Origin of the sequence: Streptomyces sp. AHU1, from assembly GCF_045343905.1 — a bacterium.
Lineage (GTDB): Bacteria > Actinomycetota > Actinomycetes > Streptomycetales > Streptomycetaceae > Streptomyces > Streptomyces triticiradicis.
In genome coordinates, this window is the sequence record NZ_CP174283.1 from 2,795,007 (window position 1) to 2,852,497 (window position 57,491).

A 57,491-nucleotide genomic window follows, 5' to 3' on the forward strand; every position below is an offset into this window, starting at 1 on the left:
CCTCGCAAGCGCCCCCCGGCTTCCGCTGTCCCGGCCCGCGCGCGGGACCACCCGCCCCGGACCGCTCGGCGGCCCCCTCGACCAGTCACGTCTCAACGCGGCCCTCGCCCGTCTGGCCTCCACCCCGCCGGAGCGCCTGCTCGCCCGCCCGGACCTCACCACGGCGAAGGCGCTGGCCGCCCGGGGGCTCCCGGCCCGTACGGTCGACGCCTTTCTGCGCCCCCTTCTCGCGGCCCTGCTGTGCGACCCGGAGCTGCGGACGTCGAGCCGCCTCGCCGACCTCGCGCTGCACTCCTTCGCGACGGGCCGGCTCTGCCTGCCCGAGGGCGGCGCGGACGCGCTCCCCGAGCTGCTCGCGGCCGCCCTTCCGCCCGGCACCGTCCACACGGGCGTCGAGGTCACCGCCGTCTCCACGACCCGCGTCACGACCAAGGAGCACGGCGAACTCCGCTGCCGGGCCGTCCTGCTGGCGACCGGGGCCCGCGCCGCCGCCCGGTTCCTGCCCGGGCTGCACGTCCCCGCCTTCCACCCGGTGACCGTCCTGCACCACACCACGGACGAACCGCCGCTCACCGAACCGGCACTGCTCCTGGACGCCGACCGGAGCGGCCCGGTGGCGCACACGGCGGTCGTCAGCCAGGTCGACCCGGCCCGGGCACCCGCGGGCCGCGCCCTGATCTCCTCGACCGTCCTCGGCACACCGCCCGCCGCGGCCCATCTGGACGCGGCGGTCCGCGCCCAACTGGCCCGTCTCTACGGCACGTCGACGACCCGTTGGGAACTGCTGGCGGTCCATCACGAGCCCGAGGCGGTCCCGGCGATGCCGCCGCCGCACGACCTGCGCCGCCCCGTACGGCTGCTCGCGGGCCTGTACGTGTGCGGTGACCACCGGGACACCAGCACGGTGCAGGGCGCGCTGCACTCGGCCCGGCGGGCCGCCCGCGCCCTCCTGACGGACCTGGACGTCCGCCCGGCCGCCCCCTCGGCCGAACCCCTGGAATCCGCCGCCTGACCCCGCCCCCCACCCGACTCCGGCTCGGGTCCCGCAGCTCCGGCACGGGGCTCCGGAGCTCCGGGCCCGGAACCCGGGGCTCCGGGGCCGGAACCCGGGGCTCGCAGGCCCACCGGACCCGCGGGCTCCGGGCCCACCGGGCGGACGCACCCGGGCGCGGAGCCCCAGGCCGCAGGCCGGTGAACCCCGGCCCGCCGGAAGCGCGGACCCGCTCCCGGCCAGCAGACCCGGGCCCCAGGCAGAGCGGCCCCGGCCCCGGGCGCGGAAAACTGGACCACGAACCGACGAACCCCGGCTCCCGGAGAAGGGGCCCGCTCCCGGCGGGCAGACCCCGGCCCCAGCCGGGAAATCCTGGCCCGGACGCGGAAACCTGAACCGACGAACCGACGAACCCCGGCTCCCGAAGAGAGGACCCACTCCCGGCGGGCAGACCCCGGGTCTCCGGAGGGGCGGCCCCGGCTCCGGCCGGAGGATCCTGACCCCGGACGCGGAAACCTGGACCACGAACCGACGAACCCCGGCTCCTGGAGAAGGGGCCCGCTCCCGGTGGGCGGCCCCGGCCCCGCTCCTGGCAGCTAATCCCGACCCCGGAAGGGGGACCCGCGCCTCCGGACGACGGACCCCCGCTCCGGCGGGCGGGCCCCACTCCCGTCCGCCGGTCCCGGGCCCCCGACAGGCGGACCCCACCCCCTGGAAGGCGGCCCCGCCGAGCACATCGGGCTTCCCGGTCTCCGGCACCCCAGGCCGGAGACCGGGGACGGTCCGGCGGACCGTGCCGGAGACGGGGCCCGGCACGCCCGCCCGCACTCGCACCCGCACGGCACCGTGGGGCCCCGCCGGACAGGCCCTCGCTCAGCTCAGCGCGGCCACCTTGTCGCGGTAGCCGCGCACGGGCGCGGCGTCCTTGTACGGTTCGAGCCGTTTCTCGAAGTCCCGTACGTACTCGACGGCCCGCGCCGACCGCATCTCCGCCGCCTGCGCCGCGGCCTCCGCGCCGAGCAGACAGGCCTGGTCGAGCTCTCCGAGTCCGAGCCGCGCCGAGGCGAGCACCACCCGGCAGAAGAGCCTGCTGCGCGCGTACCCGGGCGCCCGCAGCTGCAGCGACCGTTCGGCGTGCTGCGCCGCCGCCCGGAACTGCTGGAGGTCCCGGTGGCAGTGGCCGAACTCGTCGGCGAGCTGGGCCTCGTCGAAGTACCGGGCCCAGTGCGGGACCTCGTCGCCGGCCCGGGACGCCTCCAGCGCGCGTTCGGCCCGGACCAGGGAGGCCGTGCAGGACCGCACCTCGCCGAGCACCCCGTGGCCGCGCGCCTCGACCGCGTGCAGCAGCGCCTGCACGACCTGCGGGCCCCCCGAGCCGAGGCCCTGCTGCGCGACCCGCGCGAGCTGCACGGCCTCGCGCCCGTGCCCGAGGTAGACGGCCTGGCGGCTCATCGTGATGAGCACGTAGGAGCCGTACACCCGGTCACCGGCGGCCTGCGCCAGGCGCAGTGCCTGGACGAAGTACCGCTGCGCGAGTCCGTGCGCGCCGATGTCGTACGACGTCCAGCCGGCGAGCCGGGTGAGGTCGGCGGCGGCGGCGAACAGGTGCCGGCCGGTCTGCTCCCCGTAGGTGCCGCGCAGCATCGGCTCGGCCTCGTGCTCCAGGTAGCGCACGAGGGCCTGGCGGGCGTGGCCGCCGCCGTAGGCGTGGTCCAGGGCGCGGAAGAGTTCGCCGACCGAGCGGAGCGCGGCGATGTCCCCGCCGCTGACCCGCTGGCCGGGGCCCCGTTCGGTCCGGCCGCGCTGCCGGGCCGAGGGTCCCCCCTGCTCGGGCGGTGCCGCGAGCTTGGGCGCCGCCGGACGGCCCTGGGCGGGGATGCGGGCCGGCTGGTCGCCGCGGGCGACCCGGTCGTCGGCCCGGCCGATCAGCCAGTCCCGGCTGGGCACGACGAGTCCGGCCGGGGTGAAGGCGATCTTGCGGAGCTCGGCGTGGCTTCCGGAGTCCTTGCGCCACAGACCGCTGACGATGTCCACGGCCTCCTCGGGGGTCGCGGCGAACTCCAGCCCCGCGTACACGGGCGCGCAGGCGTCGAGCCCGAGGTCCTGCGCGCTCAGGCGCCGGCCGAGGCGGCGCGTGAACACCTCGGCGATGAGCGCGGGAGTGGTCCCGCGGGGCTGCTGGCCCCGCAGCCACCGGGTCACCGACGTCTTGTCGTATCTCAGGTCCAGTCCGTGTTCCAGTCCGAGCTGGTCGACCCGACGGGCGAGACCTGCGTTGGAGAACCCCGCTTCTGCGATGAGCGCGGCGAGCTGTCGATTGGGCGTGCGCTGCGCGGGTCGTTCCGTCATCTGCGGTGCGGTCTCCTGCCTTCGGGTCTCCAGGGGCTTCCCGGGGCGGCGTGAGAACGTGCTTGCGCCTCCCCGAGACCCCCCTGTGCCCGGATTGCCTGTGAGCAGCCCTTATGGCCTCGTGAACGGCGCGAATGTAGCGGAGCGTGAGCACGTCATCGCACACATCGACATTCATTCATCCGATCGTGTGAGTATTGACCGTCGGGCTGACGTGGATCGGGCGGACGTACAGTGGCGTGGGCGCGCCACGGACCTGACGAAAGGTTCCTCCGCGTGCCCCGCACGGGGACCACCACGTGCCCGAGGAAGCTTCTAGGGAGGCGCTTGCCGTGAGTGAGTTGCGGTTCGTCCGCATGGGATTCGGTGCCGAGGCCGTCGAGTACCAGGAGGCGTGGGACGAGCAGCGTCGTGTGCACGCCGCCCGGTTCCTGGACGAGGTCCCCGACACCTGCCTGCTCCTGGAACACCCCCCGGTCTACACCGCGGGCCGGCGCACGGCGGACAACGAGCGGCCCCTGGACGGCACCCCCGTCGTCGACGTGGACCGCGGCGGCAAGATCACCTGGCACGGTCCGGGCCAGCTGGTCGGCTACCCCATCCAGAAGCTCCCGCGTCCCGTGGACGTCGTGGCCCACGTACGCCGTCTGGAAGAGGCGCTCATCCGCACCTGTGCGGAGTTCGGGCTGGAGACGAGCCGGGTCGAGGGGCGCAGCGGCGTCTGGGTCCTCGGGGACGCCAAGGACCCCGACCGGGGCGCTCCCGCGCTCGGGGGCCTCTCCCTCGACTTCGACCCGCGGCTGACGGACGAGGAGTTCGACCCGAGGCTCAACGGCCCGGAGTACGCCCCGTCCAACGCGGGCCAGCGCCGCGAGGACCGCAAGATCGCCGCGATCGGCATCCGCGTCGCCAAGGGCGTCACCATGCACGGCTTCGCGCTGAACGTGAACCCGGACAACGCCTGGTTCGACCGGATCATCCCGTGCGGCATCCGCGACGCGGGCGTCGCCTCCCTCGCGGCCGAGCTGGGCCGCGACGTGACCATCGCCGAGGTCCTGCCGGTGGCCGAGAAGCACCTCAGGGACGTCCTGGCGAACGCGGACCTGAAGCCGCGCGTCGTGGAACGCACGCCGGCCTAGACCCCCGCACGCCCCGGCACGAGACCCTCCGGGAATGCACCCCCGCTCCCGAAGGTTGCCCACGTCGGGGGCCGAGCACCGCACGGGCGTACCCTGGTGTACGCCGAAGAATCGAAGTTACAGGGAGCCGATGTGTCCGCAGTCGCACCCGACGGACGCAAGATGCTGCGCCTGGAGGTCCGGAACAGCCAGACCCCCATCGAGCGCAAGCCCGAGTGGATCAAGACCCGGGCGAAAATGGGCCCCGAGTACACGAAGATGCAGGGCCTGGTGAAGAGCGAGGGCCTGCACACGGTCTGCCAGGAGGCGGGCTGTCCCAACATCTACGAGTGCTGGGAGGACCGCGAGGCCACCTTCCTCATCGGCGGTGACCAGTGCACGCGGCGCTGCGACTTCTGCCAGATCGACACCGGCAAGCCCGAGGCCCTGGACCGCGACGAGCCGCGCCGTGTCGGTGAGTCCGTCGTCACGATGGACCTGAACTACGCCACCATCACCGGCGTCGCCCGCGACGACCTGGAGGACGGCGGCGCCTGGCTGTACGCGGAGACGGTCCGCCAGATCCACGCGCAGACGGCGGGCCGCGAGGCCGGCCGCACCAAGGTCGAACTGCTCGCCCCGGACTTCAACGCCGAGCCCGAGCAGCTCGCCGAGGTCTTCTCCTCGCGCCCCGAGGTCTTCGCGCACAACGTCGAGACGGTCCCCCGGATCTTCAAGCGGATCCGTCCGGGCTTCCGCTACGAGCGCTCGCTCAAGGTCATCACCGAGGCCCGTGACTACGGTCTGGTCACGAAATCGAACCTGATCCTCGGCATGGGCGAGACCCGCGAGGAGGTCAGCGAGGCGCTGCAGCAGCTGCACGAGGCGGGCTGCGAGCTCATCACGATCACGCAGTACCTGCGTCCCTCCGTGCGCCACCACCCCGTGGAGCGCTGGGTCAAGCCGCAGGAGTTCGTGGAGCTCAAGGAGGAGGCCGAGGAGATCGGCTTCTCCGGCGTCATGTCGGGCCCGCTGGTCCGCTCCTCGTACCGGGCCGGCCGGCTGTATCAGATGGCCGTCGAGAAGCGGGGCGCGTACGTCGCCTCCCAGGCGGTCTGATCCCCCGAACGGCACACGTTGCGAAAGAAAAGCGGTGGCACTCGGTGCCACCGCTTTCGTGTGAATCCGCGCACAAGCAACTCGCCCTTCACAACGGCCCGTTCACACCCCCTCACGGCATCCCCGCAGTTGAACGGCGCATCAGGAGAGGGGCGGGAAAAGGACCCGCGGTATCAAGGCTTCATTGGTGTTTGACCGCTCGGTCACGTACTGGTAACACCAATCAGTGACTCTGGTTCCACGTCACCACACGTCCCCGTCCGAGCTGTCGATCCCGAGGGGGGATCTTCATCATGCAGGCCGCGCCCGTACGTGCCACCGCGATTCCGTCGTTCACCGATGCACTGCGTGCCGTCGAGTCGCTGCTCATGAGCAGCGGGCAGCGCACCGCCCGCCGCAACGCCTGGACCTCCGTCCTGGAGGACCGCCGCCGCGCCAAGGACCGGGTCGAGGCGCAGCGCGTGCTGGAATCCGTCCCGCGCTCCTGAACGACGCGCTTCCGGCCGCCGCTCCCCCGGCAAGAGCGGTCCAGCTCACTCCGTACTGCCGTCGTCCGCGCCTCCCGGGCCACGTAGACTCGTGGGCATGGCGAGGAAGGAAACCGCAGCGGACGCTGCGAACCCCGGGCGACTCAAGCAGATCGCTCTGACGTACAAAATGACCCGCAAGGCCGATTCCAAGATCGGACTTGTACTCGCGGCTGTCGGAATTCTCACCCTCGGTGTCTTCCTCGCGATCGGATTCTTGATCGGTCACCCGGTCTATCTCGGAATTCTCGGGCTTCTGCTCGCCTTCCTCGCGACGGCGATCGTCTTCGGACGCAGGGCCGAGCGGGCCGCCTTCGGGCAGATGGAAGGACAGCCGGGCGCGGCCGCGGCGGTGCTCGACAACATCGGCCGGGGCTGGACCACGACCCCCGCGGTGGCGATGAACCGCAACCAGGACGTGGTGCACCGCGCGGTCGGCAAGGCCGGCATCGTGCTGGTCGCCGAGGGCAACCCGAACCGGGTCAAGAGCCTGCTGGCCGCCGAGAAGAAGAAGATGGCGCGGATCGTCGCGGACGTCCCGGTGCACGACATCCTCGTGGGCACCGGTGAGGGCCAGGTCGAGCTGAAGAAGCTCCGCACGACGATGCTGAAGCTGCCGCGCGTGCTCGCCGGCCCCCAGGTCACCGCGACCAACGACCGCCTGCGCGCGATGGGCGACCTGATGAGCAACATGCCGCTGCCGAAGGGCCCGATGCCCAAGGGCATGCGGATGCCGCGGGGCGGCCCGAGGCGCTGACGCTCGCGCTCGCTCGACCCAGTCCTACGACGATGGGGTGCCCGGAGATCTCCGGGCACCCCATCGTCGTTCGCGCACAGCCCTCGCCGGGGACACCTGCACCTCGACCGTGCCGGGCCGCCCCCTCGCCGGAGTCAGGACGCCTGGGCCTCACCGGGCCGTCCCCTCATCCGGGCGGATCTCGTCGGCCGCGCCGGGCCGGTCCCTCGCCGGGGGACACCTCGGCTGCGCCCAGGTCGCCCCCCGTCCGGGCAGGTCTCGTCCGCCGTACCGGGCCGTCTCGCCCGCCGGAGGCGGGTCGCTCCTTCGCAGGGGCGGGGCGCCTTCGCCCCCTGCGAGGGGCAGTGCCCGTAGGAGGCGGCACGTCATGGTCGCCGCAGTGCATGGGCGGTCCCCCGTCGTGGCGGGGTCGTCCTCCTCGGGCGCTGCGGGGCGGGGCCGGGGGCAACCGGGTGCCCGGGGCCCTGGGGTCAGATGCGGACCTCGATCGTGCGGGCCAGGCGGTCGTGCAGGCCACGGCCGTCGCGGTCCCAGATCAGCGCCGGGACGGCCACGCACAGGAGCGCGGTGCGCAGCAGGACGCGCAGCGGGTTCGGCCGGCCGCCGCCCTCGGCCACGACGCGCAGGCCCAGCAGGCGCTTGCCCGGGGTGAAGCCGACGGTACCGACCGTGAGGACGCCGAGGACGAAGAAGACGAGCAGGGCCCAGTTGCCCGTCGCCTGGCCATAGCCGTCGGTGAGCAGCCCGTATGCGATCAGCAGGCACAGGCCCCAGTCGACGGCGAGGGCGCCCAGACGGCGGCCGGGGCGGGCGATCGAGCCCGGTCCGTGCTCCGGGAGACCGAGCTGTTCGCCCCGGTATCCGAAGTCGACACCGGCTTCCTCCGCCGCCGCGCGGGGGCCGGAGAGCCACGATCCGATTGCTTGCCTGTTGTCCACCCGTCCAAGGTACTGTGCCCGTTTTGCCATGCGGACAGGAGGGGCCTGCGGAGCCGAGGTCGGTTAACTTGGGCGAAACAAATGGGTCACGCTGGAGAAATCCCCCGTCCCTATGGTCGGCCCCAGCGTGTGCCACCGCACTGGCCGCACGAACGAACTACCACCCCGTTCACTGCGGGCGGGAGTAGGAGGAGCTGGATGTTCCAGAACGCCGACGAGGCCAAGAAGTTCATCGCGGACGAGGACGTCAAGTTCGTCGATGTCCGTTTCTGCGACCTGCCGGGTGTGATGCAGCACTTCACGATCCCGGCCGAGGCCTTCGACCCGGCGGAGGAGCTCGCCTTCGACGGCTCCTCCATCCGCGGCTTCCAGGCCATCCACGAGTCCGACATGGCGCTCCGCGCCGACCTGTCCACCGCGCGCGTCGACCCCTTCCGCCGCGACAAGACGGTCAACATCAACTTCTTCATCCACGACCCGATCACGGGTGAGCAGTACTCCCGTGACCCGCGCAACGTGGCCAAGAAGGCCGAGGCCTACCTCGCCTCGACCGGCATCGCCGACACCGCGTACTTCGGTCCCGAGGCCGAGTTCTACGTGTTCGACAGCGTGCGCTTCAAGACGTCCGAGAACGAGTCCTTCTACCACATCGACTCCGAGGCCGGCGCCTGGAACACCGGTGCCCTCGAGGACAACCGCGGTTACAAGGTCCGCTACAAGGGCGGCTACTTCCCGACCCCTCCGGTCGACCACTTCGCCGACCTGCGTGCGGAGATCTCCCTGGAGCTGGCCGCGTCCGGTCTCCAGGTCGAGCGCCAGCACCACGAGGTGGGCACCGCCGGCCAGGCCGAGATCAACTACAAGTTCAACACGCTGCTCGCCGCGGCCGACGACCTCCAGCTCTTCAAGTACATCGTGAAGAACGTCGCCTGGCGCAACGGCAAGACCGCGACCTTCATGCCGAAGCCGATCTTCGGTGACAACGGCTCGGGCATGCACGTCCACCAGTCGCTGTGGAGCGGCGGCTCCCCGCTGTTCTACGACGAGGCCGGTTACGCGGGCCTGTCGGACATGGCCCGCTACTACATCGGCGGCATCCTCAAGCACGCCCCGTCGCTGCTCGCCTTCACCAACCCGACGGTGAACTCGTACCACCGCCTGGTCCCCGGCTTCGAGGCCCCGGTAAACCTGGTGTACTCGCAGCGCAACCGCTCCGCGGCCATGCGCATCCCGATCACCGGCTCGAACCCGAAGGCCAAGCGCGTCGAGTTCCGCGCGCCCGACTCCTCCGGCAACCCGTACCTGGCGTTCTCGGCCCTGCTGATGGCCGGTCTGGACGGCGTCAAGAACAAGATCGAGCCGGCCGAGCCGATCGACAAGGACCTGTACGAGCTGGCTCCCGAGGAGCACGCGAACGTCGCCCAGGTCCCGACCTCGCTCCCGGCCGTCCTCGACTCGCTGGAGCGCGACCACGAGTTCCTGCTCGCGGGCGACGTCTTCACGTCCGACCTGATCGAGACGTGGATCGACTACAAGCGCACGAACGAGATCGCGCCGCTCCAGCTGCGTCCGCACCCGCACGAGTTCGAGCTGTACTTCGACGTGTAAGCCCCCGTCGCTCCAGCCGCACACGTCACCGGCCGCGTCCTTCCTCCGGGAGGGGCGCGGCCGGCGCGTTTCTCCCCCGGCGGGGACCGGTGCGAGGCCGTACGCGCGGGGAAGTTCTTTGCCCGCAGCAGGGCCGATCGGCACCCGCCCATGGGAATCCGCGGGCGCACAATGGAAAACGGGACGAGTGCCCGACTGCGGGATGGTGCGAGATGCGGAGCCGGTTCCGGAACGATCGACAGCTGACCGTGCGGATGACGGTCACGCTGTTCCTGCTCGGATTGCTGTACGTGGCCTTCGTCGCCGCGTTGATCGTGTTGCTGAAGTCGTGGGTGCTGGTCGTCGTGATCGCGGCCGGGGTGCTGATCGCGCAGTACTGGTTCTCGGACCGGATCGCGCTGTACGCCATGCACGGACGGATCGTGGAGCGGGAGGAGCATCCGCAGCTGCACGGCGTCGTCGACCGGCTGTGCGCCGTGGCCGACATGCCGAAGCCCCTGGTAGCCGTGTCGGACATCGACATGCCGAACGCGTTCGCCACGGGGCGCAACGCCGATCACGCGGTGCTGTGCGTGACCACCGGGCTGCTGCGCCGGCTGGAGCCCGACGAGCTGGAGGGCGTCCTCGCGCACGAGCTGTCGCACGTGGCGCACAAGGACGTCGCCGTGATCACCGTGGCGTCCTTCCTCGGTGTGCTCGCCGGGCTGATGGTCCGGTTCGCGTTCTACTCGCAGCTCTTCGGCGGGCGGGGCAACAAGGACCAGAACACCGCCGCGGTCTTCCTGGCGGTGATGACGGTGTCCGCGGCCGTGTACGCGATCAGTTTCATGCTGATCAGGGCGCTCTCCCGGTACCGCGAACTGGCCGCCGACCGTGCCGCGGCCCTGCTCACCGGCCGCCCCTCGGCGCTGGCGTCCGCGCTGACCAAGGTGACCGGGGACATCGGCCGGATCCCGACCAAGGACCTGCGGACCGCGCAGGCCTTCAACGCGTTCTACTTCACCCCCGCGCTCGGCGCCCAGCCGGGCATCGCCAACCTGTTCTCGACCCACCCGAGCCTGGAGCAGCGGCTCGAACAGCTGGCCCGCATCTCCGCCGAGCTGGGCGAGGCCGCGGTGCCGGACGCGAGCACCCCGACTCCCGGAGAGGCTCTCTGACCGCATGGGGTTCCTGGACATCCTGCTGGGCCGCAGCAAGCCCGCCGCACCGGACCTGGACCAGCTCTTCGCACTGCCGTCGGCGGCCGTGACCCTCCAGGCCGCGGCCGGGTTCACCCCGACCGGCACGGGAGCGGTGTGCTTCGCCTCCGCCGAGGGCGGTGCCTTCGCCCAGGCGCACCAGGAGGCCCAGGCCCTGCTGGACGCCGACACCGGGCGGACGGGCCCGCCGGTGGAACGGAGCCGTGACGAGTACGGCTACTCGTGGCTGGTCTCCCGCCGGACGCCCGAGGACCTGCCGGCGCTGGTGAGCGACCTGCACGCGGTCAACAGCTCCCTGGAGAGCACCGGCTTCGGGCCTCAACTGCTGTGTTCCGTGGTGGGCTTCGAGGACACGGAACAGCGGCGGCTCGGCCTGGTCTACCTCTACAAGCGGGGTACCTTCTATCCCTTCGCGCCGCTGGCCGGCGGGGGCGAGCGGCGCGACAACGCGCTGGAGCTCCAGATCAAGGCGGTCCTGGCCGACGACCTGCGCATCGAACAGGACCTCGCCCGCTGGTTCCCGATCTGGGGCGCGCCGGGACTGTGACGCCCGGTCCCGGTCCGGGTTCCGGAAGGGGCGGCCTCCGGTGACGACCGGGCTCCGGCCGACGGTCCGCATCCCTTTCCCTCCACCTTTCCCTCCCCTTTCCCTCCTCTTTCCTCCCGACTGCATACCACCCCATATCGCTATAAAGTCGTACGGAATCGACACAAGGGGTGCCCTCATGAGCAATCTGTTCGTCATCGCCTACGACGACGTCGCCACCGCGAGCCAGGTGCGCGACAAGCTGTTCGAGCTGTCGAAGCAGCATCTCGTCGAGCTGGAGGACGCCGTCGTCGTCGAGCGGAGCGAGGACGGCAAGGTCAAGCTCCACCAGGCGGTCAGCCACACGGCCATCGGCGCGGCCGGCGGCGCGCTGTGGGGCGGTGTCATCGGTCTGCTCTTCCTCGCGCCGCTGCTCGGCGCGGCGGTGGGCGCGGCGGCCGGTGCCGCCGGGGGCGCGGTCACGGACACCGGGATCAACGACAAGTTCATGAAGGATCTCAGCCAGAATCTGCGGCCGGGCGCGGGCGCGTTGTTCGTCCTGGTCAAGCAGGCGGCCGGGGACAAGGTGATCCCTCAGATCGCCGATTTCGGCGGCCAGTTGGTGCAGACCTCGCTGAGCCAGGAGCAGGAGGACCACCTGCGGAAGGCGGTCGCCGCGGCCCAGGCGAAGTCCGCGGCGGCCACCGCGCCCGGGGAGGCGGGCGGTACGGCCGCGTCCGCGGCGAGCGCGCCGCCGGCCGCTCCCGGAACGGGCGCCGAGGGCACGTCCGCACCGGCCGGCACCCCCGGACCGGACGCGAACGGCGCTCCCGCCGCTTCCTGAGCCGAGCGGGCCCCGTGCCGGTCCGGCCGGCAAGGGCGGCATCCGGCCAGTGCCGTCCGGGGGCGACGCCGCCCACGTGCGTGAATGGGGAGATGCTCTCCGCCTTCACGCACGACCACGACGGTGAACGACTGAGCTGCGTCAGCGGCGGCGCAAGCGGCGCCGGCGGCGCGGCGACCGCCGTCCTGCTGCACGGGGCGGGCAACGGCAGCAAGGAGCGGCTGCTCCCGCTGCTCGGCGACTTCGCCGCGCGCGGCTGCGCCGGGCTCGCGTTCGACTTCTCCGGACACGGTGGAAGCACCGGCACCCTGGGCGCGCTGAGCCTTCGGCTGCGTTTCGAGCAGGCCGTGTCGGTGATCGACGCGACGGTCCCGGCGGACGGCCCGCTGGTCCTGGTCGGGTTCAGCATGAGCGGCCAGACGGTGGCCGACCTCGCACGGCACTACGGGCGGCGCGTGGTGGCGCTCGTGCTGTGCGCGCCCGCGGTGTACGCCGCCGAGGCCTGGTCCCTCCCGTTCGAGGACCCGCGGAACCCCTCGCGGCAGGACGGGCCGGAGGTACCGAGCCGCTTCAGCCGGATCATCCGCACCCCGGACAGCTGGCGGCGGGCTCCCGCGCTCGACGCGCTGCGCGCCTACGAGGGCCGCGCGGTGCTCGCCGTACCCGCGGCGGACGCGGTCGTCCCGCCCGCCGTGACCGAGGCCGTCACGGACGCGCTCACCGCTCGCGCCGACTTCACCCGCTTCGAACTGCCCGACGCCGACCATCTGCTGGGCCTCTGGTTCCGCGACCACCCCGAGGACCGGCACCGGCTCGTGGACCTCGCCCTCACCGGCCTCGGCGCTCCGGTCCCCTCGGCCCCCGGCGTCTGAGCGGCCGGCGGTCTCACACGCCCGGGGCCGCCGGGACCACGCCCGCGACGACCGCCGCGCCCAGGGCCGCGTGGTCGTCGGCGTTGCGGTCCGCGTAGCGCAGCGCGAAGTCACCGACGGCGCGCTCGAAGGTGTCGGCGCTTCCGAGGTAGGCGGCGATCGCGACGCGGTCGCCGGAGCGGGCGTGCGCGCGGGCCAGGGCGGTGCCGCACAGCCGGGCGTAGGCGCGCAGTTCACCCGGGCTCATGCCGGCGATGTCCGCGGACTCCTTCGTGTCGTGCAGCCGGCGCCAGTAGAAGGCGCGCCCCTCGGGGCCGGTGGTCCAGCCGAGGAAGACGTCACCGGCGGCCTGCATCAGCCGCTGGCCCGCGACGACCCGGCGCCCGGGGTGGACGTAGGGGCCGCTGGGCAGGTGCTCCTCCAGTACGGACGGTCCCGCCTGCTTGATCTGGAGGAACAGCGGGTCGTCGGCGTCCCGCCCGGCGAGCAGCACGATGAAGCAGCGGACGCCGACACTGCCCACGCCGACGATCTTGCGGGCCGCGTCGACGAACCGGTAGCGGTCGAGGAGCAGACGGCGTTCCTCGGGGAGCGTGGAGCGGTAGTCGCTGAAGATCTTGCGGAGCGAGGCCGCGTCCATGGCTCCGGCCGGCTCCAGCAGGGGCGGGTCGTGGATGATGCGGCGGCGTCCCCCGACGGTCTCGGTGAGTTTGCCGAGCGCCTGCAGGCTGGTGCGGCGGCGGGCCCGGGTGAGGGTGGCCTCGGCGCGCCGACGGCGGCGTCCCGAGCGGACCAGCGGCAGCAGCAGGTCGGCGTCGATGTGCTGGTACCAGACGGTCAGCTCGCCCTGCCGGGCCAGCCGTCGCACGGCCTCGCGGTACTGCCCGGCGGCGGCCCGTGCCGCGCCGAAGACGTGCTCCTCCTTGTGCCCGTTCTCGCGGGCCGCGACCGCGACGCTGGCCGCGAGCCGTTTGACGTCCCACTCGAAGGGGCCGGGGAAGGTCTCGTCGAAGTCGTTGAGGTCGAAGAGCAGGGGGTGTTCCGGGGCGGTGTACAGGCCGAAGTTCAGCAGGTGGGCGTCGCCGCACAGCTGGACGGTGAGCCCGGTGTGGGGCTGGGCGGCGAGGTCGGCCGCCATGACGGCGGCGCCCCCGCGCAGGAACGCGAGGGGGGACGCGGCCATCCGCGCGTACCGGATCGGCAGCAGTTCCGGAAGCCGGTCCCTGCCCTGCGCCTGGAGGAGGCCGACGGGGTCGGGGCGGTCGGCGGCGGGGATCCAGGTGCCGTGCGCGGAGCGGGGCACCCGCTTGCGGGCCGCCCGGCCCCGGGCGGCCCGGTCCGCCGCGGCGGCCGTGACGCTGTCGCGGAGCACGGCCGTCAGTGCCTTGCGGCACGGGCGACGTCGGTCTTGACGTCACCGGTGAGGGAACGGTTGCTGCGGGCGGTGGCGTTCTTGGAACCGCCCGCCGGGACGTCGTCGACCGTCACGACGGTCGTGTCGAGGAGGTTGCCGCTCTGGTCGCGGAAGTCGACCTGGACGACGTACGACTTCGCCGAGGAGGTGGGGTTGGTGGCGGTCACCTCGGCCGTGACGCGCCCGTCGGAGCCGGGACTCGCGGTCCCGGAGGTCTTCACCTCGCTCTTGGCGTCCGCGCCGTTCTTGAACTCGTCGAACTTCCGGCCGGCCTCGGCGGTCGCGGAGGCGAGGGCGTCACCGGCCTCGGTGGCGGCGGACGCGGCCTCCGAGACGGCGGACGCGGCCCGGGAGGCGGCGGACGCGGCCTTGGAGGCGGTGTCGGAGGGGGTGCCGTCGTCGGAGCAGGCGGTCAGCTGCGCGGCCAGGGCCGCCACCGCGGACACCGCCAGGGCCAGCCGGACCGGTCCTCGTATGCCGTCCCTCTGAAGCATCGTCTCTCCCCACGTGGTCCTGGTCCCGCCTCGGATCCCGCTGTGGCCCCAGTCAAGGCCGCGGGCGGGACCACCGCATGCCCGGCTGCGTCCAACGGGTGAACCCGTCCCGTGGCGTGCGGGCGTCCGGGAGGATGGGGAACGCGGAGCGGACAGCACGGAGCGACCGGACGGAGACGACGTGACGGGGAAACCGCGGCACATCGGGGTGGCCGAGCGCAGGGCACGGCTCGGGCTGCGGCAGCGGCTCGCGGCCGCGGCACGGGAGGCGACGCCCGAGGAGGTGGCGGACTCCCTGGTCGCGCTGCACGGCAGCGACCCGGCGACGGTGTACCTGGCGGTGGGCGCGCGTCTGGCGGACGCCCGCAAGACGGTGCCGCAGGTGGAGCGGGCCCTGTACGAGGACCGTTCCCTCGTACGGATGCACGGCATGCGGAACACCGTGTTCGTGTTCCCCACCGCTCTGGCGGCCGTCGTGCACGCCTCGACGGGGCTCGACCTGGCCGCGAAGGCCCGTGCCGATCTGGTCAAGGACATGACCGCCGGAAGCGGGGGACGGCTGACCGGGCGGTGGCTCGACGAGGTCGAGGCCTCCGCGCTCACCGCGCTGGCCCTGCGCGGACAGGCCACGGTGAACGAACTCACCGGGGACGAGCCCCGGTTGAAGGAGCAGTTCGCCTACGCGCCCGGGAAGAGCTACGAGGGGGTGCACACCGTGTCGTCCCGCCTGATGCGGGTGCTGGGGTTCGAGGGCCGGGTGGTGCGGGGGCGTCCGCTCGGGTCCTGGACGTCGAGCCAGTTCCGCTGGGCGGTCGCGCCACCGCATCCCCCGCTCCCGCCCGACGAGGCCCGCGCCGGGCTGATGGACCGCTGGCTCACGGCGTGCGGGCCCGCCACCGAGGTCGATCTGAAGTGGTGGACGGGGTGGAAGGTCACCGACGTGCGGCGGGCGCTGGCCGCGAGCGGGGCGGTGGCCGTCTCGCTCGACGACGGGGTCACGGGGTACGTGGCGGCGGGCGACGAGGGTCCGGTCGACGGGCCGGACGCGCCCTGGGCCGCCCTGCTGCCCGCTCTCGATCCGACGCCCATGAGCCGGCCGCACCGTGACTGGTTCCTCGAACCCGCCCTGCGGCCCGCCCTCTTCGACCGCAGCGGCAACGTCGGGCCGACGGTGTGGTGGGACGGACGGGTGGTCGGGGGGTGGGCGCAGCGGCCCGGCGGCGAGATCGTCTGGCGGCTGCCGGCCGCCGGGGACCTCGGCCGTGAGGCCCTGGACGCGATCTCGGCGGAGGCCGAGCGCCTTCGGGCGTGGGTGGGCGGCACCCGGATCACCCCACGCTTCCGGACGCCCCTGGAGCGGGAGCTGTCGGCGGAGTGAGGACCGGCCGGGGCCGGGCGGCCCCTACGGGGTGGAGCCGCCCGGCGCCGGTGAGCGGTGTGCTCAGCGCGCGTACCTCATCAGCGCGCGCACCATGTGGCACGTGGTGTCCGACGGCGGGTGCACGCCGATGAGCTCCGCCGTGCTGCGGATCTTCTCGTTGCGGGCCTGGTTCGGTACGTACACACCGGAGTCGAGCAGGGCGATGGCGAGTCGCATCGCCTTGAGCCGGCGGTTGTGCGTGACGTACCAGTCACGGGGGCGCCCCGGCGGCAGCGGGTGCTTCGCCACGGGCTGGTACGGCAGGTCCAGCGGGACCGCCGTCTTGGATGTGGACTGAATGGGCAGCGGCTTCAGTGCGGCAGCGGGCACAGGCATCCTCCTGTCGCGGTCAGGGCACCGTCCGGACCTCCCGGCGACACCCTCGAACACTGCTTCTATTCTACTGCCGGGCACTGACAAAGCCGCTGGCCACGAGGGCTGCGGGAGCCCTGGGGCAGGGGTACCCGAAGGTGTCTGCCGTAACGTGTGCGGCATGGAGATCTGGATCAACCCGGCCTGTTCGAAGTGCCGCAGCGCGATCAGCCTGCTCGACGCCGAGGGCGCCGAGTACACCGTCCGCCGCTACCTGGAGGACGTGCCCGGCGAGGACGAGATCCGCGACGTCCTCGACCGCCTCGGCCTCGAACCGTGGGACATCACCCGGACCGGGGAGGCCGAAGCGAAGGAACTGGGGATCGGGGAGTGGGCGCGGGACGCCGGTTCACGGGACCGGTGGATCAGGGCGCTGTCCGAGCACCCGAAGCTCATCCAGCGCCCGATCATCACCGCGGACGACGGAACGGCGCTGGTGGGCCGCACGGAGGAGGCGGTACGGGAAGCCCTGTCCCGGTAGCCGGCCGCCCCCTTCCAACTCCTGTGTGATCCAGGTTACTTAAGTGAATGCCGTAACCGTTGAGCAACTGCGTTCGGCATCTCGTACATAGCGACGTAACGCTCCCCCACTCTCTGGAGGCGTGCATGTCGCGCAGGAGAACTCTCAGCACCAAGAAGAAGATCGCTCTGCTGGTCAGCGCGGCGACGGTGGCGGGCGGCGGGGCCTTCGCCCTGGCCGCCACCTCGAACGCGGCGTCCGTGCAGAACGCCCAGAGCTCGGTCGCCTGTCAGGGGCTGGCCACCGCGCTCGGCAACAACCAGAAGTTCATCGCGGACCAGAAGGCCAACCCCGACGCCCAGTCGGCGGCCAGGATCGCGAACCGTGAAGCGGTCATCGCGCAGATCAAGGTTCAGCAGCAGGCGTCGAACTGCGTCGTCGGGGAATCGGCTCAGGACTCCCAGACCGGCCAGCAGAACGCCCAGCCGCCCGCCCAGTCCGCGCCCGCGCAGTCCGCGCCCGCCCAGGCCGCCACCAAGCCTCCGGCGCAGAGCGCCCCCGCGAACAACGGCGGCGGCGCCGCGGCCGGCGGCCAGCAGGTCTGCAACGGCTCGACCGTCACGCTGTCCGGCGAGGGCGGCGCGCCGGCCGCGTCCAGCAACCAGTTCCCGGCCGGGACGAAGCTGAAGGTCACCAACCTGGACAACAACAAGTCCACGACCGTCGAGGTCACCTCGGTCTCCGGAAGCTGCGCCCTGCTGAACAACGCGGCCTTCGAGCAGGTCCGGGAGCCGGGCAAGTTCCTGATCCGCCGGGCCCTCATCGAGAAGGTGGGCTGACGGTCACACCTGCCGGGAACCCCGCCGTCACCGCCCCGTCCCGGGCCGGAGCCGGCGGGGTTCTCGCGTGCCGGGCGGCTTTCCCCCGGGACTCCGGATCGCATACGAGCGGTCCCCGCCGGGCCTTCGGGCCCCGGGCGGGCGGCGGACCGGCCGGTCGCGACCGCGAACGATCACGCGCGGACGGACGCGACGGCGCGGGAGGTGTGAGACCGGGCACACAGGCCCCAGGTAACACGGGGTTCACATTCGGGCAATGATCGGGAAATCGCTGGTTGGCAGTCTGCCGGACATACCAGCGGCGCCCCAGTGCCGCAGCGCCGCAGCACCCGCAAGTGCGATCAAGACACACCCCGAAGGACGTGGCCCGTGAGCTTCAAGGCTGAGTACATCTGGATCGACGGCACCGAGCCGACCGCCAAGCTCCGTTCCAAGACGAAGATCCTGGCCGACGACGCCAAGGGTGCGGAGCTGCCGATCTGGGGCTTCGACGGCTCCTCGACGAACCAGGCCAAGGGTCACTCCTCGGACCGCGTACTCAAGCCCGTGGCCAGCTTCCCGGACCCGATCCGCGGCGGCGACGACATCCTCGTCCTGTGCGAGGTCCTCAACATCGACATGACGCCGCACGAGACCAACACCCGTGCCGCGCTGGCCGAGGTCGCCGAGCGGTTCGCCGCCCAGGAGTCGATCTTCGGCATCGAGCAGGAGTACACCTTCTTCAAGGGCGCGCGCCCGCTCGGCTTCCCCGAGGGCGGCTTCCCGGCCGCGCAGGGCGGCTACTACTGCGGTGTCGGCTCGGACGAGATCTTCGGCCGTGAGGTCGTCGAGGCGCACCTGGACAACTGCCTCAAGGCCGGCCTCGGCATCTCCGGCATCAACGCCGAGGTCATGCCCGGCCAGTGGGAGTTCCAGGTCGGCCCGCTGGCGCCGCTGGAGGTCGCGGACCAGCTGTGGGTGGCCCGCTGGCTGCTCTACCGCACCGCCGAGGACTTCGACATCTCCGCGACCCTGGACCCGAAGCCGGTGAAGGGCGACTGGAACGGCGCGGGCGCGCACACCAACTTCTCCACCAAGGCGATGCGCGAGGGCTACGACGCGATCATCACCGCGTGCGAGTCGCTCGGCGAGGGCTCCAAGCCCATGGACCACGTCAAGAACTACGGCGCCGGCATCGACGACCGTCTGACGGGTCTGCACGAGACCGCCCCGTGGAACGAGTACAGCTACGGCGTCTCCGACCGCGGTGCCTCGGTCCGCATCCCGTGGCAGGTCGAGAAGGACGGCAAGGGCTACATCGAGGACCGCCGTCCGAACGCGAACGTCGACCCGTACGTCGTGACGCGCCTGATCGTCGACACCTGCTGCACCGCCCTGGAGAAGGCCGGCCAGATCTGATCCCGCCCAGCACTCCCGAAGGGGCGCCCACCGTCACGGTGGGCGCCCCTTCGCGTTGTCGGCTTCGTGGGCACGGCAGTTGGGGGTCCGTCCGCCTGAGGTCGACATCACGCCAAGGAGGCGTCCGAGCAGTGAGAGGAGGGTCCTGTCACGGGGCCGTGTCTGCTTCAATGGGTTCATGGCCAACTTCCAGAAGTGCGTCGCGACGGGTCGCCATGACCTCGAGCCCTTCTGGCCTTCCCGTCAGCACCACGACTTCGACCGGGTGTGTTGTCGCGCGACGAACGCGCGGGCCCTCTAAAGCCGTACACCCCGGCCTTCGGCCAGCGCGCACGACGTACGTCCTCGACCGCCCCGACCACGAACTCGCGGCCGTCGAACCTCCCGACGAACTTCTCGCGCGAAAGAGCTGACCTCTCATGGCGACCACTCGTTCCTTCTCCTCCGTCGCAACCTCTCCCGCCCCTTCGGCCTCCCCCGGCCGGCACCGGCTGCGTGCCGTCGACCGGGACGAGGTCGTCGACGTGGCCGGCTTCCTCCCTCCGGGCGCCACCTGGCTGCCCGCCCCCCAGAACGCGCTGCCCGTCCTGCCGGGACAGCCGCCGATGATCGGCTACCTGGTCCTCGTACCGGCGGACCAGCAGCCCCTGCTGCCGGTCGCCGTGACGGGCCCGGCCGCCCCCCGGGCCATCGACGACGACGTCCCCGAGGGGCCCGGCGACGGCGCCGCCGACCCGCTGGTGCGCGTCGACACCGTGCAGCGCACCGCCGAGGTCGACGGGCGGGTCCTGGACCTCACCTACCTGGAGTTCGAGCTGCTCGCGCATCTCGTCCGGCACCCGCACCGGGTGCACACCCGCGACCAGCTGGTCTCCACGGTGTGGGGCTACGGGCACGTCGGTGACGGACGGACCGTCGACGTCCATGTCGCGCGGCTGCGCCGCAAGCTCGGCGACCGGCACCGCCAGGCGATCCAGACGGTGCGCCGGGTGGGGTACAAGTACACGCCGCCGACCGGCCGTTGAGCCCTCCGGCGAATCTCCTGTCAGCAGATCCGCGTTCCCCCGGGCGCGCGGTGCGTGCACAGTCGTCCGTATGACACGGAGACTTCTGATGCTGGGCGGTACGGAGTTCGTGGGGCGCGCGATCACGGAGGCGGCGCTCACCCGGGGGTGGGACGTCACCGTCCTGCACCGCGGACACCACGAACCCCCTTCCGGGGTGCGGTCGTTGCTCGGCGACCGCACCTCTCCGGACGGGCTCGCGGCGCTCGCCCGCACCACGGACACCTGGGACGCCGTCGTCGACACCTGGTCGGCGGCGCCGCGGCCCGTGAGGGACGCGGCGCGCCTGCTGGCCGGACGGGTGTCCCGCCACGTGTACGTGTCGAGCGGCTCGGTGTACGCGTGGCCCCGCCCCGTCGGGTACACGGAGGACGCGCCGCTCGTGGAGGGCGCCTCGGCCGACGCGGACGCCACCGACTACGCCCGGGACAAGCGGGGCGGAGAGCTGGCCGCCGTCGGGGCCTTCGGCAGCGGGCGTTCGCTGCTCGTGCGGTGCGGTCTGATCCTCGGGCCGTACGAGAACGTCGGGCGGCTGCCCTGGTGGCTCGGCCGGATCGCGGCGGGGGGTCCCGTGCTCGCCCCCGGACCGCGCGACCTGCCGCTCCAGTACGTCGACGTCCGGGACCTGGCCGAGTGGACGCTCGGGGCGGTGGAGACGGGACTCGACGGGGCCTACAACCTGGCCGGTCCCCCGGGGCACGGCACGATGGGGACACTGCTCGACGCGTGCGTCCGGGCCACCGGGGCGCGGGCCGAGCTGCGCTGGACGGACCCCGGGACCGTGCTAGGCGCCGGGATCGAGCCGTGGACGCAGCTTCCGGTGTGGGTACCGCCCGGGAGCGAGCTGCACGCCTCGGTGTACTCGGGCGACGTCTCGCGGGCCCTGCGGACGGGGCTGCGGTGCCGGCCCGTCGAGGAGACCGTCGAGGACACCTGGCACTGGCTCCGGTCGCTCGGCGGTGTCGCGCCCCGGCGCCCCGACCGGCCCGCGGTGGGACTGGATCCCTCGGTGGAGGCGAAGGCCCTCGGGATCTGAGCCGGCGACTCCCGGCCCGGACGTTCCGGAGGCCGTCCGGGCCGGTCGCCAACTCAAGCCCCCGACGGGGCAGTTGCGTCGGCCCGTACGCGCCGTCCGACGCCCGGCGGCACCCCTCTCCGGACCCGAGGAACGCTGAACACGAGTCAAAAAAGCGTCCTCAAACCTGAATATCGAGATCAACTCTCGGGAATTCGCGGGCTTCTGGGGCCATTGTGACCGAATTGGTCTCACGGCTTTCCAAGATTCTTTCGAGACCCCTGAACACCTCGCGCACCTCCTGCGTATGGAACGGAGCCGCTTCACTCCTGTCGGGCGCCTCGCTGCCCCGCAAGGAAGTCAGAGGAGTTCCATGGGACGCAACATTCGAAAACGACGTTCGCCGCTGGCCGTTCGCGCCGTTGCGGCGTCGGCAGCGCTCGCGATCGGCGGGGGTGGGCTGGTCTGGGCGAATTTCTACGCCTCGGCGCACGAGAGCAGCAACTCGGGCCAGAACACCACCAAGGCCGCGGGTGCGCAGGTGGCCACCATCCAGTGTCCGGACGTCGGCCAGAAGCTGTCCAACGTCCCGAACCAGGCGCGGGGCGAGGTCGACGGGGAGCTGGCGACGCTCGACAAGCAGATCACCGCCGCCTACCAGCGGCTCGCGACCACGCGTGACGCGCAGGCGAGGGACGCGAGCTTCGTCCAGAACTCCATCCTGACGCCGCTCAAGCAGAACCGTCAGGTGATCATCGACCGGATCAAGCTGGAGATCAACCGCGTCGGCGGCAGGGCTCCGGGCTGGCTCGACGGGCTCTCCACCTGCACGGGACAGCCTGCGGCCGGGCAGACCACCGGCGGCCAGAACAACGGCGGCGCCACGGCCGCTCCGTCCGCGGGCGCGAGCGCCCCTGCGGGCGGGAACGCCGGTGCGGGCAACGGCGGCGGCGCGGGTGCCTCCGCGAGCGCGAGCGCCCCTGCGGGCGGGAACGCCGGCGCGGGCAACGGCGGTGCGCAGGCGGGCAACGGCGGACAGGCCGGCAACGGTCCGGTCGCGGCCGACTTCGTGGACATCACGAAGGTCCAGCCGAACGTCCCCGCCAAGGCCCGGACCCAGGCCGGCGGTTCGTCCGGTACGTTCAGCAGCTCCTGCGGTGTCAACGCGAACAAGAAGTTCAACACGGACAACGTGATCGTGGCGCCCGGTGTCACCAACGGTGCGCACCACCTCCACGACTACGTCGGCAACCAGTCGAACGACGCCTTCGCCACCAACGACACCTTCGCGGCGGCCCAGACGTCCTGCGCCAACCAGGGCGACAAGTCGTCGTACTACTGGCCGGTCGTGCGTATCCAGAACGGCACGCAGGACTTCGACCAGAACAACCTGGGCGGCGGCAAGGAACTCAACGTCGGCAAGATCCAGCAGGTGCGGCAGGCGCAGATCAAGTTCGTCGGCAACGCGAAGAGCAAGGTCGTCGCGATGCCGAAGTTCCTGCGCATCATCACCGGTGACGCGAAGACCACGACCAACGGTCTCGCCAACGCCAACGCGCACTGGAGCTGCACCGGCTTCGAGAACAAGGTGCAGCTCACGCAGCAGTACCCGATCTGCCCGCAGGGCAGCAACGTGGTCCGCACCTTCGCCTTCCAGAGCTGCTGGGACGGGGTGAACGCCGACAGCGCCAACCACCGTACGCACGTGGCCTTCGCCGACGCCCAGGGCAACTGCGCCAACGGCTTCAAGGCGATCCCGCAGCTGACGATGCGCCTGGTCTACGGATTCCGGGCCCCGACCCTCACCAACGGGCAGATCAAGAACGCCTACGCGGTGGACGGTTTCCCGGAGCAGCTGCACAAGGCCGCCACCGACCACGACGACTTCATCAACGTCTTCAGCGACAAGCTGATGAACAAGATGGTCAACTGCATCAACAACGGTCAGCGCTGCAGGTAGGTCCGCTGAGAAGTTGTAGGCAAGTCCTCTGAAGTCTGAAGAAGGCCGGTGGCGGGAGATCCCGCCACCGGCCTTCTCGTCTTCTTTGGCCCTCTCCGGTTCTCCCCGGGGCCCGCGCGGTCAGCCGCTGTGGTGACCGGAGTGACCGGCCCCGTGCTGGGTCCCCTCCTCCAGGGTCCCGCCCAGCCGGCCGCGCAGCGTCGTGACCATCTTCTGGTCCCCGACGGCGACCCACTTGGCGCCCACGAGGTACGAACCGCCGTAGTCCTTGGCCCCGTCGAGCCACTCGCGCTGGCCGCGGTCGGTGGCGAAGGTCGCCAGGATGAACTTGCCGGAGCTGATCTTGCAGACACCCTGCCGGATCTCGTCCGCGTCGGTCTGGATGCTCGGCTTGCACTTCACCTCGGCGGCCAGCTCCTCCAGGCTGCCGGTCGCCGTGGGCGGGACGGTCTCCTTCGCCGCGCCCTTGTCGTCCGATCCGCCGCCGCAGCCGGTCAGCGCCAGCAGCGCGGCCACGGCCGCCCCGGCCGCGAGCGTCCCGCGTGTCAACCTCATACGTTCCTCCGGTACCTGTCGGCGTCCACGCCGAGAAGAGCCCCGGCGAGAGCTCTGCCTTCGATACGGCTCCGGACCGCCCGGCGCTCAATCCGCCCCCGCCGCGGACCGGAACCCGGTACCGCCGGGGACACGGCTGTGCGAGGGTGGCACCCGTGAACGAAGACTGGGAAGAGCGTACGGCGGCGGCCTGGGCCCGCTTCGACGACTACGAGGAGGAGCGGGCGGCGGACTTCCGGGCGGTGATCGACGCGCTGGTCGCCGAACTGCCCGCGGACAGCCCCCTCGGCCCCTTCGAGCGGGCCTGCGCCTGGGACTCGACGGGCCACTCCGACAAGGCCGTCCCCCTGTACCGCGAGGCGCTGGCCCGCGGCCTGAGCGGGTACAAGGGTCGCCGGGCGAGGATCCAGCTCTCCAGTTCGCTGCGGAACATCGGACAGGCGGACGAGGGTGTCAAGCTCCTGACCCCCGAACTGGTCGCCCCCTCGGACGAGCTGGACGACGCGGTACGGGCCTGCCTGGCGCTGTGCCTCGCCGACCTCGGCCGCGAACGCGAGGGGCTGGCCCTGGTGATCGGCGCGCTGGCCCCCCACCTGCCGCGCTACCAGCGGTCCATGGCGAACTACGCGCGCCTCCTCGTGGAGCCCGGTCCCGCCGCGGACTGAGCCCCCGGCGGGGCCGGTGACCATCCGTCGATTCGCTCGTTCTGCTGAACGTGCAGTCACAGGATGTAGCCCCGCGCCCCGCACCCCCCTCCGGAGCCGTCGTCGGCGTCGAGCAGGCCGAGGCCGCGCTCGTCGAGCACTACCCGCGGCTGGTCCGGCTCGCCCATCTGATGCTTCCGCCGGGCCTCGGCCGCGGTCGGAGGGTGCTGACCGCGCACGCCCTCGTCCAGCGCGCCCTGCCGCGGGGCCGGGCGGCGGGCGACGCGTCGGTGATCCCCGCCCAGCAGAGCGGCGGCGGCCGCGACGGCGACCCGGGCTACGCCTTCGTACGCCTCCAGGTGGTGCGTACGGCACTGGAGGCGGGACTGCCGCTGAGGCGCTGGGCCCGGCCCCGGCGGTCCCAGCTGCCACCGGTCCTCCCCCAGGTGTGGGGCCTGCGGCTCTTCCCGCGCTCGGGCGGCGCCGACGAACTCGCCCTGGACCAGCGGCTGTCCGCGCTCTCGGGACCGGCCCGCGCCGCGTACGTGCTGCGCGGTCTGGAGAAGCTGGCCGACGCTCCGCTGCGCGGGGTGCTGACGGCCGCGGGGGTCGAGGACCCGGCCGCGGCGCTGAGGGAGGCCTCGGGCGTCGAGGCACGGGACGCCCTGCTCGACTCCCCCGGGTTCGACCCCTGCTCGCTGCAGGCCCGGCCCACCGATCTGATGCGGCGCAGGCGGCACACGAAGGCCGCGCTCGCCGCCGGCGCCGCCCTGGCCGTGTGCGGCGCGCTGCTCGCGCTGCCGGGCGACGGCTGGGGCCCGGACGGCGCGGCGGCCCCCTCCTCCGCGCGGAACCCGGCCGCCGAGGCCGCGCTCGACCCGGCCCGGCTGGAGCGGGTGGCGCCCGCGGCCTGGAAGTCCTCCGCGCGCGCCGACTTCTCCGTGTGGCCCGCGCGCGGCGGCCTCGTCCACGACACCGCGCTGCTGCGCCGCGCGCTCGCCGTCTGGGCCCGGCCCGGCACGTCCGTCCAGGTCTCGGCCACACCCGGCACGCCCTCCGGCGCCCCGCCCGGACCGCCCCAGCTGCTGTACGCGGGCGATGTCGACCAGGCCCGCGTGGTGCTCCTCTACGACGGCCTGCGCATCGCGCGCTACGCCGAGCCGAAGGACGGCACGGGCGGCGCGGCCCTCGACTTCGCGCGGGTCGACGGGGCGAGCCGCGCGGAGGCGAGCGCCGTGGTGCTGGGCCGGACCGACGGCAACGTCCGCTATCTGATCGCGCCCTGGGTGACCGGGGCCGCCGAGCGCGACCTGCTGAAGCCCTCCGCCGGGGCGATGGACCTCACCCTGTCCGCGGACGGCTCCGCCTCCCCGCTGGCCGGACCGCCGCGGACGGGCACGTGCACGTCGTGGAACGTGCTCCAGGTCGAGGACGCCTCGGGCACCCGCCTGCTGACCGACCTCGGCGAGCTGGTCCCGGCCCGTCTCACCACGGGCCGGCCGGGCGCCCCCCGGGAGGCGGCGGGAGCGCAGGGCCTGCGGGAGTGGGCGCCGTTCGCGTGCTCGCTGGGCTCCGTGCGCTCGGGGGGCGTGCGGACCGTGAACGCCTGGCAGTACGCGCGCCAGCCGCTGCCCGACGGGAGCGGGTCGGCCTCCTGGGTGTGTACGCGCGCCGACACCTGGCGGGGCGGCGGCACCCGGGCGCTGGCCCAGTTCCGCACCCCGGGCGGGACGTACGGGGCGGTCGTCGCGAGGGCCGGGGACTCCCCGGCGTGCGGCTCCCGCGACCCGCACGTGCTGGCCGGTGTGCTGTGGAAGTCGGGTGCGGGGGTGTGGTACCTCCTCGCGGCCGGCGGCAGGGACACGGCGTCGGTCGAGGCGACGGGCGGGGTGCGCGGCTCCGCGACGGGCCCCCTGCTCGCCGTGCGGGCGCGGCAGGGGGCGCGGGCCGAGCTGAAGGGAACCCTGGCGGACGGCCGGGCCGTCACCGGACTGCGCTGAACGACGGCGCGCGTTCCCGGCACCCGCCGCCGGCCGTTCGAGGGCGATCCACATTTCACGTTTCGCGTTTCACGTTTCGCGGACGAGGAGTGGGCGAATCGTGCCGGACCCGTGAACATCCGCCGCCCCGGTCGGCCCGTTCCGGTCCGGTTCCGGTCGGTAAAGTGTCCGCATGACAACCGGGGTACGCCGCAGGATGGGTGTCGAGGAACGACGGCAGCAGTTGATCGGCGTCGCCCTCGAACTGTTCAGCCGACGCTCGCCCGACGAGGTCTCCATCGACGAGATAGCCTCGGCCGCGGGCATCTCGCGGCCGCTGGTGTACCACTACTTCCCGGGCAAACTCAGCCTGTACGAAGCGGCGTTGCAGCGCGCCTCCGACGACCTCGCGGGCCGGTTCGTGGAGCCCCGCGAGGGGCCGCTGGGCGCGCGGCTGCTGCGGGTGATGCGCCGCTTCTTCGACTTCGTGGACGACCACGGGCCCGGTTTCGCCGCGTTGATGCGGGGCGGCCCGGCCGTCGGCTCGTCGACCACCAACGCGCTCGTGGACGCCGTACGGCAGGCGGCCTACGTCCAGATCCTGTCGCACCTGGACGTCGAGGACCCGCCCGCCCGGCTGGAGCTGGTGATCCGCTCCTGGATCTCGCTCGTCGAGTCGACGGCGCTGATCTGGCTGGACGGACGGCGGATCGAGCGCGGCGAGCTGGAGGTGCAGCTCGTGCACGACTTCGCGGCCCTGGCGGCGGTGAGCGCCGCCTACGACCCGGAGGTCGCCGGCCTGCTGCGCAAGGGGCTGCGGGACGAACCGGGCGACGGACCGTTCACCGACCTCGTCGTCCGGCTGCTCGCCCTCGCCTCGCCTCCCGAGGCGTAGGAGGCGCGGGAGCGGGCCCTACGCCTCGAACTTCCGGTACGACGGGTCGAGATCGCGCACCTCGACGGACACGTGCAGGGTGACCCCGTCCGTGGGCTCGATGTGCTTGCGGAGCAGTTCCAGCGTGGCCTCGGTCAGCTTCGCCTTGGTCTCGTCGCTGCGGCCGGCCAGCAGAGCGATGCCGACGTGGACGATGGCGGGGCCTCCCGTGCCCGTGGCCGCCACGTCTCCCACGACCTCGTACTCGGTCCGCAGGGTGCGCAGCTTGCACGCCTCCAGCCGCGCGGCCGCGATCTCGACGACCACGGGGTGCAGCGCGAGCGCGAACGCGCTCCAGTCGACGTGGTCGAGGGCCGGGGAGGTCTCGACGGTGATCTGCGGCATGGGTGCTCCTGTTCCGGGGGTCTCCCGGTCACCCTAGCCCCAGCACCGGAACGACGACGGGGGCGGATCCGGCCCCGGAATGTGCTCCGGGTGTCCGGTTCCGCCCCCGCCGGGGTCAGACCACCGTCACGGGGTCCGGGTGAACACCGCCACCGTGCGGGCCGGGACGGTGAACGAGCCCGTGTCCTTCGCGTAGGACGAGGACTTGACGACGGAGTCCGCGCCCGCCGCCTGCACCGGGTGCAGCTCGTACCCGGTACCGGCCAGGGAACCGACGGTCTGCTCCTGCTTCTCCGGGGTCGCGTTGAAGACGATCACCAGGTCGCCGAGGCGGGCGGTGATCACTCCGGGGGTCTCGTCCTTGCCCGACAGCGGGAAGGAGAGCTGCGACTGCACCTGGGCGGCCGTGGAGAGCGAGAAGACCTTCTCGCCCGTACGGATCCGCTGCAGGTCCTGGAAGGCGGCCGAGGCGCCGTCGATCTGCTCGCAGCCCACCTTGACGGAGGTCAGCAACGGCTTGGCGAACGGCCACTTCGAGGTGTTGTCGGCGGCCATCGGCAGCCCGCGCCCGAAGCCGTTGCCGTCCTGGCAGTTCCAGTGGATCGCGTTGAACCAGTCGCCGCTGTCGAAGGAGTTGCGGTCCAGCGACTTGGAGCGCAGCAGGTCGGAGCCGGCCTGGGAGAGGGACGGACCCTGCGAGAGGGTGGCCGTCGCCATCGCCAGGACCTGCATCCGGGCCCGGTCGGCGGCGCTCGTCGTCGCGGGCAGCTTGTACGTCAGCGCGTCGTACAGCGACTCGTTGTCGTGCGCGTCGGCGTAGGCGAGCGCGTCGCCGGGCGCGGCGGCGTAGCCCGCGGGCTGGCCGTTGTAGTCGACCTCGGAGCCCTTGACCTCCTTGCCGTTCGTGTCGGTGAAGCGGTAGGCCGCCAGGTCGCCGGACAGGCCGACCTTGATGAGGTCCTGGTAATGCAGCAGGCGGGCCTTCTGCTCGGCCGGGGTGCCGTTGGCGGTGGAGGAGTTGGGGTCGGTGTACAGGCCCGAGCCGAAGCCCTGGACCCCGGGGTCGGAGTCGAAGGGGCCTCCGCCGCGGACGGCGTCACGGGCGCGGTCGGAGAAGGTCGCGATGCCCGTCCCGGCCATGTTCTTCTGGGTGGCCTGGACGAAGCGGGCGTCGTCGGCGACCTCGCCGAAGTTCCAGCCCTCGCCGTACAGGACGATCTTCTTGCCGTCGACGCCGTCCTTGGCGACGGTGAGCGCGTCGAGGGCCTTGCGGACCGCGAGGATGTTGGCCTTGGGCTGGTGTCCCATGAGGTCGAAGCGGAAGCCGTCGACCTTGTACTCCTTGGCCCAGGTGACGATCGAGTCGACGACCAGCTTGCCCATCATGGCGTTCTCGGTCGCCGTGTTGGAGCAGCAGGTGGAGTTGGCGACGCTGCCGTCGGCCAGGAGCCGCTGGTAGTAGCCGGGGACGACCTTGTCGAGGACGCTGGTGTCGGCCTGGCCGCTGGCGGCGGTGTGGTTGTAGACCACGTCCATGACGACCCTGAGGCCGTCCTCGTTCAGCGACTTGACCATCTTGCGGAACTCGACCGTACGGCCGGTGCCCTCGGGGTCGGTGGCGTAGGAGCCCTCGGGGACCGTGTAGTGGTACGGGTCGTAGCCCCAGTTGTAGGCGTCCTTGGCGGCGGTCTTCGCCACGCACTCCTGCTGCTTCTCGGAGTCGGCGGCGTAGGAGGCCAGGTCGCAGTCGGTGCTCTGCCGGTCCGCCTTCTTCTCGGGGATGGTGGCGATGTCGAACGCGGGCAGCAGGTGCACGTACGAGGTGCCGGACCTGGCCAGCGCCTTCAGGTGCTTGGAGCCGTCGCTGTTCTTGTCGGTGAAGGCGAGGTAGGTGCCCTGGTCCTTCACGGGGACGGTCCTGTCCGCCACCGAGAAGTCACGGATGTGCAGTTCCTGGATCTGCGCGTCCTTCAGCGGGACGGCCTTGGGCTTCTTGAGCGCCGACCAGCCCGACGGGGCGAGGGACTTGGCGTCCAGGTCGACGACCAGGCTGCGCTTCGAGTCGGTGGTCAGGGCCACCGAGTACGGGTCGGTCACCTTGTTGGTGACGACCTTCCGGACGCTCGGGGCCCACACCTTCACGGCGTAGCGGTAGGGCTTGCCCGTCCAGGACTTCTTGCCGGTGACGGACCAGACGCCGGTGGCGGAGTCGCGCTTCATGGCGACGGTGGAGCCGTCGAGGTCGAGGCTCACCGACTGGGCGGTCGGGGCCCACACCGAGAGGGTGGGGACTCCCTTGTGGAAGACCGGTCCGAGGTTCGCCTTCGTCGCGTCGTACAGGTCGTCGAGGGCTCCGGCGATCTGCACGCCGGTCGCCGCGAGCACGGCGCCGTTCGCGGCCCGCTGCGAGGCGACGAGCTGGCCGCCGAGCGCGGAGCGCACCCGGTCGCGGTCGCGCGGGTCGACCGACCAGGCGGTGTACGCCTTCAGGTGGGGGAACTTCGCCTTCTGGGCGTCGGTGAGGGTGGTCTTCTCCAGCCGCAGCCAGCGCTCGTCGTCGCTGGTCAGCCCGCCGTCCTTGACGGCGATCGAGCCGTCGCGGGAGGAGAGGAGCTGGGTGGAGACGGCGGCCTCGGAGCCGTTCCAGGCGACCGTGTACCGGTCGATCCAGATCGCCTTGGAGGTGGTCAGGTCGAGCGCGGCCGCGCTGCCCTTGGGCTGCGGCAGCAGGTACTTCTCCTGGCCGCCGAGCAGCCACACCTCGTGGCCGTTGGCCGTGAGGTCCAGGGACTGGTCGGTGGGCAGGTCCTTGTCGTCGCCCTTGTGGATGATGTAGCTGAGGCTGCCGGCGCCCTCGGCGAGCGGTACCTCGAAGACGGCGCCGTAGGCGTCGGTGCGCACCGGCTCCAGGGGCTTCGTCCAGTCCGTGGGCGTCGCGGCCCCGGTCCAGGTGTGCAGGCCCCAGCCGGTGTAGTCGCTGTCGGCGCGGTGGTAGTGGATGACCGCCTTGGTCTTGTCCTGGGCGGGCAGGTCGGGCTGCTCGGTGAGGACGGTGTCCTTGCCCTGCTCGACCCAGACCTCGCCGGTCTTGGTGACGTCGATCGTGCGGTCGCTCGCGACGTCCTTGTTGCCGTCCTTGTCGATGACCAGGAAGCCGACACCGGAGGCGCCCGGCTTCAGCTTCACGTAGGCGAAGGCGCCGTAGGCGTCCCGGCCGATGAAGTCGTGGCCGGCCGGCCAGGTCGTGCCCTCGCCGTCGGCGATGTCGCCCCAGGCGTACAGGCGCCAGTCGGTGTAGTCGCCGTCGGTGCGCTTGTAGTGGACGACCGCGTAGTCGCGCGAGGAGGCCGTCGGGACCTCCGCGGCGGGCGCGCTGCCGGTGGTGGACTGGGCCGTCGCGCTCGCGGTGCGTCCGGCCGAGTCGACGACGACGGCCTTGTAGCGCAGGGCGGTTCCGGCCGGCACGTCCTTGCCGATGACCTGGGTGACCTTGTACGGGGCGTGGTCGGCGGAGCCGAGGGTGCGCCATGTGCCGTTGCCGGTCTGGGCGGCGAAGACGACCCGGTCGAGCTGTCCGCCGGTGACGTCCGCCGACAGTTCGACGGTGCCGGTGGCGCCCGCGGCGGGGGCCTTCAGCGTCAGCGTGGGCTTGGTCGCGGGGGCGGCGAGCCTGCCCGCGGCCTTGAGGACGATCGCCGAACCGGCCGGGACCGTGACGGTGACCTTCTTGTCCGCGTCGCTCTTCACCGAGGCCGACGTTCCGTATACGGCCCGGAAGTCCATGCCGGCCGAACCGGTCGCGAACGTGGCCGACTTCGCCTCGTCGGCGTTGTTCACGGCGACGACGTACTCGGTGCCGGTCTTCGCGTCCGTGCGGGAGAAGGCGTACACGCCCGCGCCGTCGGCGGCGTAGCGCTCGGTCTGGACGCCGTCGGTGAGGGCCGGGTTGTCCTTGCGGAGCTTGGACAGGGCGCTGATGGTCTTGTACAGCGGCGCGTTCGTGTCGTAGGCGTCGCTCGCGGCCGTGCGGTCGGTGCCGATCTCGTCGTCGTCGAGGTAGTCCGCGATCTTGGAGGCGAACATCGGCTGGCGGGCGTCCTTGTCGCCGCCGGAGCCGGTGAAGCCCTGCTCGTCGCCGTAGTAGACGACGGGGTTGCCGCGGCCGAGGAACATCAGCTCGTTGGCGAGCTTGTCCTTCTTCAGCAGCTCGGCGTCGCTCGCCTTGGGGTTGTCCTGGTCCAGGAAGTACCCGATGCGGCCCATGTCGTGGTTGCCGAGGAAGGTGACCTGCTCGTAGGCGTTGGCCTTGTCGGTCGTGTACTTGTAGTCGTCCGCGTACAGGGCGGAGAGCTTCTGCGCGCTGCCGCCCTGGGAGGCGTACGAGCGGGCCGCGTCCTGGAACGGGAAGTCGAGCGTGGCGTCGAGCCGGCCCTGGGTGACGTACGGCGAGGTGATCGAGGTGTCGGCGGAGTAGACCTCGCCGAACATGAAGAAGTTCTTGCGTCCGTGCTGGGCCGCGTACGCGTCGAGGGCGGTCGCCCACTGCGTCCAGAACTCCATGTTCACGTGCTTGACGGTGTCGATCCGGAAGCCGTCGATGCCGAAGTCCCGGACCCACCGCTCGTAGATCTTCTCCATGCCGCTGACGACCTCGGGACGCTCGGTCCACAGGTCGTCGAGGCCGGAGAAGTCGCCGTAGGTGGTGGACTCGCCGGCGTAGGTGGAGTCACCGCGGTTGGTGTACATGGTCGTGTCGTTGAGCCACGACGGGACCTTGACGTCCTTCTTCGCGGCGGGAACCACCGGCGTGCGGGGGAAGGACCCGGTGCCCACGGACGGGAAGCCCTTGGTGCCGTCCGCGTAGTCCGCGTCGTCGAAGGGCCGGCCGTCCTTGGTCAGGTACGGGAAGGCGCCCTTGGAGAGGTAGCCGTAGGACTTCTCCTTGTAGTCGACGACGTCGGCGGTGTGGTTGGTGATGACGTCGAAGAAGACCTTCATGCCCTTGGCGTGGGCCTTGGAGATCAGGGTCTCCAGGTCCTTGTTGGTGCCGAAGTGCGGGTCGACCTTGGTGAAGTCGGTGATCCAGTAGCCGTGGTAGGCGGCCGAGGCGTCCTTGCCGGTGCCCTGGACGGGCTGGTTCTTGAAGATCGGCGCCATCCAGATGGCGGTGGTGCCGAGGCCCTTGATGTAGTCGAGCCGCTTCGTCAGGCCCTTGAGGTCGCCGCCCTGGTAGAAGCCCTTGTCGGTGGGGTCGTAGCCCGTCGACAGCCGGGAGCCGGTCAGTCCGCCCTTGTCGTTGGACGTGTCGCCATTGGCGAAACGATCCGGCATGACGAAGTAGAACTGGTCACGGGTGGAGTCGTGCCGGGACGGCTCGGCGGCGAGCTTCGCGTCCGACGGCGGTGCGGGCGGGGTCTGGGCCCGCGCCACAAGGGGTTGCGCAAGCGATACGGCCAGTGCGGCGGCGAGGACGGCTGCACGCAGCCTGGGGCGGCTGGTGCGGCCCGCCGGCCCTCTCGGTATCAGGTCCACAGTCGTGAACTCCTAGCGATTACGGCGTACTCGGGTCCGACCCCGCGCAGCGTTTCGGCCACGATGCCGAACGCCCGCGTGACCGTATCGCTCACGCAAGGTTTACAGCAAGAGTCTTGCAACGTGCGGAAAGGCTTTTCAGCAGCTGGACTTGCCCGCGTAGATCGCGAGTGCCGTGTTGGCGCCCAGCGTCGCCGTGAACTGGCCCGAGCTGTTGACCGTGATGCTCGTGTTGTTCTGGACGTTGCAGTACGTTCCCGCGGCGAGGGAGGTGCTGTACGTCCGGCTCAGCGACGAGGACTCGTGGTTGATGGCCACGAAGCCCTTGCTGCCCCGGCCGAAGGCGATGGCGTCGTTACCGTTGTCCCACCAGTTAGAAAGCGCTTGCCCCCGGGTGGCGTTACGGAAGGCGACCATCGACTTGATCTCCGGCCAGGCGTGCTGACACTTCCAGCCGTCCTGCCAACAGGCGTTGACAGTACCGCCGTTGGGCGGTCCGGCGTCGATGTTCGACCACTCGTAGGCCGAGTTGATGTCGGGGGCGCCGTAGGGGTAGGCGAGCATGAAGACGTTGGCGAGGGTGTAGTTCGCCCCGTCCTTGTAGTTGAGCGTCGAGCCGTTGCGCTCGGTGTCGTGGTTGTCGACGAAGACGGCCGCGACCGAGTTGCTCATGTAGCCCCAGCCCTCGCCGTAGTTCTTCAGGTAGGCGAGGTTCTCGTTGTTGAAGACCCGCTTGAGGTCGTAGGCGTAGCGGAACTCCTGGACGTCGCCGTTGCCGGTGTACTCGGTGGGCTGGACGGCCTCGCCCGCGCCGTAGATGGCCTCCTGCTTCCAGTAGACGGACGGGTTGCTCAGCCGGGACTTGATGTTGGCGAGGTCGGCGGCCGGCATGTGCTTGGCCGCGTCGATCCGGAAGCCGTCGACGCCGTAGCCGAGCAGGGTGTTCATGTAGCCGGCGATGGCCGACCGGACGTAGTCCTCGCCGGTGTCCAGGTCGGCGAGGCCGACAAGTTCGCAGTTCTGGACGTTGGCACGGTTGGTGTAGTCGCTGATGCTGGAGGTGCAGTTGTCCATGTCGGCGGACGAGTAGAGCCCCGGGTAGTTGTACTTCGTGTACGAAGAGCCTCCCGTTCCGGTGCCGGAACCGGCCGCCATGTGGTTGATGACCGTGTCCGCCACGACCTTCACACCGGCCGCGTGGCAGGTGTTGACCATGTTCTTGAAGGCGGTGGCGTCGCCGAGCCGTCCGGCGATCCTGTAGCTCACGGGCTGGTACGAGGTCCACCACTGCGAGCCCTGTATGTGCTCGGCGGGCGGGGACACCTGGACGTAGCCGTAACCGGCGGGGCCCAGCGTGTTGGTGCATTCCTTGGCGACCGAGTCGAATTTCCACTCGAACATGACGGCGGTGACGTCCTTGGTGCCGGGCGGCGAGGCCGCCGCCGTACCGGGGGGAACGGCCACCGTGACCGCCAGGCCCGCCACGAGGGCGAACGAGGCCGCAAGCTTCTTACGTGCCATGTGTGTACTCCTGCACTACGTCGTGCGGGTGGGGGGATCGGAACGTACCGCTTGCAATCATGTTTCAGCAAGATGTCGTAAGAACTTTCAACTTCCTTATTGACGCGCCCTCTTGGGCGGTCCCACGCTCCACATGGGTCAGCTCCGCACCGTTCCTATGGACTGAGCGGGAGTGAGTCCTGTTGCCAGAACCCATGCTCAGCCGAACACCCCGGACGGTGCTGGGCGTTCTGGTCACCCGCGTTCGCTCCACGTCCGGGCGGCACGGATCGTGTCCGTGGTCCGGGGATGCGGGGGCGGCCCGCGGCCGGAGGCCGCTGATGAACAGCGCCTCACGCCCCGGGGCTGCCGGTCGGGCCTGGACGGTCCGATGCCCGTGCCCATCACGCTGGTGGGTACGGGGTGGTGCCGTCCGACGCCGGACCGGATGCCCCAGGGCGCGCCTTCCGATGGCCACGGCGGCAGCGTCGTGGCGGGTGGTGGTGCGTTTGCTGTTGGTAAGGGGTTTTTGCCAGTGCTGGGCGCCCCACTTGCTGGTGTAGGCAGGGTCGACCGCCACCAGCGGAATACCGAGTTCGGCGGCCATGGACACCAGTCGGGCGCGGAGCCGGGCGACGGGCATGCCGGAGATCGGCTTGCGGAAGTGTTTGCGGCGGCCATGCTTCTCGCGCGTCGTTTCCGCGGTGAAGTCGAGATCTTCGACGGCGATGGCCAACTGATAGCGCCGGGCCCAGTGGAGCAGGCGGGTCAGTGCGTGGCGCACCTGGGCATCACGGTGCTCGGAGGTGCCGGACAGGATGTAGTCGAAGCGGCGCGGGGCGCCGACCGGATTGCCGTGCGCGTCCAGCCGCCAGGCCGCCGTGGGGGAGGTCCGCGTCGGTGTCCACACCGATCACCCCACCGGCCCGGACGGCGGCCAGGGGCACGGTCTGGGCGGGTGGGATGCTCCATGAGGCGGTCAGATACCAGCGTCGGCGGCCAGTGTCCTCGTGGATGCGGTAGGCCACCGCCCGGTTCGCTTCGATGCGGTCCCGCCACGTCTCACCCCGGTGCGCGAACGCGACGCGGGTGGTGAGGACGTAGCGGCCGTGCGGAGCGTTGGCGAGATGGGCGAGCGGGGCCGGGAGCTTGATGCTGACCTGGCCGTCGGGGCTGATCCGGATGGTCTCGTTGCCGTACCGCTTCCCGGACTCCCCGTCCGCCTGCAGGAACCGGCGCGACGCCTCCCACCGCCCACGCCACACCTCCTCCGTAAGTTGCGCCTGGTCCAGGTGATGGCGAGTGTTGAGCAGCTGCTTCCCGCCCCGCACCACCCGCACTCGCCCGGCCGTCCAGTCCGCCCGAGCCCGCTCCAGCCGGTCCTCCAACACCCGCAGGCGACGCGTCTTGGCATGCCACTCCCACCTGCTGCGATAACCACCCGAAGCCCGCTTCGAACCCTTCTCCCCGAGCGGAAGCGACAGCCGATGTCGGATCGTGTCCACCCCGGCCTCTAGCTACCGGATGTGCGCCAGTTGGCCGCGCCGGGCCAACGCCCACTGATCATGCGTGGCCTTCGTCAACGACCCCGCCCACCGCGACGACGACAACCCGGTCAGCTCCCGCTTCCGCGCCGCCCACGCCTCGTTGTCGTGCTCCGGACCGACCGCGCATCGTGCCTTCAGATCCCGCGCGGCGAGCGAACCGAGATGATCGCCGACCAGCCGCAGGACCCTCTCGTCATGGGCGGTCAGGCCCTTGAGCCGGTCCCGGACCGCCACACCCGACAGACCGGGCACCACGAACGACGCCCCCACCGACCGCAGATCACCCACGCCATCACCCCCAGCCCCACCCGGCCCGAACGACCCGTCACCCCGCCCAATGACCACCATCCACAGAGGTCACGCATTCGAGATGGGAACCTCTGTTCCCTCCGGGGTCCTGTACAGGCGGAAGCCGTCCGCACTCACTCACACGTGCCAGAACACGCTTACGTGCAGTCAACAGTTGCCGGCCCCTGCTGGGGCCGACCAGCCATCGTGCCGAAGTCGACGTCGTTCACGCACAAGTACATCAAAAAGGACGCGTCGGGCACGGTGACCTGGGAATCCGGTGACAACCGCTCGTACACGACCGGCTCGGGCACCGGGTACTCCGTGAGCGACATCTGGAAGTAGGGCTCCGGGAACAAAAAGGCCCGCGCGGAAGCGGAGCTCCGGTGGTCAGGACCGGAGGACCGCTTCCGCGCGGGTCGTCTCACGCGCGGGTCAGGTCACGCGTGGGTCAGACGGCCCACCACACGGTGGTGTCGGCGGGCAGCTCGGCCTGGCCGTCCTGCGACAGGCTCACCTCGCCGCTGGCGACGAGCACCCGGCCGTACGCGGGCACGGTCACGGCCTTGGCGCCGGTGTTCGCGGTGCAGACGAAGTCGCCGCGGCGGAAGGCGAGCACGCCCTCCGGGGCGGTCAGCCAGGTGACGGAGTCGCCCGCGCCGAGGTCGGCGCGCTCACGCCGGACGGCGAGCGCGTCGCGGTACAGCTCCAGGGTGGAGCCGGCCACACCGGTCTGCGCCTCGACGCTCAGCTCGGCCCACTCGGCCGGCTGCGGCAGCCAGCTGCCGCCGTCGCCGAAGCCGTAGGACGAGCCGGCGCGGGTCCACGGGATCGGCACCCGGCAGCCGTCGCGGAAGCCGTCCTGTCCGGCACCCCGGAAGTAGGCCGGGTCCTGGCGCACCTCGTCCGGCAGGTCGACGACGTCGGGCAGGCCGAGCTCCTCGCCCTGGTACACGTAGGCGGAGCCGGGCAGGGCCAGCATCAGCAGGCTCGCCGCGCGGGCCCGGCGCAGTCCCAGCTCCCGGTCGCCCGCGGTGCGGATCTGGGTGCCGAGGCCGGCCTCGTTGGCGAACCGGGTGGCGTGCCGGGTCACGTCGTGGTTGGACAGCACCCAGGTGGAGGGGGCGCCGACCGGGCGCATCGCGTCGAGCGTGCGGTCGATCACCGCGCGCAGCTCGGCCGCGTCCCAGTGGGAGCCCAGGTACTGGAAGTTGAAGGCCTGGTGCAGCTCGTCGGGGCGCACGTAGTTCGCGGTGCGCTCGACGGTGGGCGTCCACGCCTCGGCGACGAAGATGCGCTCGCCCGAGTACTCGTCGAGGATCGTGCGCCACTGCCGGTAGATCTCGTGCACGCCGTCCTGGTCGAAGAACGGCATGACATCGTTGCCCAGCAGTTTGAGCTGATCGCGGTCGCCGAGGTCCGGCAGGCCCTCCGCCTTGACCATGCCGTGCGCGACGTCGATGCGGAACCCGTCGACGCCCATGTCCAGCCAGAACCGCAGGATCGAGCGGAACTCGTCGCCGACGGCCGGGTGCTCCCAGTTGAAGTCGGGCTGCTCGGGGGCGAAGAGGTGCAGGTACCACTCGCCGGCGGTGCCGTCGGGCTCGGTGACCCGGGTCCAGGCCGGGCCGCCGAAGATGGACTCCCAGTCGTTGGGCGGCAGCTCGCCGTTCTCGCCCTTGCCGGGACGGAAGTGGTAGCGGTCGCGCAGGTCGGAGCCGGGGCCCTCGCGCAGCGCGCGCTTGAACCACTCGTGCTGGTCGGAGGAGTGGTTGGGCACGAGGTCGACGATGATCCGCAGCCCGAGACCGTGGGCGTCGCGGATCAGGGCGTCGGCGTCCAGCAGGTTGCCGAACATCGGGTCGACGGCCCGGTAGTCCGCCACGTCGTAGCCGGCGTCGGCCTGCGGCGAGGCGTAGAAGGGGCTGAGCCACACGGCGTCCACGCCGAGGTCGCGCAGGTACGGGAGTCGGGAGCGTACGCCCTCCAGGTCGCCCATGCCGTCGCCGTTGCTGTCGGCGAAGCTGCGCGGATAGACCTGGTAGATCACCGCGTCGCGCCACCAGTCGCGATGCGCGGCGACTGTGGCGAGAACGGAGTTCGGGGCCTGGTCGGCGGAGTGCTGGCTCATGGCGTCCTTGATGCGATGGGGGTCCCCGCGTCCGGGCGCGGCCGGTCGTGGGGAGGAATTCGGCTGTGGGGGCAGACCCTGCTCGCGCGGGGCGGGAGCGTGGGGCGGTAGGTGTGGCGAGGCGGGGGATGAGGCGGCCGCGGTACCGGCGGGGTCGGATGGGCACCGCGGCCGCCACCCGCGCGCGTCGAGCACGCGGGAGTCTGGGGCGTTACGGGGGGGGTCCCCACGGATCAGCCCTTGGTTCCGCCCGCGGTGAGTCCGGTCACCAGGTTCTTCTGCACGAGGTAGAAGAAGGCGGAGACGGGTATCGCGACCAGCACGGCGGTGGCCGCCATCAGGTTGCGCTGGGAGTCGTACTGGCTGACGAAGCTCTGGAGTCCGACGGCGAAGGTGTACTTCGAGTCGTCCAGCATGAACGTCGAGGCGAAGGCGACCTCACCGAACGCGGTGATGAAATTGTAGAACGCGGCCACCGCGAGACCCGGCTTGGCGAGCGGCAGGATCAGCCGGAAGAAGGTGCCGAAGGGGGTCAGTCCGTCGACCCGGCCGGCCTCGTCGATCTCGAACGGGATGGTGTCGAAGTAACCCTTGAGCAGCCAGGCGCTGTAGGGCACCGCCGTCGAGCAGTAGACGAGGATCAGGCCGAAGTAGGTGTCGATGAGCTGCAGGTCCGAGAGGATCTGGTACATCGGCACGATCAGTACGGCGATCGGGAACATCTGGGTGACCAGCAGGACCCACATGAACTTCTTGTAGCCGGGGAAGCGCATGCGCGAGACCGCGTAGCCGGTGGTGGCCGCGACCATCACGCCGATGACCGTGGTGCCGAACGACACGATGAGCGAGCTCTTCATCCACGCGAAGAAGTTCGTGTGCTGGAGCACGTAGGAGTAGTTGTCGAACGTCATCGTGTTCCAGATGCGTCCGGGGTGCAGGTAGTCGTCCGTGTCCGGTCCGAGGGACAGGAAGAACAGCCAGGCGATCGGGAACAGCGCGGCCAGGCTCGCGACGGTCAGGATGCCGTGCGAGGCGAGCGAGCCGGCGAGGCTGCGCTTTCCGCGCCCCCGCGCCGGGCGGGTCGGCTCCTCGGACCTGGTGGCCTGGTCGGCCGGAGGCGTCTGCAGTGTGGTGGTACTCATGGAGACTCCCGCCTCAGATCGCGAGCTGCTGGTCATTGCGGTTCAGCCAGCGGCGGTAGAAGGAGGTGAAGACGATCAGGATGGCCAGCAGCAGCATGCCGTAGGCCGCCGACTGGGCGAAGTCACGCGGCTGCTGTCCGAAGCCGAGGTAGTAGGCCCAGGTGACGAGGATCTGCGCGTCCGGGGCGGTGTTGCCGAACAGCAGGAAGATCACGGCGAACTGGTTGAAGGTCCAGATGATGCCGAGGAGCACGACGGTGGAGCTGACCGACCTGAGACCCGGCAGGGTCACGAAGCGGAACTGCTGCCACTTGTTCGCGCCGTCCATCTCGGCGGCCTCGTACAGCGTCGCGTCGATGGACTGGAGTCCGCCGAGCAGCGAGACCATCATGAACGGGACACCGCACCAGGTGTTGACCATGATGGCGGCGAAGCGCTGCCAGAAGGTGTCCTCGAGCCACAGGGGCGAGGGCAGGTGCACCGCGTCGAGCATGGAGTTGATGATGCCGCCGTCGGCGAGCATGAAGCGCCAGCCGAAGACGGTGACGAAGGTCGGCACGGCCCAGGGCAGCACCAGGATCAGCCGGTAGAACGTACGGCCGCGCAGCTTCTGGTTGAGCAGCAGCGCGAGGCCCAGACCGATGCAGTAGTGCAGGGCGACGCACAGGGCGGTCCAGACGATGGTCCAGATGAAGTGCGACCAGAAGCGGTCGTACGACGTCGGGCCCCACAGGATGTCCTTGTAGTTGTCCAGCCCGATGAACTTGTAGGTGGCGTCGATGTGGTTGACGCCGATCGTGCGAGCCGAGTTGAGGCTGTTGGCGTCCGTGAGCGTCAGATAGAAGCCCCGTACCAGGGGATAGAGCACCAGTCCGCCGAGCACGACGACGACCGGGGCGATCATCGCGTACGCGTACCAGTACTTCTGGTAGGAGTGCTTGAGACGCTGCATTCGACCGGGACGCGGTGCTCGGTCACCGCGGCTCTTACCGGTCGCACGATCGATGGCGACTGTCATGGTTCGACACCTTCTGCAAGATCAGGGTTTGGGCGCACACAGCCGGTGGCCGCCGGGTCCGTCCCCCGGTTTCTCGGGGCCCTCGGCCCGACCGAGGTCGGGCCGAGGAGGATCCGGCGGCCACACGGGCTCACTTGCTGAAGTCCGGCACCAGCTTGGCGATGGCCAGCTCGACGTTGCTCAGACCCTTGTCCAGGGACTCCTTGCCACCCGCGATCTTGGGCAGCTCGGTGTCGAGCGGGCCCCACAGCGAGCTGTACTCGGGCAGCGCCGGGCGCGGCTGGGCGGCGGCGAGGACCGTGCCGTAGCCGGCGATGCCCGGGTCGGCCTTGACGGCGTCGGTGTAGGCGTCGTCACGCGTCGGCAGCGTGGAGTTCTTCAGGGCGATGGTGGCCTGGGACTTCGCCGAGGTCATGAAGTTCACGAACTTCAGCGAGGCGGCCTGGTGGGCCTTGTCCGAGCCGGCGTAGACCGAGAGGTTGTGACCGCCGGTCGGGGCGCCCGCCTTGCCGGTGGAGCCGGCCGGGACGGTGGCGATGCCGAGGTTGGCCTTGTCCGAGAACGCCGAACCCTTGTAGAAGTTCGTGATCTCCCAGGGGCCCTGGACGATCGCGGCGACCTTGCCGTTGACGAACGCGTCCTGGATGTGGGCGTAGGCGTCGGCGGTGGTGTCGGCCTTGTGCAGGCCCTTGCCGTCGAAGAGGCCCAGCCAGGTGCCGTACGCCTTCTTCGCGGCGGCCGAGTTCACCGTGATCTTCTTGGCGGAGGCGTCGACGGTGTCGGTGCCCTCGCCGTAGAGGAAGTTCTGCGCGTAGTAGGCCTGGGTCGAGCCCCAGTAGCCGTCGACGCCGGTCTTCTTCTTGATCGTGGCGGCGGCGGTCTTCAGGTCGGCCCAGGTCTTCGGGGCCTCGGCGATGCCGGCCTTCTTGAACAGCGCCTTGTTGTAGACGAGCGCCAGGGTGTCCGTGACGAACGGCACACCGTAGGTCTTGCCGTCGTACTTGGCCTGCTCGATCAGGTTCGACTTGAACTTGGCCTGGTCCTTGAGGGCCTCGGTGCCGTCGAGCGGAAGGAAGTAGCCCTTCTTCGCGAAGGCCGGGGTCCAGCCGACCTCGGAGCGCAGGATGTCCGGGGCGCCGGAGGCACCGGCGGCCGTGTCGAACTTGTTCTGCGCCTGGGCGAAGGGCACGTTGACGTACTTGACCTTGACGTTCTTGTTGGCGGCCTCGAACTCCTTGATCAAGGCCTGGTACGTCGGCGCCTCATTGGTGGCGTTGGACGTGTCCCACCACGTGATGGTGACCGGCCCACTGGCCTTGTCGCTGCTGTCACTGCCGCTGCCGCCGCAGGCCGTCGCCGCGAGGGCGAAAGACGCCACCAGCGCACTGGCCGCTATGCCACGCCGCATGAGTTCTCCTTGAGGGTGAAAGCCCGAGTAGGTGGGAAACCGGTCCCGCCCGGTTCCCTTGCCGACTTGCCGACTGCGCCGTTGCGTCCGCCGGGCGACTGGAACGTAACAGCCATGTAAGCGGTGCGAAAGACCTTGCAGCAAAAAAGTGAAAGAGATGACGACAGTTACGCGCCCGTGACCTCGCGGCGGCCGTCCCGCAACCCTGCTGGCAGGCCGTTCAGCAGACATGCGGACGTCTGTGCAAGACTCTGCAAGCACTTGCCGCGCGCGTCGCGTATCGGGATCATCGACCGTCAGCGCCTTGCAGGAGCCACCCCTTCCCGCGCGGCGTGCGCACGGGACACCGAGCCGACCAGAACACGAGGGAGCGCGATGACGCAGCAGCCCGCAGCGGCCCGATCGAACGCCCGCACACGGCGTCTGGTTGGTGGGCAGGGCGAGATACGGCCGGTACAGTCCAATCCTGTGACCACACGGCTTGCCGACATCGCAGCCCAGGCGGGGGTCAGTGAGGCGACTGTCAGTCGCGTCCTGAACGGGAAGCCGGGCGTCGCCGCGACCACGCGCCAGGCTGTCCTGGCCGCTCTCGATGTACTGGGCTACGAACGCCCGGTGCGTCTGCGCCAGCGCAGCGAGGGCCTGGTGGGCCTCATAACCCCCGAGCTGGACAACCCGATATTCCCTGCTCTCACGCAGGTCATCGGGCAGGCCCTGACGCGCCAGGGCTACACCCCCATCCTCGCGACCCAGACTCCCGGCGGCTCCACCGAGGACGAGCTGACCGAGATGCTGGTCGACCGCGGGGTCGCCGGCATCATCTTCGTCTCCGGACTGCACGCCGACACCTCGGCCGACATGCAGCGCTACGAGCAACTGCGCGGCCGCGGTGTCCCCTTCGTCCTGGTCGACGGCTTCTCGCCGAAGGTGCAGGCGCCGTTCATCTCGCCGGACGACCGTGCGGCGATGGCGCTGGCGGTCACCCACCTCGCTTCTCTCGGGCACATCAACATCGGGCTCGCCCTCGGGCCCAAGCGGTTCGTGCCGGTGCAGCGCAAGATCGAGGGCTTCGTGCGCGCGGTGCAGGAGCAGTTCGGCCTGAACCCCGCGGACGTCGAGCAGCGACTGATCCAGCACTCCCTGTACACGCTGGAGGGCGGCCAGGCCGCCGCGAGCGCCCTCATGGACCGCGGCTGCACGGCGATCGTCTGCGCCAGCGACATGATGGCGCTCGGCGCGATACGGGCGGCACGCCAGCGCGGCCTGGAAGTGCCCACGGACATCTCGGTCGTGGGATTCGACGACTCCGCGCTGATCGCCTTCACCGACCCGCCGCTCACGACGGTCCGCAAGCCGGTGCCGGCGATGGGCCAGGCCGCGGTGCGCACGCTGCTGGAGGAGATCGGCGGGACGCCCGCGCCGCACAGCGAGTTCGTGTTCATGCCCGAACTCGTGGTGCGCGGTTCGACCGCTTCCGCCCCCGGGGACCGAAATCGTCCCTGAGCAGGACGACGAAGAGGACGAAGCACACCCACAGGCGTAGAAAGTGCGGCCGGGACCCGACCCGGGGATCATCGGTGGGGGAAGCCTTTTCTGGCAGACTCTGTGCCTATGGGTGATACGACCGTGTCGTCACTGGAAGGCCGCCAGGCCACTCCACGGCCCGTCGCGGAGGGGAAGGCGGGTAACGCGCTCCTGCGCCGCATGCGGACCCCGCGTCGTCCCCGCCTCTGGTTCGAGGTCCTGCTCATCGCCGTGAGTTACTGGACCTATTCGCTGATCCGCAACGCCGTGCCGGAGCAGCGGCACGAGGCCCTCCGCAACGCGGACTGGATCTGGCGGACGGAGCACCACCTCGGTTTCGCCGTGGAGGAGTCGGTCAACCACGCGGTGAACCACGTCGGGTGGCTGATCATCGGGATGAACTACTACTACGCGACCCTGCACTTCGTGGTGACGCTGAGTGTTCTGGTCTGGCTGTACCGCTGTCATCCCGGCCGCTACGCGGCGGCCCGTCTCGTTCTCTTCGCCACCACGGTGGTGGCCCTCGTCGGCTATTACTTCTTCCCACTCGCGCCACCCCGTCTGATGACCGGCAACACCTTCGTCGACACGGTCATGGTCCACCAGACCTGGGGCTCGATGGCCTCGGGCGATCTCAAGCACATGTCGAACCAGTACGCCGCGATGCCGTCCATGCACATCGGCTGGGCCCTGTGGTGCGGGCTGACCCTCTTCGCGCTGGCCAGGACGCCCTGGGCGCGGATCCTCGGCGTCCTGTACCCGGTGGCCACCCTCGTGGTCATCGTCGCCACCGCCAACCACTTCTGGCTGGACGCGGTGGGCGGCCTGCTCTGCCTCGCCTTCGGCTTCCTCGTGGCGCGCCTGTGGTACGGCGCGCTGCCGTACACGCTGCCGCAGTGGGTTCCGGGGACGCGCGGGACACCGGTCCTGCCGGTCAAGACCTGAACCGGGCGAGGCCCCGGACCGGGTGGAAGCCCGATCCGGGTGAGGCCCCGACCGACGCCCGGCGTCACGCTCGGTGACCGTCGGGCGTCCGCTCACGCCCCGTAGAACAGTTCGTCCACCACGGCCCGGGCCCGCCGGGTGGTGCGCCGGTAGTCGTCGAGCATGTCTCCGACGTGTCCCGGGTCGTACCCCAGATAGCGGCCCACGGCGGCCAGCTCACGCCCGTCGGAGGGGAAGGTGTCGCCGGCCCTGCCCCGTACGAGCATCACGGCGTTGCGCACCCGGGTGGCCAGCACCCAGGCCTCGTCCAGGGTCGCCGCGTCCTCCGTGGACAGCAGCTCCGCCGCGCGCGCCGCCGCCAGCGCCTCGCGGGTCCGGGTCGTCCTGAGGCCCGGCTCGGCCCAGCCGTGCCGCAGCTGCATCAGCTGGACCGTCCACTCCACGTCGGAGAGACCGCCGCGCCCCAGTTTGGTGTGCAGGGTCGGGTCGGCGCCGCGCGGCAGCCGCTCCGACTCCATCCGGGCCTTCAGCCGCCGGATCTCCCGGACGGCCTCCTCGCCCAGCCCCTCCGCGGGGTACCTGAGCGGATCGACCAGCTCGACGAACCGGCTCCCGAGCTCGGCGTCCCCGGCCACGACCTCGGCCCGCAGCAGCGCCTGCGACTCCCACACCAGCGACCAGCGCCGGTAGTACGCCTCGTACGACTTCAGTGTCCGTACGAGGGGCCCGGACTTCCCCTCGGGCCGCAGGTCCGCGTCGATCAGCAGCGGCGGATCCGTGCTGGGGATCTGCAGCAGCCGCCGCATCTCCGAGACCACGGCGTTCGCGGCCCGCGCCGCCTCCTGCTCGTCCACGCCCTCGCGGGGTTCGTGCACGAAGAGCACGTCCGCGTCGGAGCCGTAGCCGAGCTCGTGGCCTCCGAAACGGCCCATCCCGATCACCGCGAACCGGGTGGGCAGGGTGTCGCCCCAGCCGTCCCGCACCACGGCCCGCAGGGTGCCCGCGAGCGTCGCCGCCGTCAGGTCCGAGACCGCTCCGCCGACGAGGTCGACCAGCGCCCCCTGATCGGCGACGGCCGGTGTCTCCTCGGTCCCGTAGCTGGCGACGATGTCCGTCGCGGCGATGCGGAACAGCTCCCGGCGCCGGACACCGCGCGCGACGGTCACGGCCTGCTCGCCGCCGTCGGCCCGCCGCACCGCGGCGAGGATCTCCTGCTCCAGGTGGACCCGTCCGCGCGGTTCGAGGCCGCCGCTCTCCCCGTCGCCCAGCAGCGCCACCGCCTCCGGCGCCCGCATCAGCAGGTCGGGGGCGAGCCGGCCCGCGGAGAGCACCCGGGCGAGGTTCTCGGCGGCGGCGCCCTCGTCCCTGAGCAGCCGCAGGTACCAGGGGGTCCTGCCCAGCGCGTCCGACACCTTGCGGAAGTTGAGCAGACCGGCGTCGGGGTCCGCGGAGTCCGCGAACCAGCCGAGCAGCACGGGGAGCAGGGTCCGCTGGATGGCGGCCTTGCGGCTGACGCCGGAGGCCAGCGCCTCCAGGTGGCGCATGGCGGCCGCCGGATCGGCGTACCCGAGTGCGACGAGGCGTTCCCTGGCCGCGTCCGGGCTCAGCCTGCTCTCGCCCGGGGCGAGCTGGGCGACGGCGTCGAGCAGCGGCCGGTAGAACAGCTTCTCGTGCAGCCGCCGCACCATGGCCGTGTGCCGCTTCCACTCCCGGTTCAGTTCGGCCGCCGGGTCGGCGCGCAGCCCGAGCGACCGCCCGATCCGCCGCAGATCGGCCTCGTCCCGCGGCACCAGATGGGTGCGCCGCAGCCGGAAGAGCTGGATGCGGTGCTCCATCGACCGCAGGAAGCGGTAGGCGTCGTCGAGCTGCACGGCGTCGGCGCGCCCCACGTACCCGCCCGCGGCGAGCGCCTTCAGGGCGTCCAGGGTGGTACCGCTGCGCAGGGTCGTGTCGGCCCGGCCGTGCACCAACTGCAGGAGCTGTACGGCGAACTCGACGTCCCGCAGTCCGCCGGGACCGAGCTTCAGCTCCCGTTCGATCTCGGCGGCCGGGATGTTCTCCACGACCCGGCGCCGCATCTTCTGCACGTCGGCGACGAAGTTCTCCCGCTCGGCGGCCTGCCACACCAGCGGGGCGAGGGTGGCCACGTACTCCTCGCCCAGTTCCAGGTCCCCGGCCACCGGGCGGGCCTTGAGCAGCGCCTGGAACTCCCAGGTCTTGGCCCACCGCTGGTAGTAGGCGAGATGGCTGCTGAGCGTCCGCACCAGGGGGCCGTTGCGGCCCTCGGGGCGCAGGTTGGCGTCGACCGGCCAGATGCTGCCCTCGACGGTCGTCTCCGAGCAGATCCGCATCATGTGGGAGGCGAGCCGGGTGGCCGCCTGCACGGCCTTCCCCTCGTCGGCCCCTTCGGCGCTCTCCCCGACGAAGATCACGTCGACGTCGGACACGTAGTTCAGCTCGTGTCCCCCGCACTTGCCCATCGCGATGACGGCGAGCCGGCACAGCGCGGCGTCGTCGGGCGCGGCGGCGCCGGCGATGGCGAGCGCGGCGCGCAGGGTCGCGGTGGCGAGGTCGGCGAGTTCGGCGGCGGTCTGGGCGAGGTCGGTGGTGCCGCACACGTCGCGCGCGGCGATGGAGAGCAGGCAGCGGCGGTAGGCGACGCGCAGCGAGACGGGGTCCGTCGCGTCCGCCAGCCCCCGTTCGAACTCCTCGACCCCGGGGTGCAGGTCCCGCGCCTCGTAGGTGACGAGGGCCTGCCAGTCGTGCGGGTGCCGGGCGAGGTGGTCGCCGAGCGCGGCGGAGGCTCCGAGCACCCCGAGCAGCCGGTCCCGCAGCGGTTTGGCCGCGATCAGCGTGTCGAGGAGTTCCCGCTGGGCCGGCGGGCCGTCCTGGGCCTCGACGAGCCGGACGAGTCCGATCAGGGCGAGGTCGGGGTCGGCGGTGGCGCCCAGCGCGTCCAGGAGGACCGGGTCGGACCGCACGGGAGCCAGTTCGGCCCCCTCCAGGAGCCGCTCGGCCGCCGACGGATCGGTGAAGCCGTGCCGCAGCAGCCGTGTGAAGGTACTGCTCCTGCGCCCCGGCGCCGTCATCCCGGCCTCCCGTCGATCGATGCCACAGGCCCGGTCCCGTCCCGCACGCCGGTCCGATCAAGGCCGTACGCGCCCGAGCCTAACCTCCGTTCGCACGGTAGCGCCCCGCACCGACGTCCGTGCGAGGCGCTGGAGAGACGGCGCAGAGACGGCGGAAAGGGCGGGGAGGCAGCAGTTCATCCGATCTTCACCCCTCGGGTTGAGGGATGTGCGCCCGGGGAATGTTGGCGTGCGCATGCTCTGTCCGCACCGCCACCGTCGCCTCTCCCCCCACCGGAGGTCTGAAGTGTCCGGCAGAAACGTGTACTCCCGCAGCCGTGCCGTCGTGGCATCCGCCCTCGCCCTCACCGCGGCCGCGGTGGGGCTGTGGAGCGGGCTCGCCGGCTCGGCCCCCGCGCACGCCGCGGCCACCGTCCCGACCCCGGACCACGTCGTCGTCGTGGTCTTCGAGAACCACGCGTACAGCCAGGTGATCGGCTCCGCCGGCGCCCCGTACATCAACTCGCTCAAGACCGGCGGGGCCAACCTCACGCAGTCGTACGCCGAGACGCACCCGAGCCAGCCCAACTACTTCGCCCTGTTCTCCGGCTCCACCCAGGGCATCACGGACGACAGCTGCTACACGCCCGGCTTCTCCTCCGCCCCGAACCTCGCCTCCGAGCTGATCGCCGCGGGCAAGACCTGGGGCAGCTACAACGAGACGCTGCCCAGCCAGGGTTCGACCACGTGCAGCAGCGGGAAGTACGCGCGCAAGCACAACCCCTGGTTCGGCTTCAGCAACGTCCCGACGTCCAGCGCCAGGACGTTCGCCCAGTTCCCGACGGACTACACGACGCTCCCGCAGGTCTCCTTCGTGGTCCCGAACCTGTGCAGCGACATGCACGACTGCTCGGTGTCCACCGGCGACACCTGGCTGAAGAACAACCTGGGCGCGTACGCCACCTGGGCCAAGACCCACAACAGCCTGCTCGTCGTCACCTTCGACGAGGACAACCGGCTCGCCGGCAACAAGATCCCGACCGTGCTGTACGGCCAGCAGGTGACCGCCGGGTCCTCGTCCTCCACCACGTACAACCACTACGACCTGCTGCGGACGCTGGAGGACATGCACGGCCTCACGCACGCCGGCAACGCGGCCTCCGCCAAGGACATCACGGGCATCTGGACGTCCTGACATGTACCTCGCGGACAGCCGCGCCGGTACACCGGAGAGCGCGGCGCCGTCCGCGGAGAGCGCCGCCCGGCCCCGCGCCGGGCGGCGCCTCACCGCGGTCGGACCCACGGTGCTGGCACTCGGCACGGTCAGCCTGATCACCGACGTCTCCTCGGAGATGGTGACGGCGGTCCTGCCCCTGTACCTGGTGGCGGGCCTCGGCCTGTCCCCCCTCGGCTTCGGGCTCCTCGACGGGATCTACAACGGCTTCTCGGCACTGGTCCGGCTGGCCGGGGGGCACCTCGCCGACCGGGGCGGCGGCCGCCACAAGTGGGTGGCGGGCGCCGGGTACGCCCTCTCGGCCCTGTGCAAACCGCTGCTCCTGGTGGCCCAGACCCTGACCCCCATCGGGCTGGTCCTCGCCGCCGACCGCACCGGCAAGGGCCTGCGCACCGCCCCGCGCGACGCCCTGATCTCCCTGTCGAGCACCCCGGAGACCCGGGGCCGCGCCTTTGGCGTGCACCGCGCGATGGACACGGCGGGCGCCCTGCTGGGCCCGCTCGTCGCCTTCCTGATCCTCCGGGCGACCGTCGACGGCTACGACGCGGTGTTCACGGTGAGCTTCTGCGTGGCCGTGGTGGGCGTCCTGGTCCTGGTCCTGTTCGTACCGGGCGGCCCGGCCGCGCGGCCCGCGACCGTGGACGCCCGGAAGGCCGCGGGCACCGCGACGGTGGACATCCGGGACGCCGCGGGAACCACGACCGTGGATCGCCGGGACGCCCGGGGCCCGCGCTCCGCGGAGTCCGGCGGCTCCCCGGACTCCGCGGGTCCGCGCCGGGCCGCCGAGGACACCCGCGCGCCCGCCGTACCCGCCGTACCCGCCGCGCCCCGCCCCACCCTGCGCGCCGCCCTCGCCCTCCTGCGCCGCCCGGAGCTGCGCGGCATCGCGCTCTGCGCGCTCCTGCTCGGCCTCGCCACGGTCAGCGACTCGTTCGTGTTCCTGCTGCTGCAGCGCAGGCTCGGGGTGCCGGACCGCTGGTTCGCGCTGCTGCCCGTCGGCACCGCCGCCGCGTTCCTGCTGCTGGCCGTCCCGCTGGGCCGGCTCGCGGACCGGGCCGGCCGGTGGCGGGTGTTCCTGGCCGGCCACGGCGCCCTGCTGCTCGCGTACGGTCTGCTGCTGACCTCCTGGCACGGGACGGCGCTGCCGTTCGCCGTCCTGTTCCTGCACGGCGGCTTCTACGCGGCGACGGACGGCGTGCTCATGGCCGCGGCCTCGGACAGCGTGCCCGGGGAACTGCGGGCGTCCGGGCTCGCGCTGGTCCAGACGGGCCAGGCGCTGGCCCGCTTCGTCTGCTCGCTCGCCTTCGGCGCCGCCTGGACGGCGTGGGGCGACCGTACGGCGCTCACCGCGTCGGCCGTGGCGCTGGCCCTGTGCGCGCTGTTCTCGACGATCCTGCGCCCCGTCCGCCGCACTCCCCCAGAAGGTCTCGTATGACACTGCGCACCCGCATCCTGGTCCTGCTCTCGGCGCTGGCCGTCCTCGCGGGCGTCGCGACCGCCTCCGTGCTGCACGCCTCGGCCCGCGCGGAGCGCAGGAACCAGGCGCAGCCGGGCGGCCCCCGGATCACCGCCGGTCCGGTCCCGCTGACCGGCTCGCGGCGGCTGGTGTTCCGGAACATGGCGTGGGGCCCGCACCGCGACGAGCTGACGTCCGTCCCGGCGTCCGACCCGTCGGGCCCGCGCACCGCGTCCAAGGTCAAGTGCCTGCGCTTCCACGCCGCCTCGGGCACCGGGGTGTGCCTCCAGGCGGTGCGCGGCACGGTCCAGGACACCTACCGGGCAGTGATCCTCGACGCCGACCTGCACGTCAGGGCCCGCTACGACGTGCCCGGCATCCCGTCCCGCGCCCGCGTCTCCCCCAGCGGCCGCTACGCCGCCTGGACGGCGTTCGTCGGCGGCGACTCCTACGCGGGCACGAACTTCTCCACCCGGGCGGCGATCGTCGACACCCGCACGGGGAGGCTGACGCCGTCCCTGGAGGCGTACCGCGTGGTGAAGGACGGCAGGACCTACCGGTCGGCCGACGTCAACTTCTGGGGCGTGACCTTCACGGCCGACGACCGCGGGTTCTACGCCACCATGGCCACGCACGGCACGACGTACCTGGTCCGCGGCGACCTGACCGCCCGCACCGTCACCACCCTGCACACGAACGTCGAGTGCCCCTCCCTCTCGCCCGACGGCACCCGCGTCGCCTTCAAGAAGCGCGTGAAGGGCCTCCCGAAGGACGCGCCCTGGCACCTGTACGTCCTCGACCTGCGCACCATGCGCGAGACACCGCTGGCGGAGCCGAGGAGCGTGGACGACCAGGCGGTGTGGCGGGACGCGCACACGATCGTGTACGCCCTGCCGGGCGACTACGGGGCGGACCTGTACCAGGTGCCGGCGGACGGGACCGGGAGGGCGCGGCGGATCAGCCCGGCGGCGGTGTCCCCCGCGTACCTCGGGCGGCCGCGCCCGGGCGCGTGAGGTCCGGACGGCGGCCGCCGCGGGGTCAGACCGGTTCGGGCTGGAGTTCCGGTCGCGGCGCCGGTGCGGCCGTCGGTTCCCACAGTCCGGTGGTGCGCAGGTAGCCGTGGATCACCGAGGCCGTCGCGAGCACGAGCAGCGGTCCGAACACCCACGGGTGCGCGGCCATCTGTGTCGGCAGGAAGCGGTACGACACCAGGAGCGCGGCGAAGACCGTCGCGCCGTGGACGACCAGCCGGACTCCCGAACGGTCCCAGCCACGTTCGTGCGAGCGCAGGGCCGCCTCGATCGTGAGGGTGAAGACCACGCCGGCGATGATGTCGGCACCGTAGTGGTAGCCGAAGCCCAGGGTCGCGCCGAGCGTGGCCAGCAGCCAGAACGTGCCTCCGTATCGCAGAGCCCGCGGGCCCTTGCGGGAGTGCAGGAAGATCGTGGTGGCCCACGCGGTGTGCAGGCTGGGCATGCAGTTGCGCGGGGTGATCCCGTCGTACGGCACCGCGTGCGGGGTACCGACCGGCGGCGGCGTGTGCGGCCACAGGTCGGCCACGGCCCACTGCAGGCCGCCGGTGCCGAAGGCGCCCGGGCCGTAGGTGAAGACCGGTCCGACCACCGGGAAGAGCATGTAGATGCCCGGCCCGAGGAGGCCGATCACCAGGAAGGTGCGCACCAGGTGGTGGCGCGGGAACCGACGCTCGGTCGCGACGTTGCGCAGCTGGTACAGCGCCACGACGACCGCGGCGACCGCGAGCTGGACGTAGACGAATTCGAGAACGTGGGAGCCGACCGTTCCGGTGGCCCCGACGGCCCGGCCCACCAGCCACGACGGGTTGCCCAGCGCGTGATCGGCGGTCGCCACGTACTCGTCGAGCACCATGGGGCGGACCTTCGACGTGATGAGCAGCCAGGTGTCTCCGGTCTTGCGGCCGGCCACCAGCAGCAGGGCCAGACCGACGCCCTTCAGCAGCAGGGCCCGTTCCCGGCCGGTGCGGCGGGTGACGGCGATGACCGCGTAGCCCAGAACCACCCACAACGCGCCGTTGCCGAACATCATCTTGGCGTCGACCGCCCAGCGCACCAGGAAGAAGACGATGTCGATGCCGATCGCGATCCCGGCCGCGATGAACCGCTCCCGCCAGGTGAGCACCACCGTCATCAACGCCATGCTGGCGTAGAGCAGCGGGCCCGACTTGGGGGCGAAGATCACCTCTCGCGCCTGGTTGGTGACCGGCCCCGGCAGTCCGTAGTGACGTGCCGCGATCTCCAGCGCGACGAGGAATCCCAGGGCCACCACGCCCACCGTGGCCCACAGGGCAGTCCTGGAGCTCTGCCGAGAGAACGCCCGTGGTCGTGGTACTGCAGATATCAATTTTCAGCCCATGTACCAGATATTGATCGCGTGCGATCTCCGCCAGGTCGAACATGCTATCGGCGGCCACATATGCGAGACACCCTGGGGCCGACGGTTCACGACCGTCGGCCCCAGGGTGCCGAAAAAGCGGGAACCCGCTCCGACGCGCGCCTCGCCGGTGAGCCGGCGATCCGGAGGCGCTGTTGCCGGTCCTCGTCGGACGGCCCACAGACGGCCCAGGGGCTGTGAGGACGGCCGCGGGGCCCACGGTCATCGACCGTGGGCCCCGCGTGCCGGGCAGGGGAAAGCGTCCCTGACCTGCGCTTACAGTACCGGCAGGTTCTTCCGCAGCTCGAAGGCCGTGACCTCGGAGCGGTACTCCTCCCACTCCGCCTTCTTGTTGCGCAGGAAGAAGTCGAAGACGTGCTCGCCGAGGGTCTCCGCGACGAGTTCGCTGCGCTGCATGAGGGAGAGGGCCTCGCCGAGGTTCTGCGGGAGGGGCTCGATGCCCATCGCCCGGCGCTCGCCGTCGGAGAGGGCCCAGACGTCGTCGTCGGCGCCCGGCGGGAGTTCGTACCCCTCCTCGATGCCCTTCAGGCCCGCGGCCAGGAGGAGCGCGTAGGCGAGGTAGGGGTTCGCGCCCGAGTCGAGCGAGCGGACCTCGACCCGCGCCGAGCCGGTCTTGCCGGGCTTGTACATCGGCACGCGGACGAGGGCGGAGCGGTTGTTGTGGCCCCAGCAGATGTACGAGGGGGCCTCGCCGCCGGCTCCGGCGGTGCGCTCCGAGCCGCCCCAGATGCGCTTGTAGGAGTTGACCCACTGGTTGGTGACGGCGGAGATCTCCGCGGCGTGCCTCAGGAGGCCGGCGATGAAGGAGCGGCCGACCTTGGAGAGCTGGTACTCCGAGCCGGACTCGTAGAACGCGTTGCGGTCGCCCTCGAAGAGGGAGAGGTGGGTGTGCATGCCGCTGCCCGGGTACTCCGAGAACGGCTTCGGCATGAAGGTGGCCTGGACCCCCTGCTCCAGCGCGACCTGCTTCATGATCAGCCGGAAGGTCATGATGTTGTCGGCCGTGGAGAGCGCGTCGGCGTAGCGCAGGTCGATCTCCTGCTGGCCGGGGGCGCCCTCGTGGTGGCTGAACTCGACCGAGATGCCCATCGACTCCAGCATCGTGATGGCCTGGCGACGGAAGTCCTGGCCGACGTTCTGCGGGGTGTGGTCGAAGTAGCCGGAATTGTCGGCCGGGGTGGGCCGCGAGCCGTCCAGCGGGCGGTCCTTCAGCAGGAAGAACTCGATCTCGGGGTGGGTGTAGAAGGTGAAGCCCAGGTCCGAGGTCTTGGCGAGGGCGCGCTTGAGGACGTAGCGCGGGTCCGCGAAGGACGGGGAGCCGTCCGGCATGAGGATGTCGCAGAACATGCGGGCCGTGCCGGGGGCCTCGGCACGCCAGGGCAGTACCTGGAAGGTGCCCGGGTCCGGCTTGGCGATCATGTCGGACTCGTACACGCGGGCGAAGCCCTCGATGGCGGAGCCGTCGAAGCCGATGCCCTCGTCGAAGGCCTGTTCCAGCTCGGCCGGGGCCACGGCCACCGACTTGAGGAAGCCGAGCACGTCCGTGAACCACAGACGTACGAACCGGATGTCACGCTCCTCCAGTGTCCGGAGCACGAACTCCTGCTGCTTGTCCATCTTCCGCTTCCACCCATCCTTGCTGGTCAGGCCGCCTGCTCCCGCGCCTCGAAGACGATCGGCGCACCTGAGCATCCCACCACAACACCATTTCATGCGCGTTGCGGACCATGATCGGCCGGGCGACCTCGGCCTGAACGCCTCGCGTACGGCAGGTGTCCATCTCTGCCGCACATACTGCCTGCTCACCCGCGCACCCGTAAGGGGCGGCCGGTACTCGCCCGTCACCCGAGTTTTAATTTGCATCTCAAATGCAAGTTTGATTAGTGTGCGGCCCATGCGGAGGGGTGCAACCCACCGCTTCCGCCCCGGCCTTGAGGAGTTCTGATGCTGTCCGAGCAATCCGCCGTCACCGTGCGCGCGACCCTCCCCGTCGTCGGCGCCGCCATCGGTGAGATCACCGAGCGCTTCTACGCCGGACTGTTCACCGCCCACCCCGAGCTGCTCCGCGACCTGTTCAACCGCGGCAACCAGGCCGCGGGCACCCAGCGCCAGGCGCTGGCGGGGTCCATCGCCGGCTTCGCCACCTACCTGGTCGAACACCCCGACGAGCGGCCCGACGCGATGCTGAGCCGCATCGCCCACAAGCACGCCTCCCTGGGCGTCGCGCCCGAGCAGTACAAGGTCGTGCACGAGCACCTCTTCGCCGCCATCGTCGCGGTGCTCGGCGACGCGGTCACCGCGGAGGTCGCCGCCGCCTGGGACGAGGTGTACTGGCTCATGGCGAACGCCCTGATCGACCTCGAACGGCGCCTGTACGACGAGAACGCCGACGACGGCGCCCTGCACCCCTGGGTGGTCACCGAGCGCGTCGAGGAGACCGCCGACGTCGCCACCTTCCGGATCCGTCCGGCCGACGGCGCGCCCCTGCCGGACTTCCGCGCGGGCCAGTACGTCTCCGTCGGCGTCGAACTCCCCGACGGCGCCCGCCAGATCCGCCAGTACAGCCTCTCCAGCGCGCCCGGCTCCCCGGTGCGCCAGATCAGCGTCAAGCGGGTCCGCGCCGACGAGAACGGCGCGACGAGCCCCGAGGGCGAGGTCTCCGCCCATCTGCACGCGCACGTCCGCGAGGGCAGCGTCCTCCAGGTCTCGGCGCCCTACGGCGACCTGGTCCTCGACGACACGGACGCCCCGCTCCTGCTCGCCTCGGCGGGCATCGGCGTCACCCCGATGATCGCCATGCTGGAGCAGCTGACGATTTCCGGCCACAAGGCGCCCGTCACCGTGGTGCACGCCGACCGCTCCCCCGCCGAGCACGCGCTGCGCGCCGAGCACGAGGCGTTCGCGGGCAAACTCCCCGACGCCGAGACCCACTTCTGGTACGAGCGGCCCGAGCCGGGCCACCCCGCCGAGCGGACCGGCCTGGTCGACCTCTCCGGGGTGACCGTCCGTCCCGGCACGCACGCCTACCTGTGCGGACCGCTGCCCTTCATGCGCGCGGTACGGACCCAGCTCCTGGAGAAGGGCGTGCCCGCGTCCGACATCCACTACGAGGTGTTCGGACCGGACCTCTGGCTGGCCCAGGACTGACGACGCGGCAGGAGCGGGGCCCGGTGCGCGCCGGGCCCCGCTCCTCCGTCTCCGGCCGGGCGGCGGTACGCGGCGGCCGCGGCGCCGCCGGCTCCATGAGGACCGCGGACCCTCGCCCCTGCCCCTGCCCCGGGGACCCGTCCGGACCGGTCCGGTCCGGATCGGACCCGTCCGGGTCCGTCACGGCCTGCGGGTGATGCCCAGCAGCACGGGCCCGGTCGGCTCGGCGACGACGTCGGCGATGGTCAGCGGGTCCAGAGAGGCGTAGAAGGCCTCCTGGGCCCGTCGCAGGGCGCCCCGCAGCCGGCACGCGGAGACGAGCGGGCACGGGGTGTCGCCCTCGCACTCGACGACGTCGCCCTCCCCCTCGAAGGAGCGCACGATCGCCCCGACGGACTCCCCGCGCCCCTTCTCGGTGAGCGTGAGGCCGCCTCCCCTGCCGCGCCGGGCGTCGAGCAGCCCGAGGTGCTGGAGTTCGGCGACGACCTTGGCGGTGTGCGTGTAGGGGACCTCCATGTCGGCCGCGACCTCGCGCGTGGTGGGCGTCGAGTCGCCGACGACGGCCAGGCGCATCAGGACGCGAAGGGCCAGGTCGGTGGAGCGCAGCAACCGCATACCCGACAGGGTATGTAATGCGCATCTCAGGTTCAAATTTCTCTCCGGGTCCCGCCCGCCTGTGCCCACCCCCTTCCTCTTCGGCCGATCCCGCACACTCCGGGCCAATTCCGTGCCCTCTCCGCCATGTCCCCCTCTTCCCGTTTACGATCAGCGGACCCGACCGTCCCATCCCCCATAAGGACTCACCATGGGTTCCGCCAAGAACACCAGCACCGGATCGCGCAAGGAGCGCGTCGAGGAGCTGCGCCGTGCCGAGCGCGCCCGCGAGCGGCGCAACCGGTTCCTCGTGATCGCGGCCAGCACGGTCGCCGTCGCCGGCCTCGTGGCCGGTGGTGTCGCGATCGCCCGGTCGCAGTCGGACGACGGCGGGAAGGCCACGGCGAGCGACTCCAAGCAGGCGTCGGGGCACTTCGTCACGGGCGCGGACGGGGTGAAGTCCTGGAAGGGCGCGCTGACGCGCAACCACGTCACGAAGACCGTGACGTACGCGATGGAGCCGCCGGTGGGCGGTGACCACCTCCAGGTCTGGATGAACTGCAACGGCGACGTCTACACCAAGGCCGTCAACCCCATGAACGCCGTGCACTCCCTGGAGCACGGCGCCGTCTGGGTGACGTACAACAGCAAGGCGCCCGAGGCCGACGTGAAGGCGCTCGCCGCCAAGGTCAGGAAGACCCCGTACACGCTGATGAGCCCGGTCGAGGACCAGAAGGACCCGATCATGCTGAGCGCCTGGGGCAAGCAGCGCTCGGTGACCGGCGC

General features: G+C 71.3%; 44 protein-coding genes and 2 pseudogenes (2 of these 46 cut by a window edge). 28 read left to right on the forward strand and 18 right to left on the reverse strand.

The genetic code is table 11. The features are described from left to right. Positions 1–1,012, forward strand: the 3' portion of a protein-coding gene (locus ACICHK_RS12700) for an NAD(P)/FAD-dependent oxidoreductase (RefSeq protein ID WP_406836970.1). It extends 380 nt beyond the left edge of the window; 1,012 of the gene's 1,392 nt are visible here — the last part of the coding sequence; the start codon falls outside the window, past its left edge; the stop codon is at positions 1,010–1,012. An 852-nt stretch (positions 1,013–1,864) separates the two neighbouring features. On the opposite strand, the gene ACICHK_RS12705 is transcribed toward ACICHK_RS12700, so the two are convergent. After that, a complete protein-coding gene (locus ACICHK_RS12705; protein ID WP_406836971.1) occupies positions 1,865–3,340 on the reverse strand; it encodes a regulator in 1,476 nt (491 codons plus the stop codon). Positions 3,341–3,672: 332 nt separating this feature from the next. Here ACICHK_RS12705 and lipB point away from each other — a divergent pair, with 332 nt between their 5' ends. The 4 genes from lipB (at position 3,673) to ACICHK_RS12725 (ending at position 6,861) form a co-directional block, all read left to right on the forward strand. After that, the gene (gene lipB / locus ACICHK_RS12710; RefSeq protein WP_406836972.1) at positions 3,673–4,479 is read left to right on the forward strand and encodes a lipoyl(octanoyl) transferase LipB; all 807 of its coding nucleotides are present in this window, start codon (positions 3,673–3,675) and stop codon (positions 4,477–4,479) included. A gap of 132 nt (positions 4,480–4,611) precedes the next feature. Further along, positions 4,612–5,577, forward strand: a complete 966-nt coding sequence (lipA, locus tag ACICHK_RS12715) for a lipoyl synthase (protein ID WP_103553050.1) — start codon at positions 4,612–4,614, stop codon at positions 5,575–5,577. Positions 5,578–5,870: 293 nt separating this feature from the next. After that, the gene (locus ACICHK_RS12720) at positions 5,871–6,065 is read left to right on the forward strand and encodes a hypothetical protein (RefSeq protein ID WP_151473290.1); all 195 of its coding nucleotides are present in this window, start codon (positions 5,871–5,873) and stop codon (positions 6,063–6,065) included. A gap of 97 nt (positions 6,066–6,162) precedes the next feature. Next, positions 6,163–6,861, forward strand: a complete 699-nt coding sequence (locus tag ACICHK_RS12725) for a DUF4191 domain-containing protein (protein ID WP_406836973.1) — start codon at positions 6,163–6,165, stop codon at positions 6,859–6,861. A gap of 470 nt (positions 6,862–7,331) precedes the next feature. Here ACICHK_RS12725 and ACICHK_RS12730 read toward each other — a convergent pair whose 3' ends face one another. Then, positions 7,332–7,799, reverse strand: coding sequence for an RDD family protein (locus ACICHK_RS12730; RefSeq protein ID WP_406836974.1), 468 nt, complete (start codon positions 7,797–7,799; stop codon positions 7,332–7,334). A gap of 198 nt (positions 7,800–7,997) precedes the next feature. Between ACICHK_RS12730 and glnA (ACICHK_RS12735) the strand changes: the two genes are divergently transcribed. The 5 genes and pseudogenes from glnA (ACICHK_RS12735) to ACICHK_RS12755 form a co-directional block, all read left to right on the forward strand. Continuing rightward, positions 7,998–9,407: a type I glutamate--ammonia ligase gene (gene glnA, locus ACICHK_RS12735; RefSeq protein ID WP_151473287.1), complete on the forward strand. Its 1,410-nt coding sequence runs from the start codon at positions 7,998–8,000 to the stop codon at positions 9,405–9,407. Positions 9,408–9,619: 212 nt separating this feature from the next. Continuing rightward, positions 9,620–10,564, forward strand: coding sequence for a zinc metalloprotease HtpX (gene htpX / locus ACICHK_RS12740; protein WP_406836975.1), 945 nt, complete (start codon positions 9,620–9,622; stop codon positions 10,562–10,564). A gap of 4 nt (positions 10,565–10,568) precedes the next feature. After that, positions 10,569–11,153, forward strand: a complete 585-nt coding sequence (gene pspAB, locus ACICHK_RS12745) for a PspA-associated protein PspAB (RefSeq protein WP_406836976.1) — start codon at positions 10,569–10,571, stop codon at positions 11,151–11,153. A gap of 178 nt (positions 11,154–11,331) precedes the next feature. Next, entirely contained in the window at positions 11,332–11,976 is a 645-nt protein-coding gene (locus ACICHK_RS12750; protein WP_406836977.1) for a DUF1269 domain-containing protein, read from the forward strand. A 92-nt stretch (positions 11,977–12,068) separates the two neighbouring features. After that, positions 12,069–12,818 (forward strand): annotated as a pseudogene (locus tag ACICHK_RS12755) (alpha/beta hydrolase); the annotation flags it as partial. Positions 12,819–12,861: 43 nt separating this feature from the next. On the opposite strand, the gene ACICHK_RS12760 reads toward ACICHK_RS12755, so the two are convergent. Together ACICHK_RS12760 and ACICHK_RS12765 are read right to left on the reverse strand one after the other, a co-directional pair. Beyond that, positions 12,862–14,220 carry a DUF2252 domain-containing protein gene (locus ACICHK_RS12760; protein ID WP_406836978.1) on the reverse strand — a complete coding sequence of 453 codons (1,359 nt, stop codon included), beginning with the start codon at positions 14,218–14,220 and terminating at the stop codon, positions 12,862–12,864. A gap of 5 nt (positions 14,221–14,225) precedes the next feature. Next, a complete protein-coding gene (locus tag ACICHK_RS12765; protein WP_406836979.1) occupies positions 14,226–14,756 on the reverse strand; it encodes a hypothetical protein in 531 nt (176 codons plus the stop codon). 181 nt (positions 14,757–14,937) lie between these two features. On the opposite strand from ACICHK_RS12765, the gene ACICHK_RS12770 reads away from it, so the two are divergent. Next, positions 14,938–16,134, forward strand: coding sequence for a winged helix DNA-binding domain-containing protein (locus ACICHK_RS12770; protein WP_406836980.1), 1,197 nt, complete (start codon positions 14,938–14,940; stop codon positions 16,132–16,134). Positions 16,135–16,197: 63 nt separating this feature from the next. Here the strand turns inward: ACICHK_RS12770 and ACICHK_RS12775 are convergent, their stop codons facing one another. Further along, positions 16,198–16,506 (reverse strand): hypothetical protein, encoded by a 309-nt coding sequence (locus ACICHK_RS12775; RefSeq protein WP_151473280.1) that lies wholly within the window; start codon positions 16,504–16,506, stop codon positions 16,198–16,200. A 163-nt stretch (positions 16,507–16,669) separates the two neighbouring features. Between ACICHK_RS12775 and ACICHK_RS12780 the strand changes: the two genes are divergently transcribed. The 6 genes from ACICHK_RS12780 (at position 16,670) to ACICHK_RS12805 (ending at position 23,284) form a co-directional block, all read left to right on the forward strand. After that, a complete protein-coding gene (locus tag ACICHK_RS12780; protein WP_406836981.1) occupies positions 16,670–17,029 on the forward strand; it encodes an arsenate reductase family protein in 360 nt (119 codons plus the stop codon). A 125-nt stretch (positions 17,030–17,154) separates the two neighbouring features. Next, positions 17,155–17,847, forward strand: a complete 693-nt coding sequence (locus ACICHK_RS12785; protein WP_406836982.1) for a hypothetical protein — start codon at positions 17,155–17,157, stop codon at positions 17,845–17,847. Positions 17,848–18,216: 369 nt separating this feature from the next. After that, positions 18,217–19,245 carry a glutamine synthetase gene (glnII, locus tag ACICHK_RS12790; RefSeq protein ID WP_406836983.1) on the forward strand — a complete coding sequence of 343 codons (1,029 nt, stop codon included), beginning with the start codon at positions 18,217–18,219 and terminating at the stop codon, positions 19,243–19,245. Positions 19,246–19,664: 419 nt separating this feature from the next. After that, entirely contained in the window at positions 19,665–20,270 is a 606-nt protein-coding gene (locus ACICHK_RS12795; RefSeq protein ID WP_406836984.1) for a winged helix-turn-helix domain-containing protein, read from the forward strand. Positions 20,271–20,358: 88 nt separating this feature from the next. Beyond that, positions 20,359–21,345, forward strand: a complete 987-nt coding sequence (locus ACICHK_RS12800; protein WP_406841209.1) for an NAD-dependent epimerase/dehydratase family protein — start codon at positions 20,359–20,361, stop codon at positions 21,343–21,345. 352 nt (positions 21,346–21,697) lie between these two features. Beyond that, complete coding sequence (locus ACICHK_RS12805) at positions 21,698–23,284, forward strand: DUF1996 domain-containing protein (RefSeq protein ID WP_406836985.1); 1,587 nt, start codon at positions 21,698–21,700, stop codon at positions 23,282–23,284. A gap of 120 nt (positions 23,285–23,404) precedes the next feature. On the opposite strand, the gene ACICHK_RS12810 is transcribed toward ACICHK_RS12805, so the two are convergent. Next, positions 23,405–23,839 (reverse strand): hypothetical protein, encoded by a 435-nt coding sequence (locus ACICHK_RS12810; protein WP_406836986.1) that lies wholly within the window; start codon positions 23,837–23,839, stop codon positions 23,405–23,407. A gap of 155 nt (positions 23,840–23,994) precedes the next feature. Here ACICHK_RS12810 and ACICHK_RS12815 point away from each other — a divergent pair, with 155 nt between their 5' ends. The 3 genes from ACICHK_RS12815 (at position 23,995) to ACICHK_RS12825 (ending at position 27,357) form a co-directional block, all read left to right on the forward strand. Continuing rightward, positions 23,995–24,504 carry a tetratricopeptide repeat protein gene (locus ACICHK_RS12815; protein ID WP_406836987.1) on the forward strand — a complete coding sequence of 170 codons (510 nt, stop codon included), beginning with the start codon at positions 23,995–23,997 and terminating at the stop codon, positions 24,502–24,504. A gap of 50 nt (positions 24,505–24,554) precedes the next feature. Further along, entirely contained in the window at positions 24,555–26,483 is a 1,929-nt protein-coding gene (locus ACICHK_RS12820) for a hypothetical protein (RefSeq protein ID WP_406836988.1), read from the forward strand. 172 nt (positions 26,484–26,655) lie between these two features. Beyond that, positions 26,656–27,357 (forward strand): TetR/AcrR family transcriptional regulator, encoded by a 702-nt coding sequence (locus tag ACICHK_RS12825; protein WP_151473271.1) that lies wholly within the window; start codon positions 26,656–26,658, stop codon positions 27,355–27,357. An 18-nt stretch (positions 27,358–27,375) separates the two neighbouring features. Here the strand turns inward: ACICHK_RS12825 and ACICHK_RS12830 are convergent, their stop codons facing one another. The 4 genes and pseudogenes from ACICHK_RS12830 to ACICHK_RS12845 all read right to left on the reverse strand — a co-directional run bounded on the left by ACICHK_RS12830 (position 27,376) and on the right by ACICHK_RS12845 (position 36,608). Continuing rightward, complete coding sequence (locus ACICHK_RS12830) at positions 27,376–27,741, reverse strand: 5-carboxymethyl-2-hydroxymuconate Delta-isomerase (RefSeq protein WP_151473270.1); 366 nt, start codon at positions 27,739–27,741, stop codon at positions 27,376–27,378. A 126-nt stretch (positions 27,742–27,867) separates the two neighbouring features. Beyond that, a complete protein-coding gene (pulA, locus tag ACICHK_RS12835) occupies positions 27,868–33,267 on the reverse strand; it encodes a pullulanase-type alpha-1,6-glucosidase (RefSeq protein WP_406841210.1) in 5,400 nt (1,799 codons plus the stop codon). Positions 33,268–33,411: 144 nt separating this feature from the next. Further along, complete coding sequence (locus ACICHK_RS12840) at positions 33,412–34,794, reverse strand: alpha-amylase (RefSeq protein WP_406836989.1); 1,383 nt, start codon at positions 34,792–34,794, stop codon at positions 33,412–33,414. A 155-nt stretch (positions 34,795–34,949) separates the two neighbouring features. After that, positions 34,950–36,608: pseudogene (locus tag ACICHK_RS12845) on the reverse strand (IS200/IS605 family accessory protein TnpB-related protein). Positions 36,609–36,770: 162 nt separating this feature from the next. Between ACICHK_RS12845 and ACICHK_RS12850 the strand changes: the two are divergent. Then, the gene (locus ACICHK_RS12850; RefSeq protein ID WP_406836990.1) at positions 36,771–36,953 is read left to right on the forward strand and encodes a carbohydrate-binding module family 20 domain-containing protein; all 183 of its coding nucleotides are present in this window, start codon (positions 36,771–36,773) and stop codon (positions 36,951–36,953) included. A 106-nt stretch (positions 36,954–37,059) separates the two neighbouring features. On the opposite strand, the gene ACICHK_RS12855 is transcribed toward ACICHK_RS12850, so the two are convergent. The 4 genes from ACICHK_RS12855 to ACICHK_RS12870 all read right to left on the reverse strand — a co-directional run bounded on the left by ACICHK_RS12855 (position 37,060) and on the right by ACICHK_RS12870 (position 42,307). Beyond that, entirely contained in the window at positions 37,060–38,739 is a 1,680-nt protein-coding gene (locus ACICHK_RS12855) for a glycoside hydrolase family 13 protein (protein WP_406836991.1), read from the reverse strand. A gap of 233 nt (positions 38,740–38,972) precedes the next feature. After that, positions 38,973–39,881 carry a sugar ABC transporter permease gene (locus ACICHK_RS12860; protein WP_151473266.1) on the reverse strand — a complete coding sequence of 303 codons (909 nt, stop codon included), beginning with the start codon at positions 39,879–39,881 and terminating at the stop codon, positions 38,973–38,975. A 13-nt stretch (positions 39,882–39,894) separates the two neighbouring features. Beyond that, the gene (locus ACICHK_RS12865; protein ID WP_151473265.1) at positions 39,895–40,899 is read right to left on the reverse strand and encodes a carbohydrate ABC transporter permease; all 1,005 of its coding nucleotides are present in this window, start codon (positions 40,897–40,899) and stop codon (positions 39,895–39,897) included. Positions 40,900–41,029: 130 nt separating this feature from the next. Further along, a complete protein-coding gene (locus tag ACICHK_RS12870; RefSeq protein ID WP_406836992.1) occupies positions 41,030–42,307 on the reverse strand; it encodes an extracellular solute-binding protein in 1,278 nt (425 codons plus the stop codon). A 468-nt stretch (positions 42,308–42,775) separates the two neighbouring features. Between ACICHK_RS12870 and ACICHK_RS12875 the strand changes: the two genes are divergently transcribed. Further along, positions 42,776–43,810, forward strand: coding sequence for a LacI family DNA-binding transcriptional regulator (locus ACICHK_RS12875; protein WP_151473263.1), 1,035 nt, complete (start codon positions 42,776–42,778; stop codon positions 43,808–43,810). 108 nt (positions 43,811–43,918) lie between these two features. Continuing rightward, positions 43,919–44,776 (forward strand): phosphatase PAP2 family protein, encoded by an 858-nt coding sequence (locus ACICHK_RS12880; protein ID WP_151473262.1) that lies wholly within the window; start codon positions 43,919–43,921, stop codon positions 44,774–44,776. Positions 44,777–44,868: 92 nt separating this feature from the next. On the opposite strand, the gene ACICHK_RS12885 is transcribed toward ACICHK_RS12880, so the two are convergent. Then, positions 44,869–47,865: a bifunctional [glutamine synthetase] adenylyltransferase/[glutamine synthetase]-adenylyl-L-tyrosine phosphorylase gene (locus ACICHK_RS12885; protein ID WP_406836993.1), complete on the reverse strand. Its 2,997-nt coding sequence runs from the start codon at positions 47,863–47,865 to the stop codon at positions 44,869–44,871. A 286-nt stretch (positions 47,866–48,151) separates the two neighbouring features. Here ACICHK_RS12885 and ACICHK_RS12890 point away from each other — a divergent pair, with 286 nt between their 5' ends. Genes ACICHK_RS12890 through ACICHK_RS12900 form a run of 3 tightly spaced genes read left to right on the forward strand, consistent with a single transcriptional unit; the run spans position 48,152 to position 51,547 of the window. Continuing rightward, positions 48,152–49,039, forward strand: a complete 888-nt coding sequence (locus ACICHK_RS12890; protein WP_406836994.1) for an alkaline phosphatase family protein — start codon at positions 48,152–48,154, stop codon at positions 49,037–49,039. A 1-nt stretch (position 49,040) separates the two neighbouring features. Then, the gene (locus ACICHK_RS12895) at positions 49,041–50,513 is read left to right on the forward strand and encodes an MFS transporter (protein WP_406836995.1); all 1,473 of its coding nucleotides are present in this window, start codon (positions 49,041–49,043) and stop codon (positions 50,511–50,513) included. Next, entirely contained in the window at positions 50,510–51,547 is a 1,038-nt protein-coding gene (locus ACICHK_RS12900) for a TolB family protein (RefSeq protein ID WP_406836996.1), read from the forward strand. The genes ACICHK_RS12895 and ACICHK_RS12900 overlap by 4 nt, the downstream gene beginning before the upstream one ends. A gap of 25 nt (positions 51,548–51,572) precedes the next feature. Here ACICHK_RS12900 and ACICHK_RS12905 read toward each other — a convergent pair whose 3' ends face one another. Then, a complete protein-coding gene (locus ACICHK_RS12905; protein WP_406841211.1) occupies positions 51,573–52,856 on the reverse strand; it encodes a phosphatase PAP2 family protein in 1,284 nt (427 codons plus the stop codon). Between the two features lie 363 nt (positions 52,857–53,219). After that, positions 53,220–54,581 (reverse strand): type I glutamate--ammonia ligase, encoded by a 1,362-nt coding sequence (gene glnA / locus ACICHK_RS12910; RefSeq protein ID WP_406836997.1) that lies wholly within the window; start codon positions 54,579–54,581, stop codon positions 53,220–53,222. Positions 54,582–54,908: 327 nt separating this feature from the next. On the opposite strand from glnA (ACICHK_RS12910), the gene ACICHK_RS12915 reads away from it, so the two are divergent. Continuing rightward, on the forward strand, positions 54,909–56,111 hold the full coding sequence (locus ACICHK_RS12915; protein WP_151473256.1) for a globin domain-containing protein: 1,203 nt from the start codon (positions 54,909–54,911) through the stop codon (positions 56,109–56,111). A gap of 180 nt (positions 56,112–56,291) precedes the next feature. On the opposite strand, the gene ACICHK_RS12920 is transcribed toward ACICHK_RS12915, so the two are convergent. Then, positions 56,292–56,726: an Rrf2 family transcriptional regulator gene (locus ACICHK_RS12920; RefSeq protein WP_151473255.1), complete on the reverse strand. Its 435-nt coding sequence runs from the start codon at positions 56,724–56,726 to the stop codon at positions 56,292–56,294. A gap of 190 nt (positions 56,727–56,916) precedes the next feature. Here ACICHK_RS12920 and ACICHK_RS12925 point away from each other — a divergent pair, with 190 nt between their 5' ends. Continuing rightward, positions 56,917–57,491, forward strand: the 5' portion of a protein-coding gene (locus ACICHK_RS12925) for a DUF3105 domain-containing protein (RefSeq protein ID WP_406836998.1). The gene runs 97 nt beyond the window's last position; only the first 575 of its 672 coding nucleotides appear in the window; the start codon lies at positions 56,917–56,919; its stop codon lies beyond the right edge, outside the window.

What these genes read in the sequence shown, in the direction of transcription:
- ACICHK_RS12705 (WP_406836971.1), bottom strand. Translation starts at nt 3,340, where the DNA reads ATGACGGAACGACCCGCGCAGCGCACGCCCAATCGACAGCTCGCCGCG.
- ACICHK_RS12720 (WP_151473290.1), top strand. Translation starts at nt 5,871, where the DNA reads ATGCAGGCCGCGCCCGTACGTGCCACCGCGATTCCGTCGTTCACCGAT.
- ACICHK_RS12725 (WP_406836973.1), top strand. Translation starts at nt 6,163, where the DNA reads ATGGCGAGGAAGGAAACCGCAGCGGACGCTGCGAACCCCGGGCGACTC.
- glnA (WP_151473287.1), top strand. Translation starts at nt 7,998, where the DNA reads ATGTTCCAGAACGCCGACGAGGCCAAGAAGTTCATCGCGGACGAGGAC.
- htpX (WP_406836975.1), top strand. Translation starts at nt 9,620, where the DNA reads ATGCGGAGCCGGTTCCGGAACGATCGACAGCTGACCGTGCGGATGACG.
- pspAB (WP_406836976.1), top strand. Translation starts at nt 10,569, where the DNA reads ATGGGGTTCCTGGACATCCTGCTGGGCCGCAGCAAGCCCGCCGCACCG.
- ACICHK_RS12750 (WP_406836977.1), top strand. Translation starts at nt 11,332, where the DNA reads ATGAGCAATCTGTTCGTCATCGCCTACGACGACGTCGCCACCGCGAGC.
- ACICHK_RS12765 (WP_406836979.1), bottom strand. Translation starts at nt 14,756, where the DNA reads ATGCTTCAGAGGGACGGCATACGAGGACCGGTCCGGCTGGCCCTGGCG.
- ACICHK_RS12780 (WP_406836981.1), top strand. Translation starts at nt 16,670, where the DNA reads ATGGAGATCTGGATCAACCCGGCCTGTTCGAAGTGCCGCAGCGCGATC.
- ACICHK_RS12785 (WP_406836982.1), top strand. Translation starts at nt 17,155, where the DNA reads ATGTCGCGCAGGAGAACTCTCAGCACCAAGAAGAAGATCGCTCTGCTG.
- ACICHK_RS12795 (WP_406836984.1), top strand. Translation starts at nt 19,665, where the DNA reads ATGGCGACCACTCGTTCCTTCTCCTCCGTCGCAACCTCTCCCGCCCCT.
- ACICHK_RS12800 (WP_406841209.1), top strand. Translation starts at nt 20,359, where the DNA reads ATGCTGGGCGGTACGGAGTTCGTGGGGCGCGCGATCACGGAGGCGGCG.
- ACICHK_RS12805 (WP_406836985.1), top strand. Translation starts at nt 21,698, where the DNA reads ATGGGACGCAACATTCGAAAACGACGTTCGCCGCTGGCCGTTCGCGCC.
- ACICHK_RS12810 (WP_406836986.1), bottom strand. Translation starts at nt 23,839, where the DNA reads ATGAGGTTGACACGCGGGACGCTCGCGGCCGGGGCGGCCGTGGCCGCG.
- ACICHK_RS12825 (WP_151473271.1), top strand. Translation starts at nt 26,656, where the DNA reads ATGACAACCGGGGTACGCCGCAGGATGGGTGTCGAGGAACGACGGCAG.
- ACICHK_RS12830 (WP_151473270.1), bottom strand. Translation starts at nt 27,741, where the DNA reads ATGCCGCAGATCACCGTCGAGACCTCCCCGGCCCTCGACCACGTCGAC.
- ACICHK_RS12840 (WP_406836989.1), bottom strand. Translation starts at nt 34,794, where the DNA reads ATGGCACGTAAGAAGCTTGCGGCCTCGTTCGCCCTCGTGGCGGGCCTG.
- ACICHK_RS12855 (WP_406836991.1), bottom strand. Translation starts at nt 38,739, where the DNA reads ATGAGCCAGCACTCCGCCGACCAGGCCCCGAACTCCGTTCTCGCCACA.
- ACICHK_RS12860 (WP_151473266.1), bottom strand. Translation starts at nt 39,881, where the DNA reads ATGAGTACCACCACACTGCAGACGCCTCCGGCCGACCAGGCCACCAGG.
- ACICHK_RS12865 (WP_151473265.1), bottom strand. Translation starts at nt 40,899, where the DNA reads ATGACAGTCGCCATCGATCGTGCGACCGGTAAGAGCCGCGGTGACCGA.
- ACICHK_RS12870 (WP_406836992.1), bottom strand. Translation starts at nt 42,307, where the DNA reads ATGCGGCGTGGCATAGCGGCCAGTGCGCTGGTGGCGTCTTTCGCCCTC.
- ACICHK_RS12880 (WP_151473262.1), top strand. Translation starts at nt 43,919, where the DNA reads ATGGGTGATACGACCGTGTCGTCACTGGAAGGCCGCCAGGCCACTCCA.
- ACICHK_RS12885 (WP_406836993.1), bottom strand. Translation starts at nt 47,865, where the DNA reads ATGACGGCGCCGGGGCGCAGGAGCAGTACCTTCACACGGCTGCTGCGG.
- ACICHK_RS12895 (WP_406836995.1), top strand. Translation starts at nt 49,041, where the DNA reads ATGTACCTCGCGGACAGCCGCGCCGGTACACCGGAGAGCGCGGCGCCG.
- ACICHK_RS12900 (WP_406836996.1), top strand. Translation starts at nt 50,510, where the DNA reads ATGACACTGCGCACCCGCATCCTGGTCCTGCTCTCGGCGCTGGCCGTC.
- glnA (WP_406836997.1), bottom strand. Translation starts at nt 54,581, where the DNA reads ATGGACAAGCAGCAGGAGTTCGTGCTCCGGACACTGGAGGAGCGTGAC.
- ACICHK_RS12915 (WP_151473256.1), top strand. Translation starts at nt 54,909, where the DNA reads ATGCTGTCCGAGCAATCCGCCGTCACCGTGCGCGCGACCCTCCCCGTC.
- ACICHK_RS12920 (WP_151473255.1), bottom strand. Translation starts at nt 56,726, where the DNA reads ATGCGGTTGCTGCGCTCCACCGACCTGGCCCTTCGCGTCCTGATGCGC.